This window comes from Microbispora sp. NBRC 16548 (assembly GCF_030268985.1).
In the GTDB taxonomy this organism is placed as follows: Bacteria; Actinomycetota; Actinomycetes; order Streptosporangiales; family Streptosporangiaceae; genus Microbispora; species Microbispora catharanthi.
Window position 1 is genome coordinate 168,100 of the sequence record NZ_BSSF01000014.1, and the last position, 54,890, is coordinate 222,989.

57 protein-coding genes (2 of these 57 only partly in view) are annotated in these 54,890 nt (G+C 71.6%); 32 read left to right on the forward strand and 25 right to left on the reverse strand.

The window, feature by feature from the left end:
• Positions 1-589, forward strand: partial view of a Tex family protein gene (locus tag QSK36_RS32870; RefSeq protein ID WP_285785061.1) — the final stretch only. The gene continues 1,841 nt to the left of window position 1, outside the view; the window shows 589 of its 2,430 coding nt (coding positions 1,842-2,430); its start codon lies beyond the left edge, outside the window; its stop codon occupies positions 587-589.
• 137 nt (positions 590-726) lie between these two features.
• Here the strand turns inward: QSK36_RS32870 and QSK36_RS32875 are convergent, their stop codons facing one another.
• The 4 genes from QSK36_RS32875 to QSK36_RS32890 form a co-directional block, all read right to left on the reverse strand.
• Positions 727-1,041: a hypothetical protein gene (locus tag QSK36_RS32875; RefSeq protein ID WP_183532760.1), complete on the reverse strand. Its 315-nt coding sequence runs from the start codon at positions 1,039-1,041 to the stop codon at positions 727-729.
• Between the two features lie 372 nt (positions 1,042-1,413).
• Positions 1,414-2,661, reverse strand: coding sequence for an allantoate amidohydrolase (locus QSK36_RS32880; protein ID WP_285785062.1), 1,248 nt, complete (start codon positions 2,659-2,661; stop codon positions 1,414-1,416).
• Positions 2,654-4,318: a urocanate hydratase gene (gene hutU, locus QSK36_RS32885; RefSeq protein ID WP_240809237.1), complete on the reverse strand. Its 1,665-nt coding sequence runs from the start codon at positions 4,316-4,318 to the stop codon at positions 2,654-2,656. Before hutU ends, QSK36_RS32880 begins: the two co-directional genes overlap by 8 nt.
• 180 nt (positions 4,319-4,498) lie before the next feature.
• A complete protein-coding gene (locus QSK36_RS32890; protein ID WP_285785063.1) occupies positions 4,499-5,851 on the reverse strand; it encodes a hypothetical protein in 1,353 nt (450 codons plus the stop codon).
• Between the two features lie 207 nt (positions 5,852-6,058).
• Here QSK36_RS32890 and QSK36_RS32895 point away from each other — a divergent pair, with 207 nt between their 5' ends.
• A complete protein-coding gene (locus tag QSK36_RS32895; RefSeq protein ID WP_285785064.1) occupies positions 6,059-7,138 on the forward strand; it encodes an MBL fold metallo-hydrolase in 1,080 nt (359 codons plus the stop codon).
• 23 nt (positions 7,139-7,161) lie between these two features.
• On the opposite strand, the gene QSK36_RS32900 is transcribed toward QSK36_RS32895, so the two are convergent.
• Positions 7,162-7,581, reverse strand: a complete 420-nt coding sequence (locus QSK36_RS32900) for an STAS domain-containing protein (protein WP_285785065.1) — start codon at positions 7,579-7,581, stop codon at positions 7,162-7,164.
• A gap of 142 nt (positions 7,582-7,723) precedes the next feature.
• Here QSK36_RS32900 and QSK36_RS32905 point away from each other — a divergent pair, with 142 nt between their 5' ends.
• The 3 genes from QSK36_RS32905 (at position 7,724) to QSK36_RS32915 (ending at position 10,205) form a co-directional block, all read left to right on the forward strand.
• Positions 7,724-8,125: a hypothetical protein gene (locus tag QSK36_RS32905; RefSeq protein WP_285785066.1), complete on the forward strand. Its 402-nt coding sequence runs from the start codon at positions 7,724-7,726 to the stop codon at positions 8,123-8,125.
• 94 nt (positions 8,126-8,219) lie between these two features.
• Entirely contained in the window at positions 8,220-8,894 is a 675-nt protein-coding gene (locus QSK36_RS32910) for a DUF6766 family protein (protein ID WP_183532764.1), read from the forward strand.
• Positions 8,895-9,005: 111 nt separating this feature from the next.
• A complete protein-coding gene (locus QSK36_RS32915; protein ID WP_285785067.1) occupies positions 9,006-10,205 on the forward strand; it encodes a hypothetical protein in 1,200 nt (399 codons plus the stop codon).
• Positions 10,206-10,267: 62 nt separating this feature from the next.
• Here the strand turns inward: QSK36_RS32915 and QSK36_RS32920 are convergent, their stop codons facing one another.
• Both QSK36_RS32920 and QSK36_RS32925 read right to left on the reverse strand, forming a co-directional pair.
• Entirely contained in the window at positions 10,268-10,849 is a 582-nt protein-coding gene (locus tag QSK36_RS32920) for a hemerythrin domain-containing protein (protein ID WP_183532766.1), read from the reverse strand.
• Positions 10,850-10,975: 126 nt separating this feature from the next.
• Positions 10,976-12,295 carry a cellulose-binding domain-containing protein gene (locus QSK36_RS32925; RefSeq protein WP_285785068.1) on the reverse strand — a complete coding sequence of 440 codons (1,320 nt, stop codon included), beginning with the start codon at positions 12,293-12,295 and terminating at the stop codon, positions 10,976-10,978.
• A gap of 462 nt (positions 12,296-12,757) precedes the next feature.
• Between QSK36_RS32925 and QSK36_RS32930 the strand changes: the two genes are divergently transcribed.
• Together QSK36_RS32930 and QSK36_RS32935 are read left to right on the forward strand one after the other, a co-directional pair.
• Positions 12,758-13,786, forward strand: coding sequence for an ROK family protein (locus QSK36_RS32930; RefSeq protein WP_285785069.1), 1,029 nt, complete (start codon positions 12,758-12,760; stop codon positions 13,784-13,786).
• Positions 13,787-13,913: 127 nt separating this feature from the next.
• Entirely contained in the window at positions 13,914-14,264 is a 351-nt protein-coding gene (locus QSK36_RS32935; RefSeq protein WP_285785070.1) for an avidin-fold protein, read from the forward strand.
• Between the two features lie 10 nt (positions 14,265-14,274).
• Here QSK36_RS32935 and QSK36_RS32940 read toward each other — a convergent pair whose 3' ends face one another.
• The gene (locus QSK36_RS32940) at positions 14,275-14,937 is read right to left on the reverse strand and encodes an Lrp/AsnC family transcriptional regulator (RefSeq protein WP_240809222.1); all 663 of its coding nucleotides are present in this window, start codon (positions 14,935-14,937) and stop codon (positions 14,275-14,277) included.
• 130 nt (positions 14,938-15,067) lie between these two features.
• On the opposite strand from QSK36_RS32940, the gene QSK36_RS32945 reads away from it, so the two are divergent.
• The 6 genes from QSK36_RS32945 to QSK36_RS32970 are packed head-to-tail and all read left to right on the forward strand — an operon-like array spanning position 15,068 to position 21,310.
• The gene (locus tag QSK36_RS32945; RefSeq protein ID WP_183532773.1) at positions 15,068-16,663 is read left to right on the forward strand and encodes an ABC transporter substrate-binding protein; all 1,596 of its coding nucleotides are present in this window, start codon (positions 15,068-15,070) and stop codon (positions 16,661-16,663) included.
• 22 nt (positions 16,664-16,685) lie between these two features.
• Positions 16,686-17,711 (forward strand): ABC transporter permease, encoded by a 1,026-nt coding sequence (locus tag QSK36_RS32950; protein ID WP_285785071.1) that lies wholly within the window; start codon positions 16,686-16,688, stop codon positions 17,709-17,711.
• The gene (locus QSK36_RS32955) at positions 17,708-18,583 is read left to right on the forward strand and encodes an ABC transporter permease (protein ID WP_183532777.1); all 876 of its coding nucleotides are present in this window, start codon (positions 17,708-17,710) and stop codon (positions 18,581-18,583) included. The genes QSK36_RS32950 and QSK36_RS32955 overlap by 4 nt, the downstream gene beginning before the upstream one ends.
• Complete coding sequence (locus tag QSK36_RS32960) at positions 18,580-19,368, forward strand: ABC transporter ATP-binding protein (RefSeq protein ID WP_183532779.1); 789 nt, start codon at positions 18,580-18,582, stop codon at positions 19,366-19,368. Before QSK36_RS32955 ends, QSK36_RS32960 begins: the two co-directional genes overlap by 4 nt.
• A complete protein-coding gene (locus QSK36_RS32965) occupies positions 19,365-20,312 on the forward strand; it encodes an ABC transporter ATP-binding protein (protein ID WP_285785072.1) in 948 nt (315 codons plus the stop codon). The genes QSK36_RS32960 and QSK36_RS32965 overlap by 4 nt, the downstream gene beginning before the upstream one ends.
• Positions 20,309-21,310 carry a M24 family metallopeptidase gene (locus tag QSK36_RS32970; RefSeq protein ID WP_285785073.1) on the forward strand — a complete coding sequence of 334 codons (1,002 nt, stop codon included), beginning with the start codon at positions 20,309-20,311 and terminating at the stop codon, positions 21,308-21,310. The genes QSK36_RS32965 and QSK36_RS32970 overlap by 4 nt, the downstream gene beginning before the upstream one ends.
• A gap of 77 nt (positions 21,311-21,387) precedes the next feature.
• Here QSK36_RS32970 and QSK36_RS32975 read toward each other — a convergent pair whose 3' ends face one another.
• Complete coding sequence (locus tag QSK36_RS32975; RefSeq protein ID WP_285785074.1) at positions 21,388-21,975, reverse strand: TetR/AcrR family transcriptional regulator; 588 nt, start codon at positions 21,973-21,975, stop codon at positions 21,388-21,390.
• A 327-nt stretch (positions 21,976-22,302) separates the two neighbouring features.
• On the opposite strand from QSK36_RS32975, the gene QSK36_RS32980 reads away from it, so the two are divergent.
• Complete coding sequence (locus QSK36_RS32980; protein ID WP_285785075.1) at positions 22,303-23,067, forward strand: SDR family NAD(P)-dependent oxidoreductase; 765 nt, start codon at positions 22,303-22,305, stop codon at positions 23,065-23,067.
• 62 nt (positions 23,068-23,129) lie between these two features.
• Here the strand turns inward: QSK36_RS32980 and QSK36_RS32985 are convergent, their stop codons facing one another.
• Positions 23,130-23,714, reverse strand: a complete 585-nt coding sequence (locus QSK36_RS32985; protein WP_285785076.1) for a DJ-1/PfpI family protein — start codon at positions 23,712-23,714, stop codon at positions 23,130-23,132.
• 178 nt (positions 23,715-23,892) lie between these two features.
• Between QSK36_RS32985 and QSK36_RS32990 the strand changes: the two genes are divergently transcribed.
• Together QSK36_RS32990 and QSK36_RS32995 are read left to right on the forward strand one after the other, a co-directional pair.
• A complete protein-coding gene (locus QSK36_RS32990) occupies positions 23,893-24,540 on the forward strand; it encodes a hypothetical protein (protein WP_285785077.1) in 648 nt (215 codons plus the stop codon).
• Between the two features lie 325 nt (positions 24,541-24,865).
• Positions 24,866-24,991, forward strand: coding sequence for a hypothetical protein (locus QSK36_RS32995; protein ID WP_285785078.1), 126 nt, complete (start codon positions 24,866-24,868; stop codon positions 24,989-24,991).
• Between the two features lie 286 nt (positions 24,992-25,277).
• Here the strand turns inward: QSK36_RS32995 and QSK36_RS33000 are convergent, their stop codons facing one another.
• Positions 25,278-25,472, reverse strand: coding sequence for a CsbD family protein (locus QSK36_RS33000; RefSeq protein WP_183532788.1), 195 nt, complete (start codon positions 25,470-25,472; stop codon positions 25,278-25,280).
• A 190-nt stretch (positions 25,473-25,662) separates the two neighbouring features.
• Between QSK36_RS33000 and QSK36_RS33005 the strand changes: the two genes are divergently transcribed.
• The gene (locus QSK36_RS33005) at positions 25,663-26,139 is read left to right on the forward strand and encodes an SPW repeat protein (protein WP_183532790.1); all 477 of its coding nucleotides are present in this window, start codon (positions 25,663-25,665) and stop codon (positions 26,137-26,139) included.
• A gap of 176 nt (positions 26,140-26,315) precedes the next feature.
• Here the strand turns inward: QSK36_RS33005 and QSK36_RS33010 are convergent, their stop codons facing one another.
• Both QSK36_RS33010 and QSK36_RS33015 read right to left on the reverse strand, forming a co-directional pair.
• The gene (locus QSK36_RS33010; RefSeq protein WP_285785079.1) at positions 26,316-26,984 is read right to left on the reverse strand and encodes a response regulator transcription factor; all 669 of its coding nucleotides are present in this window, start codon (positions 26,982-26,984) and stop codon (positions 26,316-26,318) included.
• The gene (locus QSK36_RS33015; protein ID WP_285785080.1) at positions 26,981-28,192 is read right to left on the reverse strand and encodes a sensor histidine kinase; all 1,212 of its coding nucleotides are present in this window, start codon (positions 28,190-28,192) and stop codon (positions 26,981-26,983) included. Before QSK36_RS33015 ends, QSK36_RS33010 begins: the two co-directional genes overlap by 4 nt.
• A 159-nt stretch (positions 28,193-28,351) precedes the next feature.
• Between QSK36_RS33015 and QSK36_RS33020 the strand changes: the two genes are divergently transcribed.
• The gene (locus QSK36_RS33020; RefSeq protein WP_285785081.1) at positions 28,352-29,614 is read left to right on the forward strand and encodes an alpha/beta hydrolase family protein; all 1,263 of its coding nucleotides are present in this window, start codon (positions 28,352-28,354) and stop codon (positions 29,612-29,614) included.
• 130 nt (positions 29,615-29,744) lie between these two features.
• Positions 29,745-30,707 (forward strand): glutathione S-transferase family protein, encoded by a 963-nt coding sequence (locus tag QSK36_RS33025; RefSeq protein ID WP_285785082.1) that lies wholly within the window; start codon positions 29,745-29,747, stop codon positions 30,705-30,707.
• Between the two features lies 1 nt (position 30,708).
• Here QSK36_RS33025 and QSK36_RS33030 read toward each other — a convergent pair whose 3' ends face one another.
• On the reverse strand, positions 30,709-31,881 hold the full coding sequence (locus QSK36_RS33030; protein WP_285785083.1) for an aminotransferase class V-fold PLP-dependent enzyme: 1,173 nt from the start codon (positions 31,879-31,881) through the stop codon (positions 30,709-30,711).
• Between the two features lie 214 nt (positions 31,882-32,095).
• On the opposite strand from QSK36_RS33030, the gene QSK36_RS33035 reads away from it, so the two are divergent.
• From QSK36_RS33035 to QSK36_RS33045, 3 genes are all read left to right on the forward strand, one after another.
• Positions 32,096-32,404 (forward strand): helix-turn-helix transcriptional regulator, encoded by a 309-nt coding sequence (locus QSK36_RS33035; protein WP_182902215.1) that lies wholly within the window; start codon positions 32,096-32,098, stop codon positions 32,402-32,404.
• A 166-nt stretch (positions 32,405-32,570) separates the two neighbouring features.
• A complete protein-coding gene (locus QSK36_RS33040) occupies positions 32,571-33,542 on the forward strand; it encodes a TerC family protein (protein ID WP_285785084.1) in 972 nt (323 codons plus the stop codon).
• A 138-nt stretch (positions 33,543-33,680) separates the two neighbouring features.
• Positions 33,681-34,328, forward strand: a complete 648-nt coding sequence (locus QSK36_RS33045; protein ID WP_285785085.1) for a 4'-phosphopantetheinyl transferase family protein — start codon at positions 33,681-33,683, stop codon at positions 34,326-34,328.
• Between the two features lie 75 nt (positions 34,329-34,403).
• On the opposite strand, the gene QSK36_RS33050 is transcribed toward QSK36_RS33045, so the two are convergent.
• Positions 34,404-35,330 carry an SDR family oxidoreductase gene (locus tag QSK36_RS33050; RefSeq protein ID WP_285785086.1) on the reverse strand — a complete coding sequence of 309 codons (927 nt, stop codon included), beginning with the start codon at positions 35,328-35,330 and terminating at the stop codon, positions 34,404-34,406.
• Between the two features lie 122 nt (positions 35,331-35,452).
• On the opposite strand from QSK36_RS33050, the gene QSK36_RS33055 reads away from it, so the two are divergent.
• Positions 35,453-36,019, forward strand: coding sequence for a TetR/AcrR family transcriptional regulator (locus QSK36_RS33055; RefSeq protein ID WP_285785087.1), 567 nt, complete (start codon positions 35,453-35,455; stop codon positions 36,017-36,019).
• An 86-nt stretch (positions 36,020-36,105) separates the two neighbouring features.
• Here the strand turns inward: QSK36_RS33055 and QSK36_RS33060 are convergent, their stop codons facing one another.
• Entirely contained in the window at positions 36,106-37,272 is a 1,167-nt protein-coding gene (locus tag QSK36_RS33060) for an erythromycin esterase family protein (RefSeq protein WP_285785088.1), read from the reverse strand.
• A gap of 90 nt (positions 37,273-37,362) precedes the next feature.
• Between QSK36_RS33060 and QSK36_RS33065 the strand changes: the two genes are divergently transcribed.
• From QSK36_RS33065 to QSK36_RS33085, 5 genes are all read left to right on the forward strand, one after another.
• Positions 37,363-38,046, forward strand: a complete 684-nt coding sequence (locus tag QSK36_RS33065; RefSeq protein ID WP_285785089.1) for a TioE family transcriptional regulator — start codon at positions 37,363-37,365, stop codon at positions 38,044-38,046.
• A gap of 213 nt (positions 38,047-38,259) precedes the next feature.
• On the forward strand, positions 38,260-39,180 hold the full coding sequence (locus QSK36_RS33070; protein WP_285785090.1) for an SMP-30/gluconolactonase/LRE family protein: 921 nt from the start codon (positions 38,260-38,262) through the stop codon (positions 39,178-39,180).
• A 79-nt stretch (positions 39,181-39,259) separates the two neighbouring features.
• On the forward strand, positions 39,260-40,273 hold the full coding sequence (locus QSK36_RS33075; RefSeq protein ID WP_285785091.1) for a zinc-dependent alcohol dehydrogenase: 1,014 nt from the start codon (positions 39,260-39,262) through the stop codon (positions 40,271-40,273).
• Between the two features lie 39 nt (positions 40,274-40,312).
• Positions 40,313-43,162 carry an FAD-binding and (Fe-S)-binding domain-containing protein gene (locus tag QSK36_RS33080; RefSeq protein WP_285785092.1) on the forward strand — a complete coding sequence of 950 codons (2,850 nt, stop codon included), beginning with the start codon at positions 40,313-40,315 and terminating at the stop codon, positions 43,160-43,162.
• A gap of 118 nt (positions 43,163-43,280) precedes the next feature.
• Positions 43,281-43,634, forward strand: a complete 354-nt coding sequence (locus QSK36_RS33085; RefSeq protein ID WP_182902205.1) for a VOC family protein — start codon at positions 43,281-43,283, stop codon at positions 43,632-43,634.
• Between the two features lie 44 nt (positions 43,635-43,678).
• Here QSK36_RS33085 and QSK36_RS33090 read toward each other — a convergent pair whose 3' ends face one another.
• The 4 genes from QSK36_RS33090 to QSK36_RS33105 form a co-directional block, all read right to left on the reverse strand.
• Positions 43,679-44,017 carry a hypothetical protein gene (locus QSK36_RS33090; protein ID WP_285785093.1) on the reverse strand — a complete coding sequence of 113 codons (339 nt, stop codon included), beginning with the start codon at positions 44,015-44,017 and terminating at the stop codon, positions 43,679-43,681.
• Complete coding sequence (locus QSK36_RS33095; RefSeq protein WP_183532816.1) at positions 44,014-44,337, reverse strand: YciI family protein; 324 nt, start codon at positions 44,335-44,337, stop codon at positions 44,014-44,016. The genes QSK36_RS33090 and QSK36_RS33095 overlap by 4 nt, the downstream gene beginning before the upstream one ends.
• Before the next feature lie 52 nt (positions 44,338-44,389).
• A complete protein-coding gene (locus QSK36_RS33100; RefSeq protein ID WP_285785094.1) occupies positions 44,390-44,995 on the reverse strand; it encodes a dihydrofolate reductase family protein in 606 nt (201 codons plus the stop codon).
• Positions 44,996-45,497: 502 nt separating this feature from the next.
• Positions 45,498-45,755, reverse strand: a complete 258-nt coding sequence (locus QSK36_RS33105) for a hypothetical protein (RefSeq protein ID WP_285785095.1) — start codon at positions 45,753-45,755, stop codon at positions 45,498-45,500.
• Positions 45,756-45,990: 235 nt separating this feature from the next.
• On the opposite strand from QSK36_RS33105, the gene QSK36_RS33110 reads away from it, so the two are divergent.
• Positions 45,991-46,725 (forward strand): hypothetical protein, encoded by a 735-nt coding sequence (locus tag QSK36_RS33110; protein ID WP_285785096.1) that lies wholly within the window; start codon positions 45,991-45,993, stop codon positions 46,723-46,725.
• 63 nt (positions 46,726-46,788) lie between these two features.
• On the opposite strand, the gene QSK36_RS33115 is transcribed toward QSK36_RS33110, so the two are convergent.
• Together QSK36_RS33115 and QSK36_RS33120 are read right to left on the reverse strand one after the other, a co-directional pair.
• A complete protein-coding gene (locus QSK36_RS33115) occupies positions 46,789-46,989 on the reverse strand; it encodes a hypothetical protein (protein WP_285785097.1) in 201 nt (66 codons plus the stop codon).
• Positions 46,990-47,084: 95 nt separating this feature from the next.
• Entirely contained in the window at positions 47,085-47,627 is a 543-nt protein-coding gene (locus tag QSK36_RS33120) for a MarR family winged helix-turn-helix transcriptional regulator (protein WP_285785098.1), read from the reverse strand.
• A 78-nt stretch (positions 47,628-47,705) separates the two neighbouring features.
• Between QSK36_RS33120 and QSK36_RS33125 the strand changes: the two genes are divergently transcribed.
• Genes QSK36_RS33125 through QSK36_RS33135 form a run of 3 tightly spaced genes read left to right on the forward strand, consistent with a single transcriptional unit; the run spans position 47,706 to position 50,935 of the window.
• Complete coding sequence (locus QSK36_RS33125) at positions 47,706-48,887, forward strand: flavin-dependent oxidoreductase (protein WP_183532832.1); 1,182 nt, start codon at positions 47,706-47,708, stop codon at positions 48,885-48,887.
• A complete protein-coding gene (locus QSK36_RS33130) occupies positions 48,884-49,333 on the forward strand; it encodes a DUF3237 domain-containing protein (RefSeq protein ID WP_285785099.1) in 450 nt (149 codons plus the stop codon). The genes QSK36_RS33125 and QSK36_RS33130 overlap by 4 nt, the downstream gene beginning before the upstream one ends.
• A 9-nt stretch (positions 49,334-49,342) precedes the next feature.
• Positions 49,343-50,935: a CocE/NonD family hydrolase gene (locus tag QSK36_RS33135; protein ID WP_285785100.1), complete on the forward strand. Its 1,593-nt coding sequence runs from the start codon at positions 49,343-49,345 to the stop codon at positions 50,933-50,935.
• A 188-nt stretch (positions 50,936-51,123) separates the two neighbouring features.
• Here QSK36_RS33135 and QSK36_RS33140 read toward each other — a convergent pair whose 3' ends face one another.
• The 3 genes from QSK36_RS33140 to QSK36_RS33150 form a co-directional block, all read right to left on the reverse strand.
• Complete coding sequence (locus tag QSK36_RS33140; RefSeq protein ID WP_183532836.1) at positions 51,124-52,041, reverse strand: hypothetical protein; 918 nt, start codon at positions 52,039-52,041, stop codon at positions 51,124-51,126.
• A gap of 377 nt (positions 52,042-52,418) precedes the next feature.
• Complete coding sequence (locus tag QSK36_RS33145) at positions 52,419-54,515, reverse strand: TerD family protein (RefSeq protein ID WP_285785101.1); 2,097 nt, start codon at positions 54,513-54,515, stop codon at positions 52,419-52,421.
• 73 nt (positions 54,516-54,588) lie between these two features.
• A protein-coding gene (locus tag QSK36_RS33150; RefSeq protein ID WP_183533691.1) for an RNA 2'-phosphotransferase crosses the window boundary here: on the reverse strand, positions 54,589-54,890 show its 3' portion. It continues 247 nt past the right edge of the window; the window shows 302 of its 549 coding nt (coding positions 248-549); the start codon falls outside the window, past its right edge — the gene reads right to left on this strand; its stop codon occupies positions 54,589-54,591.

A 54,890-nucleotide genomic window follows, 5' to 3' on the forward strand; every position in this document is an offset into this window, starting at 1 on the left:
GGAGAAGCCGGGCCGCGACCCCCGCCCGGCGTTCAAGACCGCCACCTTCAAGGAGGGCGTCGAGAAGCCGTCCGACCTGTCGCCCGGCATGATCCTGGAGGGCGTCGTCACCAACGTGGCCGCGTTCGGGGCGTTCGTCGACGTCGGCGTGCACCAGGACGGCCTGGTCCACGTGTCCGCGATGTCCAACTCCTTCGTGAAGGACCCCCGCGAGGTGGTCAAGCCCGGCGACATCGTCCGGGTCAAGGTGCTCGACGTGGACCTCCAGCGCAAGCGCATCTCGCTCACGCTACGTCTGGACGACGAGACGGCGGGCAACGGCCGCAGGGGCGGGCCGAACGGCGAGGCCCGCGACGACCGGCAGGCCGGCCGCCGCGGCCAGCCGCGCCAGAACCCGTCCCGCCAGAACCCGTCCCGCCAAGACCAGGGCGGCCAGAACCAGGGGGGCCAGAACCAGGGCGGCAGGGGCGGGTCGGGCCGCGGCAACGGCCGGGGCTCGAGCGGCGCGCCGGTGGGCGGGGCCATGGCCGAGGCCCTACGCCGGGCGGGTCTGGCCGATCCCGGCTCCGGTGACCGCCGCTCCCGCTGACGGTCCCACTCGATCCGGCCTCTCTGGCCCGGCGCCGCCTTCGGCGCGCCGGGCCCGCGTCCGCCGGCGACGGAAAATGCCCCGCGAGGCGATACGCGGGGCACAGGGTTGATCAGGCACGATGGACGGTCATTGGGTCACTGCTGCTGCTGTTGCTGCTGCTGACCCCCACGGCCGTGCTGTTGCTGTTGCTGCTGTTGTTGCTGACCGCCGCGGCCCTGTTGCTGCTGTTGCTGTTGTTGCTGCTGCGGTAACCTCTCCCGGTGGTGGCGGTGGTGACGGTGATGGTGGTGCCTGCCGCGGCAGCTGCCTCCCGGGCAGTCCCCCGTGGTGGACGGCCGGATGACCTGCTCGGTCGTGCCGGCGGCGTTGGCGGGCTGCGTCTGCATCGCGACAGGGACGACGAGGGCCGAAGCCGTCATGACGGCAGCAGCCAATGCTTCTTTGAACATGGGTATCCCTCCGTCGGCTCCGTGACGAGAAAGCGGACGACATCCGAATTCACGGAGCTCGAATCGATCCATCGAACCCTGGATCTGGACCCTGGTTCTCACGCTAGAGGCAGCAAACGCCCCAGTCACCCATCAGGGAGCAAATAAGCATTTTTGGCATCAAAAAGCACATGAGCCCGAAAGTGCGGGGATATCTGCCCCCACTCGAACAGGTCGGCGATTACGGCTTTGCCAAGACCCGAAGTGAATTCCCCTGATTTGGGATTCCGATTGTTGCTTCCATGACCTCGAAGGTCCTCACGACTGCCTCCGCGTCGCCCGTCGCGAGGCCGTCCGCCCGCTCAGCGAGCCGCGCCGGGGCCGTCGGCACGCTCAGCAAGCCGCGTCGAGGCCGTCGGCGGCCGACGTGAGCAGGTCCTCCAGGACGGCGGCGAGGGCGGCCACCCCGGCGAGGCAGTCGGCCTCCTCGGCGTGCTCGTACGGTGAGTGCGAGACGCCCGTGGGATTGCGCACGAACAGCATGGCCGCCGGGACCTCGCCAGCGAGGATGCCCGCGTCGTGTCCCGCCCCCGTGGGCAGCACGGGCGCGCCGCCCAGTACGCGCGCGACGCGGTCACGCAGGGGCACGTCGAAGTTCACGACCGCCGTGTAGGACTCCCGGATCACCTCGGCCCCCTCGGCCGCCCGGGCCGTCTCCTCGACGAGCCTGTCCAGCAGGGCGGCGTCCGGCGCCCGGCAGTCGAGCCAGGCGCTGACCAGCGACGCGATGGCGTTGGTGCCGTTGGGCTCGACCCTGATCCTGCCGAAGGTGGCCAGGGCCCCCAGGCGCTCGGCGTTCGCCCGGGCGGCCAGCACCGCCGCCGCGTACACCGGCATGGGATCACGCCGGTCCTCCAGCCGGGTGGTCCCGGCGTGGTTGGCCTCCCCGCGGAAGTCGAAACGCCAGCGGCCGTGCGGCCAGATCGCGGAGGCGACGCCGACCGGGTGCGGCGTGGCGGCGAGGTGGCGGCCCTGCTCCACGTGCAGTTCCACGAACGCGCCGATCCGCGCGAGGCGCTCGTCGTCACGCCCCGTGGACGCCGGGTCGCGTCCCGCCCGCTCCATCGCCGCCGTCAGGGTGACGCCGTCCGCGTCGCGCAGCGCCCCCGCCGTCTCGGGGCGGACGGCGCCGGTCATCAGCCGCGATCCCAGGCAGGCGAGGCCGAATCTCGCGCCCTCCTCCTCGGTGAAGTTCACCACCGCCAGCGGCCGCTCCGGCCGGAGGCCGCGCGCCCGCAGCGCGTCGAGCGCGGCGAACGCTCCCACCACGCCCAGCGGGCCGTCGTACGCCCCGCCGTCGGGCACCGAGTCCAGGTGGGAGCCGGTCACCACGGTGTCACCCGTCGTGGGATCTCCCAGCCAGGCCCACTGGTTGCCGTTGCCGTCGGTCTCGTACGTCAGGCCACGCTCCCGGGCCTGTTCGGCGAACCAGGCCCGGCACTCCGTGTCGGCCGCCGTCCAGGCGTGCCGGCGGTAGCCGCCCGTCGCGTCGCACCGGCCCACGGGGAGCAGGTCGCGCCACATCCGGCGGAAGCCGTCCGCCACCTCCTCCGGCAGGGCCCGCGCCGCCCCCTCAGACATCGGCGTCGGGGCCGGCCGGCTCCGCCTCGGCCATCGGAACGCGTACGCCGCGCTCCCGAGCGACCTCGGCGGCCCGGTCGTATCCGGCGTCCACGTGCCGGATCACGCCCATGCCGGGGTCGTTGGTCAGCACCCGGCGGATCTTCTCCCCCGCCAGCGGCGTGCCGTCGGCGACGGTGACCTGTCCGGCGTGGATGGAACGCCCGATGCCGACCCCGCCGCCGTGGTGGATCGACACCCAGGACGCGCCGGAGGCGACGTTGACCATGGCGTTGAGCAGCGGCCAGTCGGCGATCGCGTCGGAGCCGTCCAGCATGCCCTCCGTCTCGCGGTAGGGCGAGGCGACCGAGCCGCAGTCGAGGTGGTCGCGCCCGATCACGATGGGTGCGGAGATCTCCCCTGAGGCGACGAGGTCGTTGAACCGCTCGCCGGCCCGGTCGCGCTCGCCGTACCCCAGCCAGCAGATCCGCGCGGGCAGGCCCTGGAACCGCACCCGCTCCCCCGCCATCCGGATCCACCGGGCCAGCGGCTCGTTGTCGGGGAAGAGATCGAGGATCGCACGGTCGGTCGTCGCGATGTCGGCCGGGTCGCCGGACAGCGCCGCCCACCGGAACGGGCCCTTCCCCTCGCAGAACAGCGGCCGGATGTAGGCCGGCACGAATCCCGGGAAATCGAACGCCCGGGCATATCCGGCGAGGCTCGCCTCGCCTCTGATCGAGTTGCCGTAGTCGAACACCTCCGCGCCCGCGTCCTGGAAGCCGACCATCGCCTCGACGTGCCGGGCCATCGACTCGCGGGCCCGGCGGGTGAAGCCCTCGGGGTCCTTGCGCGCCAGCGCGGCCATGTCCTCGAACGCGACGCCCAGCGGCAGGTAGGCCAGCGGGTCGTGCGCGCTGGTCTGGTCGGTCACGATGTCGATCTCCGCGCCCCCCGCCAGCAGAGCGGGCACGGCCTCGGCCGCGTTGGCCACGACCCCGATCGACAGCGGGCGGCGCGCGTCCCTGGCCTCGTACGCCAGGCGCAGCGCCTCGTCCAGGCTCTCGGCCCGGACGTCGAGGTAGCGGTGGCCGATCCGGCGATCGACGCTGCGCGGGTCGCAGTCGACGCAGATCGCCACGCCGCCGTTCATCGTGACCGCGAGCGGCTGCGCGCCGCCCATGCCGCCGAGCCCGGCGGTGAGCGTGATCGTCCCCGCGAGACTGCCGCCGAACCGCTTGGCCGCGACCGCCGCGAACGTCTCGTACGTCCCCTGCAGGATGCCCTGAGTGCCGATGTAGATCCACGAACCGGCCGTCATCTGCCCGTACATCGTGAGCCCGAGCCGCTCCAGCCGCCGGAACTCCGGCCACGTCGCCCAGTCGCCGACGAGGTTGGAGTTGGCGATGAGCACCCGGGGAGCCCACTCGTGGGTGGTCATCACGCCGACCGGCCGGCCCGACTGCACCAGCAGCGTCTCGTCGGCCCGCAGGGTGGTGAGCTCGCGCACGATGGCGTCGTACGACGGCCAGTCGCGGGCCGCCTTGCCGCTGCCGCCGTAGACGACGAGCCGCTCCGGATGCTCGGCGACCTCGGGATCGAGGTTGTTCATGAGCATGCGCAGGGCGGCCTCCTGCTGCCAGCCCCGCGTGTTCAGGGTGCCGCCGCGCGGAGCTCGGATGGGAGCCCGGTCGCCGGAAGCCCGGTTGTCGAGCGCCCTGTCGTGTGGAGCCCTGTTGTTGAGAGCGCCGTCGTCGAGGGCGCTGCCGCCGTCGTCGGCCACGAGTCCTCCTTCCACCCGCGCGCGCGGCGCATGGTCCCATTCAGTGAGTCCCAATCCATCCTGGGTGAATGAATAGATTCAGTCAATGAGAAACACTCCACGGGCGGATGCCGATGCCTCGAACGCCTCCAGGCGGGCCTGCGCCCCGGGCAGTTCGTCGCACATCGCCTCGAGCAGCACCCGGCCGAGCATCATCGGCGCGCACGCCGTGTCGAACACCAGGTGCATGCCCACCGCGGCGGTGAGCAGAACGTGCGACAGAGCGGCGAGGGACGGCACCCGCCGGTCCGCGACCGTGACGACGGCCAGCCCGGCCGTGCGGGCGGCCCGGAGGGCGTCCACCAGTTCGGCCGGGTAGCGCGGCAGGGCGAAGCACAGCAAAGCCGTCGCCCCGGCCGCCGCCGCCTGCTCGACACGGTCAACCAGGAGCGACCCCGCCTCATGCAGAGGCCGTACGTCGGGGTGGACCTTCGCCGCGAAGTAGGCGAACCCGGCGGCCTGGGCCGCGGCGGCCCGCAGGCCCAGCACCGGCAGCGGCCGCGAGGCGGCGAGCAGGCGGGCGGCCGCGGCGACGGGTCCGGGGTCGTCGAGCGACCGGGCGAGGGCGCGCAGGTTCTCGATCTCCGCCAGCACGGCCCGCCGGTATTCGCCACCCGGGCCCGTTGCCCGATCCAGGCCGGGCGCGGGATCCGCGGGCGCGGGACCCAGAGGGGCGGGATCCGCGGTAACTGGATTCTGGGCCGCGGGATCCTGAGGCGCGAGATCCTGAGGCGCCGGGCGCGCGGGCGCGGGACCCCGGGGGACGGGATCCGCGGGCGCGAGATCCTCAGGCACAGGGCGCGCGGGCGCGTCGGGTCGCGACGACGGGCGCTGAGAGTCCCCCGCCGTCGCAGGAAGCGTCTCCCCGGCCCCCTCCCGGCCTCCGCTCCGCACGGCCGCACCGCCGTCGGAGAGCCGGAGGGCAGCCGCGTGCGCGGAGGGGCCGGCATCCGGACCGGCGTCCTCCCCATTCCGGCCGACGCCGTCCCGTCCCCGGCCGGCGTCCGCCCCGTTCCGTCCCCGGCCGGGCCGTACGCCCAGCTCGCGGAACCTGCGCCGGAGGCCGGGGTATCCGCTGTAGCCCAGCGCCATCGCGAAGCGGGTCACCGACGGCTGGCTGACCCCGGCCAGCTCGGCCACTTCGATGCTCGACAGGAAGGGCGCCTCGGCGGCGTGCTGCGCGAGGCAGTGGGCGATCCTTCGCTGCACGGGCGTCAGCCGCTGCCCCTCGAACAGCCGCAGCAGGCGGGACGCGGCGTCGCCGTCAAGGCCGTCAAAGCCGCCGAGGTCACCCGCGACGTCGCGGCCATCGCGGTCATCGCGGCCATCGCGGCCATCGCGGTTATCGCGGTGGCCGGCCGGGCCGTCGTCTGCGTTGTGGCCGGTGTTCATCGTCCCCTCGCCTCGCCTCGCCTGCCCGTGCCGGGCCGTTCGGTCTGCATACTTTCATTCAACACGCAGTCTCCAGGGAGGGTTGTCCACAGGCAAGGCGCCGTCGGCGCGACCGGCGCGGAGATTGCCTAGTCTGATCGGCAGAACCCAGCAAGGAGATTGCCGTTGAAGACCGGTGGTTTGAGAAGTAGTAACCTGGGCCGTCGCGTGGGGCTCGTCGCGGGAGCGGCCGCCCTGGCGGCGGCGGTGTGGGCGGTGCGGAACGTCCCCGCCGCCTTAGGGGCGCGGCCGTCGGGCGAGCGGGCGAGTCGGGTGCGGCGCTCGAAACAGTTCCGTGACGGCGCGTTCCGCAACACGACGCCCAGTCCCATCCTCCCGCCGGGGACCAGGCAGCAGGTCGCCCGCGAGTTCCTCCGCCGGACGCAGCGCAAGCCCCGCCTGCCCGTTCCCCTGATGACTCCCGGTCCGTCCCAGGGCGGCGACCTCGACGCCGTCTGGTATGGCCACTCCTCGGCGCTGATCGAGATCGAGGGGCGGCGGGTGCTGCTCGACCCGGTGTGGAGCGAGCGTTGCTCCCCGGCGTCGTTCACCGGGCCGCGCCGCCTGCACCCTCCCCCAGTGCCCCTGTACCAGTTGCCCGAGCTCGACGCGATCGTCATCTCGCACGACCACTACGACCACCTCGACATGGACACGGTGCGCCTGCTGGCCCGCACGCAGTCCGCGCCGTTCCTGGTGCCGCTCGGGGTCGGCGCCCATCTCGAACGGTGGCGGGTGCCCGCGTCCCGGATCATCGAGCTCGACTGGAACGAGGAGGCCACGGTGTCCGGCCTCCGGTTCGTGGCGACCCCCGGCCGTCACTTCTCCGGCCGCGGGTTCCGCCGGGACCAGACCCTCTGGGCCTCGTGGGTGGTCGCGGGCGAGCGCCGGCGGGTCTTCTACACGGGCGACTCCGGCTACTTCGACGGGTACGCCGCGATCGGCGAGACGTACGGGCCGTTCGACCTGTCGGTGATCCAGATCGGCGCCTACAGCAAGGGCTGGCCGGACATCCACATGACGCCCGAGGAGGCGATCCTCACCCACCTCGACGTCCGCGCCGGGGTGCTGCTGCCGGTGCACTGGGGCACGTTCTCACTCGCCCCGCACGCCTGGAACGACCCGATCGACCAGCTGTGGCGGGAGGCCAAGGCACGCGACGTGCGCCTCGTGGTGCCGCGGCCGGGCGAGCGCGTCACGCTCGACGACCCGCCGCCAGTGGACGGCTGGTGGCAGACGATCATGTGAGGAGCCGGTTCCGCGCCGACCGGTCAGTTCATCCGGGCCGTGTCGGTGTGGGTCGTGTCCGGGTGGGTCGTGTCGGTGTGGGCCGTGTCAGAGGGCATGGCCGCCGGATGGCTCAACGCGTCGGCGCGGGTCGGATACACGGTGAGCCGCGAGATCAGGCCGAGCAGCGAGAACAGGTGGCGCATCTGCGGGCTCATCCCGCAGACGGCGCCGTCGCCGTCCTTCGGCGGCGTGCGGACGCAGGCGTCGATGAGCACTCTCATGCCGGCGCTGTCGATGAACCGCAGTTTCTCCACGTCGAACAGGATGCGCGTCGCGGGACAGGCAAGGAGGGGGGCCACCTTCTCACGCAGCCGGGGGACCGTGATCACATCGAGTTCGCCGCTGAGGGTGACGAGAGTGAAGGGAGGCGACTGCGCCACCGACACCTGGAAGTCGTGCAAGGGTCCCACCTCCGCTGGTGAGACGAGCCTATCCGGACCGCTTCCGGCCCCGTCCATTTTACGCGCGACGGGTGATTAATCCCATATCGCCGACGAAAACTCTGCTCAGGTTTCACTTCCGCCACCCGGGTAGTCGCGGTCCATGGGCATGCGAGCAACGGCGGTCGTCTGCCTCGCGCTGGTCGCCACCGCACTGATCACCACAGGGTGCGCCTCGGCGGAGGGCACCTCGGTCACCTCGACAGCGGAGCGGTTCCTGTCCGCGGCAGGGGAAGGCCGGGGAGGACAGGCGTGCCTTCTCCTGGCCCCCGAGGCCGCGCGATCGCTGGACGACTGCGAGAAACAGATCGTGTCGGTCGGGCTGCGGGCGGGCGCGGTACGCGGTGTCGACGTCTGGGGCGACGAGGCGCGCGTACGGGTGGACGGCGACACGCTCTTCCTGCACCGGTTCCCCGACGGCTGGCGGGTGCGGGCCGCGGGCTGCGAGCCCCGCCCGGATCAGTCGTACACAGGGCAGCCGTACGAATGCGAGGTGAACACGTGAACGGTGCGCGCACGCTCTACGCGGTGCTGCTGGTCACGATCGCGCTGGTCCTCGCGTACGTGATCGTCGTCGGCCTGGCGGGGAGGTAGCGGCGATGAAGCGTCTGGTCAGGGACAACGCGCTCGCCCTGTGCTTCCTGCTGCTGTTCCTGGCCGCCCTGGCCGGGCAGTCGGTCGCGGGCGCGGCGGCCTTCAACGAGGAGCAGGCGGCCAACGGCGGCTCCTCCGTCACGTGGGCCGAATACGTGACCTCGTCGAGCTTCGCGGTCGACGTCGCCGAGAACTGGCAGTCGGAGTACCTGCAGTTCTTCCTCTACATCCTCATCACCGTCTGGCTGATCCAGCGCGGCTCGCCGGAGTCGAAGAAGAGGGGCGAGGAGGGCCTGGAGTCCGATGCCGAGCAGAAGGTCGGCCCGCACGCCGCCCCCGGCTCCCCCGCCTGGGCGGCGGCGGACGGCTGGCGGCGGACGGTCTTCAGCCACTCCCTGGGCATCGCGATGGGCCTGCTCTTCCTGCTGTCCTGGCTGGCCCAGTCGGTCGCCGGCCTCGCGGCGTACAACAACGAGCAACTCGCCCAGTTGGAGGACCCGGTCAGCTGGGGCGGCTACGTGACCTCCCCCGACTTCTGGAACCGCACCCTGCAGAACTGGCAGTCGGAGTTCCTGGCGGTCGCCTCCATGGTCCTGCTGGCGATCTTCCTGCGCGAGCGGGGCTCACCGCAGTCGAAGAAGGTCGGCGACCCGCACTCCGAGACGGCGTCCAGCGGCTGAGGGACCCCACGCCACCGGATGACAATCCCGGTCAAAGCCTCCGAATGTCCACGTTTGTCGTATTCCACGCTTTGGGTACGCCCAGCGCCAATCGTGGGGAGGAGCACCGAGATGACGTTCAATCCGCTGCAGGAGCGGGGGATACCGCTGGATCGGCAGCTGCGCAACTGGCGCGAGCTGAATGTCACGCCGATCGATCCTGACCGCGCCGATCCCTACACCCGGTGCCGGATCATCACGATGAACGGCATCGAGATCGAAGCGATCATGTTCAGCCATCATTTCGCCAGGCGCTGCCCCGACCTGGAGGTGCGGCAGCGCCTGGCGGAGGTGCGCTACATCGAGGCCCAGCAGCAGAAGGCGGTCAACTGGCTGCTGCCGGGGGTGGCCTCGGTGCTGGAGACGACCCTCGCCTACGAGCAGGTGGCGGTGGACCTGACCGCCTGGGTGGCCCGGATGGAGCCCGACCCCTATCTCAAGCAGGCCTACCAGTTCGGCGTGCTGGAGGACTTCGACCATCTGTACCGGTACGCCAACCTGTACGAGATGATCGAGCACCGCAAGGCCGAGAAGATCGTCGACCAGCTGACCGAGGTGATGCCGGGCCGGCCGACGAAGATGCACCATCGCAACCCGGCCGACAACGTCCGCGAGCACTACAACCGGGAGACGGCGCAGGCGATCTCCAAACTGCACGCGTTGACCGTCATGTCCGCCGAGCAGCAGACGATGAACTTCTACATGAACGTCGGCCCGATGTACATGGAGCCGATCGCGCGGCAGCTCTACCAGGAGATCGGGCTCATCGAGGAAGAGCACGTCACGCACTACGAGTCGCTGCTCGATCCGGGCGAGTCGTGGTGGGAGCAGTGGCTCAACCACGAGTACAACGAGTGCTACCTGTACCACTCGTTCATGGAGACCGAGTCCGACCCGAGGATCAGGGCGATCTGGGAGCTGCATCTGAACATGGAGCTGGAGCACCTGCGGATCGCCGCGGATATGTTCCGCCAGCACGACGGGCGCGACCCGGAGCAGCTGGTGGCCCGGGAGTTGCCGAAGCCGATGACGTTCGAGCCGAACAAGGAGTACCTGCGCGAGCTGATCGCCACGCAGATCGACTACACGACCCTGGGCACCGGGTATGTCCAGGAGGCCCACGAGCGGTTCCAGCGCTGGCAGGAGCAGCTCATGGGCGGGGAGGAACCGCCCAGCGAGCGCGTCATCGACGAGAACCGCGCCAGGTCGGGCGACGAGTACCGCCTGGAGACCGAGGGCACCCACCCTCTTTACAGCCTGCGCACCCACTGAGGACGGGCCCCGGCCCGGGCCCGCGCGCGTATGCGTACGGACCCGGGCCGGGGATCATGTCCCTACCTGCGCAGCGCCTGCCGGATCAGGTCGCGCGCCCGATCCATGATCGCCGCGGGCGGGCCCAGCAGCAGGTTCCTCGTCATCGACTCCACCCCCGGGTGCGGACGGGTCGGGGCCATCGCCAGGGCGGCCCGGACGCCGAGCGTCATCGCCCGCCGCTCGGCCGCCGTCGTCTCGGCTCGGAGCCTGGTGAACTCGTAGCGTTCCTCGGCCCGCGCGTGCGTGAGCACGGCCATCCGCAGCTTGTTCAGCTCGGGCATGAAGCCGGGGTGCTCCGGGCCCATCTCGTCCAGCCTGCGGAGCATCTCCTTGGCCTCGCGCTCCTCCTTGAGCCGGTCGGCCACCACGCCCGCTCCCCCGTCCACCCGCAGCCGGGTATAGGGGTGGACGATCTCCTCCTCCGCCGTCTCGTGGACGGCCAGCATGCGCACCAGCCGCCGGAACGGCTCGTGGCGCGTGCCCGGCGCGGCGTGCTCCACCTCGTCGAACATGTCCCTGATCAGCCCGTGCTGGTGGACGAGCAGGTCGACGACGTCGCCTTCCTTCATCAGTTCGGGCACCGGGTGCTGCACGTCGGTCATGTCCCTCTCCCCTCGGATACAGCGCCCGGCCTCCCATGGGAGGCCGGGCGCCGGACGAAACGGGACCACGGTCGAACCTGACCGCACTTGGCGGACACCCGGCTACTTACCCCTGGGGCGCGGTGATCAGCAGCCGATCGGGCTCGACCCCAGCGCCACGTCGTCGTACCAGAGGGTGTCCGAGTCGCCGCCGTAGCTCTCCCATCCGAGGCGGAACGTCGTGGGCCGCGGCGCGGTGGAGCGGCGCAGCCACTGGGCGTCCACGTCGGTGGTCGGCGTGCCGTCCACCCGCAGGCCGGCGATCTCCTGGTCGTCCAGGTACGTACGCATCGCCTGCTGCGTGGTGTCGATCTGGAAGCGCAGGCAGACCCAGCGGTTGACGGGCAGCGGGGCGCTCAGCGCGACGCCGGAGGGGCTCTGCTCGGGCAGCGTGGCGTCGTCGGACTCCCGGTTCCACTGCAGCGCGCCGTTCTGGCCGCCGATGCGCAGGTCCTTGCCGCCGTCCCTGGAGTCCGACATCGTGATCATCGCGACGTGGCCCGTCGGGAGCGCGGTCGTGTGGCGCACCCACATGCGCCCGTACACGACGGGCGAGACGGCGGAGACGTTCTTGGTGGTCGCGGCGAAGATGTGGTTGCAGTAGTTGCCGCCGCCGTTGATCCGCAGCGACCTGCCGCCGCTGTGCGCGGTGGCGGTGTCGATCGTGGCGGTGCCGGTGCCCGAGCAGTTCGGGGTGGTCACCTGCCACTCACCCGACGGCGTGCCCGACTGGTCCTCGAAGCCGGAGCAGACGACCAGGCCGTTCCCCGAGCAGCCGGACGGCGACGGCGTCACCGAAGGACTGGGCGAGGGGGACGGCGAAGGCGAAGGCGAGGACGAGGGCGAAGGGGACGGTGAAGGGGACGGTGACGCCGAGGGCGAAGGGGACGGCGACGGCGAGTGGTCCACGGTCGGCGACGGCGACGGCGAGGGAGAGGGAGAGGGAGAGGAGGTGTCGCCGCACGACACGCCGTTCAGCGACCAGTCGGACGGCGTCGTGAGGCTACCCGACCAGGTGCCCTGGAACCCGAAGTCGGTGGTGCCGCCCGTGGCCAGCGAGCCGTTCCAGCCGACGTTGGTCGCTGTCACGGTCGTGCCCGACTGGCTGACCTGGGCGCTCCAGGCGTTGGTGATCTGCTGGCCGGTGCCCGCCGTCCAGCGCAGCGTCCATCCGCTGATCGCCGAACCGAGGTTGGTGAGCCGCACCGACGCGGTGAAGCCGCCCGGCCACTGGTTGGTCGTGTAGTCCACCTTGCAGACGGGAGCCGCGGTCGCGGGGCCGGGCACCAGCACGACCACGAGGCCGGCGACCAGCGCGGCCAGGGCCGCGACCAGGCGCGCCGCCGGAGAGCCCGGCAGGCCGCGGGCGGCGGGGCGATGCCCTCGGACGGGACGGAACTGCTTCATGCGTACCTCGATTTCTGCGCATCTGCTCGTACGGCACGCCACCCGGCTCGCGCGTCCCGCCCTCCTGCCGGAACGAGCATGGACAGGCGAGGTCAGGCGCTCCCGCTCGGGGCCGCGGCCACTGGGACAGATGGGTCGCGACGCTGCGGCCCCCGGACGCAGATGTTTTCTCCGGGTCGCGGAACGGGTCAACGGACGCCGCCGCTCCCGGGCCGGTCCCGCCCGAGCGGCGACGACGCCCGCGCAGCTCACGGGCACGACATGGGCCGGAGACGGCGGGGCGCGGGCGACGGCGCGAACTGAATCTTTCACCGTGGGCACCCGGGCGCGCCCTCGCCCCCGGGCCGCTGCGCACCCGCGCACGGCACGCGCCCCTGCCTGTCCGGCCCCGGCCGGTGCCCCCGAGCGCCCGACTCTCGTAGTCTTCGCACTGACACGCGCGAACGCAAAGGACAACCCCCAATGGCAGATGCAGGGTCCTGGGTCGTCGTCGGGCTCGACAACGGCGGCACAAGCAACAACGCGACCGTTCTCGACGCCTCAGGGCGGTTCCTCGTGGACCGGATGGTCGAGACCCCCAGCCTCGTACGGGAGGGTCCTGAGGTCGCGGTCGAGCAGCTTCTGCTCGCCCTCGACAACGTGCTGGAACTGACCGGCACGCCGCGCTCCACCGTGCGCGCGGTGGGCCTGGACACCCCGGGCCCGGCCAGCGCCGACGGCGTGATCTCCTCGAAGGGCGCGACCAACTTCGTCGATCCGGGCTGGTTCGGCTTCGACTTCCGCGGGGCCCTGGAGTCCCGGCTGGGGCTGCCGGTCGTCTACAACAACGACGGCAACGCCGCGGCGCTCTACTCCCACCACGTACGCTTCGGGCCGGACGCCTGGCAGCACTCGTCGGTCTCGGCGATCGTCGGCACCGGCCTCGGCGGCGGCGTCATCCAGTCGGGACACGTGGTGAAGGGCGCCGCCGGGATGGCCGGCGAGCTCGGGCACGTCCACATCCCCCTGCAGGGCCTGCTGGAGGACGGCCAACCGCTGCCCGAGTGCAACTGCGGCTTCGTCGGGGACGCCGAGAGCGTCGCCTCGCTGACGGGCATCGAGAAGAACCTGCTGCCCTACTGGCTGACCCGCTTCCCCGGTCACGAGCTCCACGGTGTCGAGCCCGCTGGGAAGGCCGCCAAGCTGCTGCGCGGTTACGCCGAGAACGGCGACCCGCTCGCGCTCAAGGTCTTCGAGCAGCAGGCCATGGCCATCGGCAGGCTGTTCACCATCGCGGCCAACTTCACCGACCCGGACGCGTACTTCCTGGGCGGCGGGGTGGTCGAGGCGGCCCCGCACTTCCGCGAGTGGTTCCTGGAGAAGGTCCGCGAGCACACCCTGCTGCGCGAGGAGCAGCGGCGGGTGGCCACGGTGACGCTGGTCGAGGACCTCGACATGGCCGGCGCCCGGGGCGCGGCGCTCGCCGCCCTCGCCGAGATCGTCGGCCGCTGACACCTGTTCACGATCGGGCCCGGCCACGGCGAGTGATCTGGACGGATCACCCGCCCGGCCGGGGTCCGGTGAGCGGAACGTCCAGAGCGGGTTGCGAATCTCGTTCGGTTCGGCACGATGCGGACTCGTGAACGACACAGACCTGCTGAACGGCCGCCGCTTCGTCATGATCAGCTCCACGGCCAGCGCGGTGGACGCCGACGCGCCCACCGAGTTCGCGTACGAGGAGTCGGGCGGCGTCATCTGGGGGCACTACACGGGCGACACCGTCATCCACGGGCGGTTCGTCGGCACCCGGGACGCCGACCGCATCGAGCTGTCCTACGTCCATCTGCTGAAGACCGGCGAACGCGCGAGCGGCCGCAGCACCAGCCGCGTCGAGACGGCCGAGGACGGCCGGCTGCGCCTGGTGGAGGAGTTCCAGTCCGAGGGCGACGACGCCACCCACGTCAGCGTCTGCGCCGAAGTGGTCTCCTGATTCGTCCCTGCTACGTCGCATCGCGCAGCGCGGCGCGGCCCTCGGCCGCGCCGACGAAGCGCATCTTGCCAAGCGGCAGCCCCTGTCCCTGTTCGGGCTCCGACGAGGCCGAGGGGGCGGGCCGCCGCGGGACGCCGCGGCCCCGGTCCCGCTCCCTGTCGCTCGGCAGCACGTACGGCCGCCTGAGCACCTCGTCGAGGATGAAGACGGTCTCGGTGGCCTTGACGGCCGGGATGTTGGCCAGGCGTTCTGTGACCATCGCGTGCACCTCGGCCACGTCGGCCATCCTCACCTGGATCATGGCGTCGTGCTGCCCGGTGGTGATGGCGCAGTACTCCACCTCCGGCATCTGCGCGAGCTGGGCGCGGAACTGCGGCCACATCTGCTGGCGCACGGTCACGAAGATCAGCGCGACGATGCCGAGGCCGGCCCGCTGGTGGTCGATCTCGGCCGTGAAGCGCCTGATCACGCCGTCGGCGCGCAGCGCCTCGAAGCGCGTGTAGGCGTTGGCCCGGGAGATCCCCACCCGCTCGGCGAGGGCGGACACCGAGACGCGCCCGTTGTCCCTGAGCACCTCGAGGATCTTCAGATGGGTGGCGTCCAGCTCCAGGCCGATGCCGATCCGTCCAGTGGCGCCGCCCCCGGACCCCGAGTTGCTTGACGTTTCGGTCACTGCTTGTTCCTCCACGGGAGATTCGTCTCGGCTTGGCCGCACGAGCTGGACTTTCTGCCGGACAATCCTGGACGATCGGCGACCAAACGTCCATACGGCCAAGAGTTGGCCTGTTTTCGGAGGACACATAATGACGACCCGTTCGTGGCAGGTGAGGGCCGGCCTGCTCCCGGTTGTGCTCACCGGCGCCCTCGCCCTCGCGGCCTGCTCCGGCGGCGGCTCGTCCAGCAGCACCCCAAGCGGCGCCGCGGGCAAGACGCTCGTGATCGACACCTCGTTCGACCTCAAGACGGCGGACCCGGGGCGGACCTACGAGCCGACCGGCCTGATCGTCGACAAGGCGACCTACGACACCCTTCTCACGTTCGACGGCTCCGACGTCACCAAGCCGGTGCCGTCGCTCGCCGAGTCGTACGAACTGTCGTCCGACGGCAAGGAGCTCACGCTCAAGCTGCGGCAGGGCGCCAAGTTCGCCGACGGCTCCCCGGTGACGGCCGACGACGTGGTGTTCTCCCTCACCCGCGTGCGCGACATGAAGGGCACGCCGTCGTTCCTGCTCGACGGCGTGGAGATCGCCAAGACCGACGACACGACCATCACGCTGACGTCGAAGACCCCGAACCCGGCGCTTCCGTACATCCTGCCGAACCCGGCCCTCGGCATCCTCAACTCGAAGGCGGCCAAGGAGCACGGCGCGACGAACGACCCGAACGACAAGGCCGAGCAGTACCTGAACTCCGCCTCGGCGGGCTCCGGGCCGTACACGATCGAGTCCTTCAACGTGAGCAGCCAGGTCGTGCTGAAGGCGAACGCGCAGTACTGGGGCGCGAAGAAGCCGTACTACGACAAGGTGGTCATCCGCAACGTCGAGTCGGCCACGCAGAAGCTCAACGTGCAGCGCGGCGACAGCCAGGTGGCGCTGAACCTGTCCGGCGACCAGGTGGCCGGCATCTCCGGCGGCCTGCAGGTCAAGCGGACCGCCTCGGCGTACGTGTTCTTCCTGCTCGCCAACCAGGACTCGGGCGTCAGCAAGGTCACCTCCAACCCCAAGTTCGTCGAAGCCGTGCGCAAGGGCATCGACTACCAGGGCCTGCTGGAGCTTGCCGGCGAGGGCTCGACGCAGGCGTCGGGCATCATCCCGTCGATGTTCCTCGGCGCGCTCCCGGCCGACCAGGCGGCCAAGCGCGACGTCGAGGGCGCCAAGGCGGCGCTGGCGGAGAGCGGCGTGACCGCTCCCACGGTCAAGCTGGAGTACCCCAGCGAGCTGACCGTGAACGGCCTGTCGTTCCAGCCGCTGGCCGAGCGCATCCAGGCCAACCTCAAGGAGGTCGGCATCACGGTCGAGCTGACCCCCGCTCCGGTCACCACCGCGCTGGACAACTACCGCAACGGCAAGGAGGAGCTGGGCCTGTGGTACTGGGGCCCCGACTTCCCCGACCCCAGCAACTACCTGTCGTTCGCCCCGGGCAAGCTGGTCGGCCTGCGGGCCGGATGGAAGGCGGGCGCGGACAAGGACGTCGAGGCCGCGGCCGACAAGGCCGGCGCCGCGGTGACCGACGACGACCGCAAGCAGGCGTACACCGACTTCCAGCAGAAGCTCAACGCGACCGGTCCGTTCATGCCGCTGATCCAGCCGGGCCAGAACATCGTGACGGCGGCGTCCGTCACCGGCGTGGAGTACCACCCCGTGTGGACGATCAATGTCGCCGACCTCGGCGCCAAGTAGACGCCGTACGGGGAACCGGGCGGTGCGCAGCCCGCTCGCCCGGTTCCTGGTGCGGCGGATCGTCACGGCGCTGCTGCTGGCGGTGGGGATCACGCTGGTCACCTTCGTGCTGACCAACCTGGTGCCGGGCGACCCGGTGTCGGCCAACCTCGGCCAGCGGGCGCTCGGCGACCCGGCGATCGTGGCCCAGTGGCGCGCCGACCACGGCCTCGACCGGCCGCTGCCGCAGCAATACCTGATGCACCTCGAAGGGCTGCTGCACGGCGACCTCGGGACGAGCCAGCAGAGCCACCGCCCGGTGCTGGACGACCTCGCCGAGTCCGTGCCGGCCACACTGGAGCTGGCCGGGGCCGCCATCCTCGTCTCGCTGGTCCTCGGCGTCGGATTCGGGGTGGTCGCGGCGCTGCGCCGGGACCGGCTCTCCGACCACGTGCTGCGGGTGCTGAGCCTGGTCGGCATCTCGGTGCCGACGTTCTGGCTCGCGCTGGTGGCGTTCTACGTGTTCTTCTTCCGGCTGCAGATCACCCCGGGCAGCGGCCGGATCGATCCCGGGATGACCCCGCCGCCGCAGGTCACCGGCCTCTACACGGTCGACGCCCTGCTGTCGGGACGCTGGGACGTGCTCTCCTCGGCCGTCGGTCACCTGGCCGCGCCGGCGCTCGTGCTGGCCCTCTACACGATCGGCCTGCTGACGCGGTTCACCCGCTCGGCGGTGCTGGAGGTGCTCGGGCAGGACTACGTACGCGCCGCTCGCGCCAAGGGCCTGCCCGGCCGCGTGGTGCTGTTCCGGTATGTCCTGCGCCCGGCGCTTGTGCCCATCATCACCGTCGCCGGCCTGGCGTTCGGCAGCCTGCTGTCCGGCACCGTGCTGGTGGAGGCCGTCTTCGCGTGGCCGGGGGTCGGCCAGTACGCCTACAGGAGCGCCACCACCCTCGACCTGCCCGCCGTCATGGGCGTCGGTCTCGTGGTGGGCGTGGTCTACCTCGTCATCAACCTGGTCGTCGACGTGCTGTACGGCGTCATCGACCCGAGGGTGAGGGTCTCATGAAGCGCGCCGGCCTGTTCGCGCGCAGCCGCGTGAGCCGGCTCCCGCAGGCGTGGCGGCGGCCGCTGGCGGTCGTCGGCACCGTCGTCGCGCTGGCCTGGATCGTGGTCGCGCTGGCCGCGCCGGTGCTCGCGCCGCACGACCCGCTGGCGCAGGAGCTGCCCCGGCTCGCGCCGCCCGGCCCGGGCCACTGGCTCGGCACCGACCAGCTCGGCCGCGACATCCTCAGCCGGATCATGTACGGCGCGCGGGTGTCCATCCCGCTCACGCTGCTGCTCGTGGCGCTGTCGGTGGCGGTCGGCGGCCTGCTCGGCGCCTGCGCCGGGTATTTCGGCCGGTGGGTTGACGAGACGATCATGCGCCTGGCCGACCTCGTGTTCGCCTTCCCCACCGTCATCCTCGCGATGGTCGTCGCCGCCGCCCTCGGCGCGAGCCTCGGCAACGCGGTGCTCGCCGTGCTCGTCGTCGCCTGGCCGGCGTACGCCCGGGTGACCCGCGGCCTCGTGCTCGGCGTACGTGAGCGGGAGTTCGTGCTGAGCGGCCGGCTGCTGGGCTTTTCCGCCTGGCGGTCGCTGCGGGTGGACGTGCTGCCGAACGTCACCGGGCCCATCATGGTGCTCGCCACCCTCGACATCGGGACCGCGCTGCTGCTGCTGTCGGGCCTGTCGTTCCTCGGGCTCGGAGCGAAGCCGCCGTCGCCCGAGTGGGGCGCGATGGTCGCCGCCGGGGTGGACGTCTTCGACAGCTGGTGGGTCGCGACGTTCCCCGGGCTCGCGATCCTGACGGTCGTCCTCGCGTTCAACTTCCTCGGCGACACGCTGCGCGACGCGCTCGACCCGCGTACCGCCGGGGCGATCAAGGAGCGTGCGCTGTGACGGCCGCGTTGTCGATTGAAGGGCTGCGGCTGTCGATCGGCGGCCACGACGTCCTGCACGGCGTCGACCTGACCCTTGAGGCGGGCCGTGTGCACGGCCTCGCCGGCGAGAGCGGCTCGGGCAAGACCATGACGGGTCTCGCGGTGCTCGGCCTGCTCCCCCACGGCTCCCGCGCGTCGGGACGGATCGCCTTCGGCGGCCGTGACCTGCTGGAGATGCCGGTCCGTGAGCTCAACGAGGTGCGCGGCGCGAAGATCGCCATGGTGTTCCAGGACCCGGCGACCAGCCTGCACCCGATGCTGACGGTCGAGCGGCAGCTCACCGAGCACATGCGCCACCACCTCGGCATCGGCAGGAAGGAAGCGCGCGAGCGGGCCGCAGGACTGCTCGCCAAGGTGCGCATCCCGGGTCCTGAGGAGGCGCTGAAGCGCTACCCGCACCAGTTCTCCGGCGGCATGCGGCAGCGGATCGCCATCGCCGTCGCGCTGGCCTGCGAGCCCGAGGTGCTCATCGCCGACGAGCCGACGACCGCGCTCGACGTGACCGTGCAGGCCGGGATCCTCCGCCTGCTGCGCGGCCTGTGCGACGACCTCGGCCTCGCCGTCCTCCTCGTCACCCACGACCTCGGCGTGATGTCGGCGGTCGCCGACGAGGTGAGCGTGATGAAGGACGGGCTGGTCGTGGAGACCGGCCCGCGCGGCCAGGTGCTGCGCGAGCCGCGCCACGCCTACACCCGCTCGCTGCTCGACGCCCTGCCCGTGCCTCCTGGGGAGAACTCGCCATGACCATGCCTCTGATAGGGCCCCTGTTGTCCGTGGAGGACCTGGTCGTGGAGCACCGCACGCCGGGCCGCCCGGTCGTGAGGGCCGTGGCCGGGGCCGGCCTGCACGTCGCCGCCGGCGAGGTCGTCGGTTTGGTCGGCGAGTCGGGATGCGGCAAGTCCACCCTGGCCCGGGCGGTGTGCGGGCTGCACGGCGCGGCCTCCGGACGGATCCTCGTCGGAGGGCACCCGGTGACGCCCCTCGGGCTGCGCCGCAGGGATCCCGCGCTGACCGGCGTGCAGATGGTGTTCCAGGATCCGTACTCCTCGCTGAACCCCCGCCGCCGCGTGGGCGCGCAGATCGCCGACGGACTGCGGACGGCGGGCGACACCGCGACCAGCCCCGCCGACCTGCTCGAACGGGTCGGGCTGCCGCGCGCGTTCGCCGGCCGATACCCGCACGAGTTCTCCGGGGGGCAGCGGCAGCGCGTCGCCATCGCGCGGGCGCTCGCCGCCCGGCCGTCGCTGCTGATCGGCGACGAGCCCATCTCCGCCCTGGACGCCTCCGCCCAGGCGCAGGTGGCCCGGCTGATGCGCGACCTCGCCGTGGAGTCGGGCGCGGGCCTGCTGTTCATCAGCCACGACCTGTCCGTCGTGCGGCTGATCGCCGACCGGATCGCGGTCATGTACCTCGGCAAGGTCGTGGAGACCGGGCCGACCGCGGAGGTGTGGGCCGACCCGAAGCACCCGTACACGCGGGCACTGCTCGCCGCGATCCCCTCTCCCGACGGCGCCGGAGTGCTGCCCGCCGAGCTGCCCGGGGACGTGCCCGACCCCGCCGATCCCCCGGCGGGCTGCCGGTTCCACCCCCGCTGCCCTTTCGCCATGGACGTGTGCCGGGAGCGCGAGCCGGACTTCGAGCCGGTGGCCTGCTGGCTGCACGAGCCGGAGCCGTCCTCCCCGTCATGATCGACCCCCTCATGCTGGAGGACGTACGCGCCGGGATGGCCGGGGCGGGCATCGACGCCCTCGTGCTGCGGCCCTCCCCGGACTTCCGGTACCTGCGAGCGGCCCCGCTGTCGGGCGCGGGCGACGAGAGCTATCTCGTGGTGGCGCTCGACGGGCCGCCCACCCCGGCCGGCGACCCGGCGCAGGCGGCGGCCCTCGTGCCCCCGGCGGCACGCCGCGTGGCGGTGGACCCGCAGATGCACGCCGCCGAGCTTTTCGCGCTGCGCCTGGACGCGGAGCTCGTGCTGGCCTCGGCCGTGCTCGCGCCGCTCCGCCTGCGCAAGCGGGCCGACGAGGTGACCGCGATGCGGCACGCCGCTGCGGCGGCCGACGCCGTGCTGCTGGCGGCCCGCGAGCTGGCGTGGTTCGGCGCCACCGAGCTGGCGATGGCCCGCAGGCTGCGGGCGATGCTCGCCGAGACGGGCTGCGAGGGGGCGCCCTCCGTGCTCGTCGCGGCGGGCGAGCACTCCGCCGACGCGCGTCACCAGCCGTGCGAGCGGGTGATCAACCCCGGTGACGCGCTGCTCGTCTCGGTCGGCGGGCGCTGGAACGGCTACTGCGCCGAGGTCGCCCGGGTCTTCGCGGTCGCCGAGCCACCGGAGGACTTCGACGCCATGTACTCGGTCGTCCTCGCCGCGCAGCGGGCCGCCGTCGACCTCGTACGCCCCGGAGTGGCGTGCGCCGAGGCCGCGACGATCGCCGGCGAGGTCATCGACGGCAGCGGCTACGGCGACTACGCCGCCGCCCGGGCCGGCCGGGGCATCGGGCTGAGCCCGGTGGAGGGGCCCTGGCTGGCGGCCGGGGAGAGGTTCGAGGCCGGGATGGCCGTCTGCCTGGAGCCCGCCATCTACCTGCCCGACCTCTTCGGCGCCCGGGTGGCCGACGTGGTCGTGTGCGGCGATGAGGGGCCGGAGCTGCTCAGCACCGGCTCCCGCGCGCTGCACGTCCTCGACCGTTAGCACTTCGTTCTTTCGAATCAACACCGACCAGGGCCTCGACCATGGTGGCGACGCCGGCGTCGCGAGCCAGGTGCCGTTCAGCTCGTCACGATGCCGCGCAGGAGCAGGTCGATGAGCCTTGTGGCAAGGCCGGGCTCTTGCTCGGTGCCGGCCATGTAGCTGATGCCGCCGAGCGCCATCAGGACGTCCTGGGGCTTCGCCTGTTCCCGCGTGGCCCCTTGGCTCCTCCCGGCAGCGAGAAGGCGATCCACTGCTTCGACGAGGCCGGCGCGGGTCTGCAGCCGCTCGCTGTCGTCGGTCAGCACCACGCGGAGAGCGCCGGCCATGCCGTGCTTGGTGGCCATGAAGTCGATGAAGCGCTCCATCCACGTGCGTAGCGCGTCCACCGGGGGCAGCAGGGCCGCGAGCTCGGGCGCCGCCTCGCACAGGAGCCGCACTTCGTGCCGGTACACCGCCTCGATAAGCAGTTCCTTGGACGGGAACCGGCGGTAGAGCGTGCCGACACCCACGCCGGCCTCGCGGGCGACGTCCTTGACCGAGGCGTCGGCTCCATCGCGGGCGAAGACGGCTGCCGCGGCCTTGAGCAGACGGTCTTCGTTGCGCTGTGCGTCGGCTCGCAGCGGCCTATGCCGCCGTGCGACGCCGTCCTCGCCGTTGTCGGCCAATCCCAGCCCTTTCTCTCGCGCTTGAAACCGGAACCGGTTCCGGTTATGGTTCAAGCGGAACCGGAACCGGTTCCGGATACGAGGCTATCGCGGCTTCGGGCTTCTCCGCGAGCGGCCGTACTCGGCCGTCCACCGGCGGACGTCCCACGCCGCTCCTCACCCCCGCCGGCACGGGGTGAGCTCCGGCGGGCCCGAGCAGGAAGCACTTTCCACAGCAGGCGGCACGGCGGCGACACACTCGCCGGGCCCTCTCGAGGTCCGCAGCCGCGGACGGCCACAGCTCGGGGCCCGCGAAGGCCACGACCACGACATCTGGAGGAAGACGACATGACCGGACGACTGCGGAAGACGGTGGCGCTGGTGACCGGCGCCGGCAGCGGAATCGGCGAGGCGACCGCCCGCGGCCTCGCCGCGGAGGGCGCGGCCGTCGCCGTCCTCGGGCGGCGACGCGGCAGGCTGGAGGAGCTCGCGGACAAGGTCCGGGCCGACGGCGGCACCGCCCTCGTCGTGGAGGCCGACATCACCGACCGGCGGCAGGCCGCAGCGGCAGTGGAAAGTGTGGTGACCACGCTCGGCCGCCTGGACACCCTCGTCAACAACGCCGGTTTCATGGGCGTGGGGCAGGCCGCGGAATCCCCGCTCGAGGAGTGGGATCACATGCTCGCGGTCAATGTCCAGGGCCTGCTGTACACCACCCATGCCGCCCTGCCGCATCTCCTCCGCGCCGCGCAGGACTCCCCGCGGAAGGTGGCGGACCTGGTCAACATCAGTTCCACGGCGGGCCGGGTCGCCCGGCCCGGGACGGCCGTCTACAACCTGACGAAGTTCGGCGTCAACGGGTTCACCGAAGCCCTGCGGCAGGAGGTCGTGCGGAAGGGCCTCCGGGTGAGCGTGGTCGAGCCCGGCACGGTGGACACCGAGCTGAGCTCCCACCTCCGCGACGGCGTGCGACAGGCCATAGAGCGCCAGATCGAGAACATGGAGTTGCTGCGTCCGGAGGACATCGCCGACGCCGTCTCCTACATCGTCACCCGGGACCGTCGAGTCGCCGTCAACGAGATCCTCGTGCGCGCCGGCGAGCAGACCTGGTGACAGGCCGCGCACCGCACGCCGTATGCCCTGGCACTGCCGGGGGCGCTCGTCCGGCCGGGTGATCACACGGGGGGCTCGGGGTCGTACTGCATGTGCCGGCGCACCTCGCGGGCCCGCTCGACCCCCGCGAGCCGTGCCACCAGGTGGAGCGCCATGTCGATGCCCGCCGACACCCCGGACGAGGTGACGACGTCGCCGTCGTCGACGAAACGCTCCTCGCGCCGGACGTCGATGGTCGGGTCCAGCTCGGCGAGCAGGTCGAGGGCGCCCCAATGCGTGGTCGCCGGGCGGCCCGCCAGCAGCCCGGCCGCGGCGAGGACGAGCGACCCGGTGCAGACGCTGGTCATCAGGGGCACGCGTCCGCGCAGGTCCCGCACCCAGGCGAGGTGGTCCGGGTCCTTGAGCTGGGGACGGGTCCCGGCGCCGCCCGGGTGCAGGAAGACGTCCAGGTGGCCGACGTCGGCCGCCGACCTCTCGGCATGGAGCGTCAGCCCCTTGGACGCCCGTACGGCTCCCGCCCGCGGCGCGAACGCGACGACCTCCGCCTCGTCCGGGAACAGCTTCGCCCACACGCCGAAGACCTCCCACGGGCCCACGGCGTCCAGTTCCTCCACCCGGTCGAAAAGCAAGATCCCTATCCGTGTCATGCCCGCCATCCTCGCGCAGGGGCGTACGGAGACGAAAGCATCGGCAAAAGTGGGCAAATAGTCGCTATCAGCACCAGCAACCACAGGGGGCTCGATAGAGGATAGAAAGGTCATTTTCCCGAAGCTCTCGCGGGTCGGGCAGAGATCCGCGTCGGGGACACGTCATCGGGGAGGATCCATGACCACGACCGAGGCGACGCCGGGCACGACCACGGCAGGCACGACTGCCGGCACGGCCACGACCGGCACGACGACCGCCCGGGGCCGGACGACCCGTGCCCGGACGACCACACGGCCCACACCCACGCCGGCTCCGCCCCCCGGCCCGGGTATGGAGATGAAGGAGGAGCACCGGCCCCAGCTGGACCTGAACCTGCCGTTCCTGCGGCTCCAGCTACGGGCGCCCGAAATGCACCTGCCGCACGTGGGCATGCCGCACATCAGCGGACGTGACGTCGGGCACGCCATGGACGTCGCCCGCACGTTCCTTCCGCCGCCCGAGCGGATCATGTACTACGGCGGTCTCGGCGCGCTGGCCGCGCTCGGCATCCTGGAGTGGCCGGTGGCGGCGGCGATCGGCGCGGGAACGATGATCGCCCAGCGTGCCAGGGGCCGCGAGCAGCGCTGGTCGCCCCTCAGCGGCGCCCAGAGGGAGACCCGCGGGGCGCCCACACCGGGGACGGCCGCCATCGGAGCCGGAGCCATGCAGGAGGCGGCGACGCCGACGACAGGGCGGGCGGCCGGGAGGAGAACCAGCACGGCCAAGGGCGAGGCGAAGACCCCCGCCACCACCACCGCCCGGCGCACCAGGGCCGGCGCCAAGTAACGCGGGGCGCCTCGCGCGGGTCCGCGAACGGCGGCACCGCGCGATCGGCGCGCGCCCGGCGGCGGCCGGCGCCGCGAGGGCGATGTGCGGCGACCACGGGGCACGGGAGCGGTGCGGGGCCGGCGCGTGAGTCGCGTGGCCCGGAGCACGCCCACGGCCACATGGGGGCGACTCATGATCTGGGACATGGCAGGGGACGCATGATCAGGACGCGTATCCGCAACGGTCACCGACCGTTCACCGAACGGTAACCTTAACTACGCCGTTTTGGGAGGTTGATGCGTCACTCTTCCCTAGAAGCCGATTTGTCCTAATGAGGTGTGAAGTGTCTGAGTTCCTCGCCGCCGTACTCTCCCGGGCGGCCATCATGGTCCTGGAGGCGCTGCTCGTGCGTCTCGTCCAGACTCTTGTGACGTCGACCTTCCGCGTCCGAGTGCCGCACGCGGCCTGACCGGCGGGCGTCTTTCGTCATCGCGGGCCGGTGCCGCCGGCCCGGAACCAACGGCCCTCCCCGAGACGACCGTTGCGCCGGGTGAACAGTCGGCGAACAGCCCGGTGAACGCGGAAGCCGGCTCCTTGCGGAGCCGGCCGCTCTCCACACCGTCAAGGGGGACGGGAGCGCCGGGCGATCGTGCCCGGCTCGGCGGCCCCTCGCCCCCCGGCGACGGCCACCGGCCCGTCCATCCGGGCCCCTTTGCGGCCTGTCGCCTCCCGCGGGATCGTCGTCCCCGCGCGGGTCAGTCCTTGAAGGCGTCCTTCACCTTGCCTGCGGCGTCCTTGACCTTCTCGCCGGCCTGCTTCATGTGGCTCTTGGACTGGTCGGCCCGACCCTCGGCCTCCAGGCTCTCGTCGTCGGTGATCCTGCCGAGCCCCTCCTTGGCCTTGCCGGCGACCTCTTCCGACTTGTTGCGGAACTTGTCCTCCGTGCTCATCCGGACGCTCCTCTCGGTTCCAGAAGGTGACGAACTCCCTCTTTCCGCTGGTGAAGGGGCTAAACGCCGCTCGATGTGTCGCCGCTCACACCCCGCAAACACAATCCCACCAAAACGGGAAAAAGTGACGAACCGGGCGTACGCTAGGAATAAGGACTACAGCACACACCTCTGAAGGGTGGTGTGACGTATGACACACGGCGCCGACATCGGGACGCATCCCGACATCATGCAGATGCGCGCTCGCTACGAGGCCGCCGCGGCGAATCCCGCCGCGCAGCTCGCCGACGGTCTCACGCTCCTGAGCGGCCTGTATCTAGCGCTCTCGCCGTGGATCGTCGGATTCAGCGGCACGCGAACTCCGCTTGCCGTGAACAACCTGATCACGGGCCTCGCCGTGGCGCTCCTGGCGATGGGGTACAGCTCGGCGTTCGGGCGCACCTACGGAATCTCCTGGGTCGCCCCGCTGCTCGGTATCTGGACCATCATCGCCCCCTGGGTGATCCGCGGGGGCATGGCGACCACCTCGACGATCATCAGCAACGTGGTCGTCGGCGCGCTCATCCTGCTCTTCGGCCTGGCGACCATGCGGTTCGGCATGATGGAGCGCGGGCAGCCCGGCGGCTTCCGCACAACGGGACCGGCGCACATGGGCCCGGCCCACTGACCGGACCCCGGCCGACGGCGGGCGGCGCCTTGCACCGGTCACGCGGCGCGCAGGCGCGGCACCGCCGTCCGACGCTGCTCTCGCGATGCCGGCCCGGCTGATGGCGGGTCGACCCGGCCAGGCCGTCCGGCGCAGCGAGCACGACGCCCTTCAGGGGCGTTGGCGGCGCGGCACGGTCAGATGTCGGGGGTGGCGGGGCGGACGAGGCCGCTCTCGTAGGCGAAGACCACCACCTGGGCGCGATCACGCAGCCCGAGCTTGACGAGTACGCGGCTCAGATGCGTCTTGACCGTCGCCTCGGCCAGATGCAACGCCGCGGCGACCTCGGCATTGGACAGCCCGCGCGCCACCTGCACCAGCACCTCGTGCTCGCGCGCGGTCAGCTGCGCCAGCCGTTCGTCCCGCTCGTCGGGTCCCGGCGTCATCTGCGGCGCGAACCTCTCCAGCACGCGGCGGGTCACGCGCGGCGACAGCGCCGCCTCCCCCGCCGCGACGTTGCGGATCGCGCTCAGCAGTTCCTGTGGCGGCGTGTTCTTCGGCAGGAACCCGGCCGCTCCGGCCTTCAGCCCGGCGAAGGCGTACTCGTCCAGATCGAAGGTGGTCAGGATGAGCACGCGCGAGCGCGGGCTGTCGCGTACGATCCTGCGGGTTGCCTCGATGCCGTCCAGGCCGGGCATGCGCACGTCCATCAGCACCACGTCCGGACGCAGGTGCCGCGCCAGCCGGGCCGCCTGCTCGCCGTCATCCGCTTCCCCGGCCACCTCCATGTCCTGCTCGGCCTCGAAGACCATGCGGAAGGCCATCCGCAGCAGCGACTCGTCGTCGGCGATCAGCAGCCGGATCATTGTGGCGCTCCGAGGTCCAGCACGGCCAGCACCCGCCATCCACCGCCCGTCACCGGCCCGGCGTCCAGGGTCCCGCCGTAGGCGGCCACCCGTTCCCGCATGCCCGCGATCCCGCGCCCATCGCCCCGGCCCCCAGCGCGGGGCCCGGACACCGGGGTTTCGGCGTCGAGGGGCCCAGGGGCGCCAAGCACAACCGGGTCGCGAACATCGGTGACCTCCACCTCGGCACGGCGCGACGACACTTCGACCCGCACATCGGCGCGGGCCCCGGGCGCGTGCCGCAGCGTGTTCGTCAGCGCCTCCTGAACCAGCCGGTAGATCGTCAGCTGGGCGGCGACGGGAACCGCCTCGGTGTCACCGGCCACCCGGACGGACGTCGCCAACCCGGTCGCGCGCATCCGCTCGGCCAGCGGACCGAGCTCGGCGATCCCGGGCGCAGGCTGAAGCGTCTCATCGAGGCGGTCCCCGCCCGAAGCGGCGTGGCCGCGGCCGACGATCAGGGAGCGGCGCATGTCCTGCAGGGCTTGGCGTCCCGTCGCGGCGATGTGCTCCATCGCCGCCGCGGCCCGGTCCGGCGCGCTGTAGCGCACGTAACCCGCGCTGTCGGCCAGCGCCACCATGACCGACAGGTTGTGGGTGACGATGTCGTGCATGTCGCGGGTCATCCGCTCGCGTTCTTCGGCCACGGCCAGCCGCGCCCGCTGCTCGCGGTCGCGTTCCAGCGAGGTCACGTACGCCCGCCGTACCCGCATCCACAGGCCGCTCATGAGGGCGGCGGCCGCCATCGCGCTCAGCGCGGCCACCGTGAAGGGGAACTGGCCGGGCGGCGCCCAGCGGGCGGCGGCCAGCAGCACTCCGGCCTGCAGCGCGAGCGCCGCCAGCAGGCTGTGGCGCCACGGGTGGCGCGCGGCGACCGAGTACAGGGCCACCAGAAGGGCGGCGTCGGCGGGAAGCTGCACGTCCAGCGCCCACTGGACGACGGCGGCGAGGCCGATCGCGCCGAGGACCGTCATCGGAGCGCGCCGCCTCCAGGCCAGCGGCACCACCAGCGCCGTCTGAAGCCCGAGCAGCCATGCGGGACCCGACAGCACCTGGCCGGGTCCGAGCGTGGCCAGGAACAGCGCGGCGGCCGGCAGCGCGTCGGCGGGCACGGTCGACCATCGGCTCAGCGCGGTGAGGCGTGCCGCCGGATGGCCGGCTGGTTTCATGCGCTTCACCCTAGTTGTCCTGCCGGTTCGCTCCCGCTCCTCCCCAGGCACGACCGTCATCCGAAAGTCGCATGCGCGCGTGCGACCTCCGCCGCTGGCCCGCGAGCGTGCCGGGCTGCCAGCCTCGTCGGACATCCTTTTCGTTCGAGGAGCTTTCGCATGTCCTTTGTCGCGAAAAATACGGATCTGGCCATGGGTGCCAAGGCCACCGGTTCGTCCACCGTCTCGAAGGCCGCAGGCAAGATCGCGGGGCTGGCCGTGCTGATGCTGGCGGTCTCCCTGCCCACGGCCGGCGCCGACGCCGGGCGCCCGATCGGAGTGAGCCTGCCCGCGCCCGGCGGCGCGTATCCGGTCGGGACCGTGGCCCTGCGACTGGTCGACCGCTCGCGGCCCGATCCGCTGGTGGCGGCCAAGCCGTACCGGGAACTGATGATCAGCCTGTGGTACCCGGCGGTGGCGGGCGGCGGGCCGCTCGCGCCGCACATGGCCCCGCTGGCCGCCACCGACTGGGATCGGCGCTCGGCACCGCCCCTGGGCATCGCCGAGGGCGCCGTCGCCTGGGCCGCCACGCGCGCCCATGCCCGCGTGGGCGCGCGTGTCGAGCCCCGTGCGGGCAAGCTGCCGGTGGTGCTGTTCGGTTCGGGGGACGGCGGCCCGCGCACGCTGGGCACCGCCCTGGTCGAGGACCTGGCCTCGCGTGGCTACCTGGTCGTCACCGTCGACCACACCTATGAAGCCGACCAGGTGGAGTTTCCCGGCCGACGCCTGGTGCGCGCCCTGCCGCTGCCCGCGAAGCTGACACCGAAGGTCATCGCCAAGCTGCTGGCCGAGCACGCACGGGCGCGCCTGGCGGACATGCGCTACGTCCTGGACCAGGTCACCGCCCTGGCCCACGGCCGCCCGATCGGCGGCAAGCTGCCCTTGGGGATGCTCGGCGCGCCCGACGCCTCGCGGGTGGGGGCGCTGGGACAGTCGCTGGGCGGGTCGGTCGCCGCGCAGCTGACCCGCGACGACACCCGCGTGGACGCGGGGGTCAACCTCGACGGCGCGTATGTCGGCCGGGTGGCCACACGGGGTGTGACCAGGCCGTTCCTGCAACTGGCGGCCGAGACCCACACGCGTGACAGCGAGCCGAGCTGGAAGTCGTTCTGGCGGGCCTCGACCGGATGGAAGCGGGAGCTGCGCTTCAAGGGCGCGGCCCACGGGTCGTTCACCGACCTGCAGCCGCTGCTGCCGCAGATCGCGGCCAAGCTCCCCACGGTGCCGCTCGCGGACTACGTGGGCACAATCGATCCCGGCCGTTCTGTGGCGGCCCAGCGCGCCTACGTCGGGGCCTTCTTCGACCTGCACCTGCGGGGCAAGCCGACCCACCTGTTCGAGGGGCCCGGCACTCGCTTCCCCGAGGTCTCCCTCATCCCCTGACCTCGTCCCCAAAGGCGGGCGCACCGTCAGCAAGCACGCCCTGGTCGCCACCGCGGTGAACGCCGACGGCAGCGGGAGATCGGGGCTCCCGTTACCCTCGTCTCGTCGGAGACGAGAGGACGGTGGCAGCGTGACGACAACGGCCCCCGTCGCGAGTCCGGTGGACTTCGCGGCCTACGGCGACTACGCGATCAAGGCGGCCACCCGGCCGGACGGGTCGTTCGAGCGGCCCCTGTACCGCTTCCGCGACCGCGTGACGGCCGACGGGAGCGGCGCACATCCCGCCGAGCCCGGCCGGTATCACCTGTACGTGTCGCTGGCCTGCCCGTGGGCCCACCGCTCGGTCATCGTCCGGGCGCTCCTCGGCCTGGAGGACGTGGTGTCGATGTCCGTCGTCGATCCCGTGCGCGACGGGCGCGGGTGGGCGTTCCGCGAGGGCCCCGGCCACGGCCCCGACGAGCTCAACGGCTTCACGCTGCTGCGGGAGGCGTACGAGGCGACCGAGCCCGGCTACGACGGCCACGTGTCGGTGCCCGTCCTGTGGGACCGGCGCACCCGCCGGATCGTCAGCAACAACTTCCCCGACATCAGCCTCGACCTCGGCCAGGCGTTCGCGCGGTGGGCCAGGCCGGGGGTCGACCTCTACCCGGAGGACCTGCGGGGCGACATCGACGCGCTCAACGAGCGTGTGTACGCCGACGTCAACAACGGCGTGTACAAGTGCGGCTTCGCCGAGAGCCAGGAGGCGTACGACGCGGCCGTGACGACGTTGTTCGCGGCGCTCGACGAGCTCGAGGAGCGCCTGGGCGGCGGCCGCTACCTGTTCGGCGACCGGCTTACCGAGGCGGACGTCCGCCTGTGGGTCACGCTGGTCCGCTTCGACACGGTCTACGTGACCCACTTCAAGGCGAACATCCGCCGCCTGGCCGACTACCCCAACCTCTGGCGCTACGCCCGCGACCTCTACGCGAACCCGGCCTTCGGCGGCACGACGAACTTCGCCCACATCAAGCGGCACTATTACGGCACCCACCCGAAGATCAACCCGCTGCGTATCGTGCCCGCGGGGCCGGTCATCGACTGGGGTCTGTAGCTCACGCGGAGGGCAGGGCCTCGCACAGCCGGTCCAGTTCGTCCTCGGTGTTGTAGTAGTGCACCGAGGACCGCACGAGCGAGGGCAGCGCCCGGGCCTCGAAGTCCCACCGGGCGGAGTACGCCGCGGACACCGAGACGTTGACCTTCGCGGCCGACAGCCGGGCGGCCACGTCCCGGCTGTCGTGCCCGTCCACGGTGAACGTCACGATGCCGCACCGCCGCGCGCCCCGGTCGTGCACGGCCACCCCGGGGATCGCGGCCAGGCGCCCGCGCAGCGCCTCGGCGAGGCCGGTCACCCGCTCCTCGATGGCGTCGAGCCCGAGGCTCAGCGCGTAGCCGGCCGCCACGCCGAGACCGATCTTGCCGGCCACGTAGCCCTCCCAGTTCTCGAACCGCCGGGCGTCGCCGCGCACCTCATAGGAGTCCGCGGAGGTCCAGGTGGCGGCGTGCAGGTCGAGGAACGGCGGCTCCAGGCGGTCGAGCATCCGCCGTGAGCAGTACAGGAACCCGGTGCCACGGGGCCCGCGCAGGAACTTGCGGCCGGTCGCCGACAACAGGTCGCAGCCGATCTCCCGGACGTCGACCGGCAACTGCCCGATCGACTGGCAGGCGTCCAGCAGGAACGTCACCCCCGCCTCCCGTGCCACGGCGCCGATCTCCGCCGCCGGGTTGACCAGGCCGCCCTGGGTCGGCACGTGGGTGACGGCGATCAGCTTGACCCGCTCGTCGATCATGTCCCGCAGCGCCTCGACGGACAGGGCGCCGGTCTCGTCGTCGGGCACCACCTCGACCCGCACATCGTGCCGCCTGGCGGTCTGCAGGAAGGCGATCGCGTTGCTGGCGTACTCGGCGCGCGAGGTGAGGATGCGGTCGCCCGGCTTCCACGGCAGGGAGTAGAAGGCCATGTCCCAGGCGCGGGTGGCGTTCTCGACGAGGGCGATCTCGTCGCGGTCCGCGCCGACGAGCTCGGCCAGCGCGTCGTAGGTCCGCTCCGACCGGTCGAGGGCGGCGCCGGCCGCCTCGTAGCCGCCGACGCGCTCCTCCAGGCGCAGGTGGTCCACCACGGCGTCGGTCACCTGCCGCGGCGGCAGGGACGAACCGGCGTTGTTGAGGTGGACGACGTGCTCGCATCCCGGCGTGTCCGCCCGCACCCGTCCGACGTCGATGGTCACGTGAAGCCTCCCAGAAGATCCCGAAAGCCCCATTCTGCCCAATCAGTGATTCACTCCTTCGTGTGCACGTGCTCCTCGCCGGGCCGGGCAGCACCCGTACGGCCGCGCTCGGCGCCGGTTCGCGGGCCGCGCTCCCGTCCCTCGCGACCTGGGTGGGTACGGCGGCGGGGTGGGCCGACCTGGGTTTCGCGAATCCGTCATCGCATAATGAGGTATGAGCACCTCCTCCCCCGCGGGCGGCTGGACGTTCCTCACCAACCACGCGCACGTGCTGCTCGCGCTGTGCCGCGATCCCGACGCGCGGCTGCGGGACGTCGCCGAGTCGGTCGGGATCACCGAGCGGGCGGCCCAGACGATCGTCTCCGACCTGGAGGCGGCGGGCTACCTGCGCCGTGAGCGCGTGGGGCGGCGCAACCACTACACGATCAACCCGCTGGCCCCGTTCCGCCACCCGGTCGAGCGGCACCGGCACATCGGCGAGCTCCTCGAACTGTTCGGGGCCGCGGTTGACGCACGAAGCTGATTTCGTGAATACTTGAACACAGTTCGAGGGGGAGTACCCGGCTTCCTCAGCGTCGTCATCACGGCCGCCGTCGTAAGGCGTCCCGGCGCGAGGGTCACCGCTGGCGGTGGCACGGGGAGACCGTCGGCCTGCCGAGCCCGCCCATGCGGCGGTGAGGAGGTTGACGATGTCTGTGCCCCTGTGGGTCTGGGCCGCGGTTCTGGCGGTCATCCTCGCCATGCTCGCCGTGGACCTGTTCGCCCATCGCCGGGCCCACGTGGTGGGCGTTCGCGAGGCGCTGGCCTGGTCGGGGGTGTGGATCGCGCTGGGCCTCGGCTTCGGGGCCGTGGTCTGGCTCGCCTGGGGGCCGGAGGCCGGCGGAGAGTACCTGGCCGGTTATCTCATCGAGAAGTCCCTGGCCGTCGACAACGTCTTCGTGATCGCGCTGCTGTTCTCGTTCTTCGCGGTCCCCCGCGAGCTGCAGCACCGCGTGCTGTTCTTCGGCGTGCTCGGCGCGCTGGTCTTCCGTGCGGCCTTCATCGGCGCGGGCGCCGTCCTGCTCGACCGCTTCCACTGGATCCTGTACGTCTTCGGGGCGTTCCTGCTCTACACCGGCGTGAAGATGGCCAGGCATTCGGCGATCGAGGTGCACCCCGACCGCAACCCGGTGCTGCGCGCGATGCGCCGGCTCATCCCCGTCACCGACTCCTACCAGGGCCAGCGGTTCCTCGTACGGCAGGACGCGGACGGGCGGGACGGGCGGCCGGGCCGCCGGTGGGCCGCGACGCCGTTGCTGGCCGTCCTGGTCGCGGTGGAGACCAGCGACATCGTCTTCGCGGTCGACTCGATTCCGGCGATCTTCGCCGTCACCTCCGAGCCGTTCCTCGTCTTCACCTCCAACGCGTTCGCGATCCTGGGGCTGCGCGCGATGTACTTCCTGCTGGCCGGGGCCATGCACCGGTTCGGCTATCTGCGGTACGGCCTGGCGGCGATCCTCGTGTTCGTCGGCGCGAAGATGCTCCTGGCGGACGTGTACAAGATCCCCGTATGGCTGTCGCTCGCGGTCATCTGCGCCTGCCTCGTGGTCTCCGTGGGCGCGAGCGAATACAGGAACCGCCGCGAGGAGCCCTCAGGGAAGAACCTGACCGCTCGCCGATAGCGGGGACCCGCCCTCTCGATCGGTCCCGCACGCTCGTACGGCCGCCGGAATCGATCTTCCGCTGCCGCGCGGAGATCTGTACTCTCCACACATGGCCGCGTCGGTGGAGGGGATGTTCGCGGCGCCGGGGACGGCCGCATGATCGACGAGATCCTTCCCCCGTGGGTGGCGTCGGCCGAGAAGTTCGGCGACGTGCCGGAGGAGACGCTGTTCCCGGAGGAGAGGCCGCTCATCGCACGGGCCGTCGACCGGCGGCGGCGCGAGTTCGTCACCGGACGCCACTGCGCCCGGCTCGCGCTGGCCCGGATCGGCGTCACGCCGGTGCCGATCCCGCGCGGCGAGCGGGGCGCGCCCGTCTGGCCCGCCGGCACGGTCGGCAGCATCACGCATTGCTCGGGCTATCGCGCGGCGGCCGTCGCCTCCGCGGACGTCGCGCGCGCGGTCGGGATCGACGCGGAACCGCACGAACCCCTTCCGGAGGAGGTCCTTTCCACGATCGCCTCACGCGAGGAGATCGCCGCCCTCCGGGCGATGGGCGACGCGGACGGCGAGGTCTGCTGGGACAGGATCCTGTTCAGCGCCAAAGAGTCGGTCTACAAGGTGTGGTTCCCGCTGACCGGCCGCTGGCTCGACTTCACCGGGGCGGTCGTGGACATCGAGCCCTCGGGCACGTTCCGCGCACGGCTCCTGGTCGCTGACCCGGCCATCGCGACGAACACCCTGCCGGGGCGGTGGGTGGTGAGCGACGGGCACATCGCGACCTCCATCGCCCTGCCCCGGCCCTGACGATCCCGCACCGGCGCGCCCGCCGGTCACCGGTCACCGGTCACCGGTCACCGCTCGCCGCTCGCCGCTCGCCGGTCACCCTGCGCGGAAGTAGTGGCCCTTGTCGAGGTCGTCGATCAGCCCCGGCTGGACCGGTTGCCATCCCAGCAGTTCACGGGTCAGCGCGCTCGACGCCGGGGCGTCGATCCCGATCATGCCGCCCAGCCAGGAGAAGTGCTCGCTCGCCTCCTCGCGGGGGATCGAGACCACCGGCAGGCCGAGGTGGCGGCCGATCACCTCGGCGACGGCGCGGATCGGCACGCCCTCGTCGGTGACCGCGTGCAGCACCGATCCCGCCGGGGCCTTCTCCAGCGCGAGGCGGAACAGGTGCGCGGCGTCGAGCCGGTGCACCCCGGGCCAGCGGTTGGACCCGTCGCCGACATGACCGGAGACGCCCCTGTCGCGGGCGATGCCGACCAGTGCCGCCATGAAGCCGTAGTCTCCCTCGCCGTACACGGTCGGGGGCAGGCGCAGCACCGACGAGCGGACGCCGTGGGAGGCGAGGTCGAGCGTCCTCAGGGCGGTGGCCTGCCGGGCTTGCGGGCCGTCGTCATGCGCGCCGGCGGAGCCGGAATCACGCCCGTCCCGTTCGGTCACCACCCGCCCCTGGGTCAGCCCGAGGAGGCCCGAGGCGAGGACGAACGGCCGGTCAGAGCCCGCCAGCACCTCACCGAACGTCTCGACGGCGCGGCGATCCGCGTCGGCGGCGCCCTGGAAGTCACCGGCGAAGGCGATGTCGTGCTTGAACGCGAGGTGGATCACGCCGTCCGACTCCGCGGCCGCGCTCCGCAGGGTGTCGAGATCGTCGATGGTGCCGCGGCACACCTGCACCCCGGCCCTGGTGAGTGCCGCGGCCGACGCGTCGGACCGCGCCAGGCCGACGACCTCGTGCCCCGCGCCGATGAGCTCGGGGACGACGGCGGAGCCGATCCAGCCGGACGCGCCGGTGACGAACACGCGCATGACGTACTCCAAATGGTCGGTTGCCCTCCGCGCCGGGTCACCCCCGAGCGGACGGCGATGTCAGTGACTGTCATCAACGTAGCACTGATGTCAGCCGCTGTCATCGGGGTAGGATCCGAGGCATGGGTCGCTGGGAGCCGAACGCGCGCGGCCGTCTCGAGCAGGCGGCGATCGAGCTCTACATCGAACGCGGATACGAGCAGACCACGGTGGCGGAGATCGCCAAGCGGGCGGGGCTGACGGAGCGCACGTTCTTCCGGCACTTCGCCGACAAGCGCGAGGTGCTGTTCTGGGGCTCGGGCACACTGCGGGATCACCTCGTGAACGCCGTCGCCGCCGCGCCGGACTCCGCCGCGCCGATCGACGTGATAGCCGGTGCCGTCGAGAGCGTCGGCGCCATGTTCCAGGAGCGCCGCGAGAGCGCCCGGCAGCGGCAGACCGTCATCGCCGCCAACGCCGAACTCCGGGAACGGGAGCTGATCAAGCTCGCGTCGTTGTCCGCGGCGCTCGCCGACACGCTGCGGCGGCGCGGCGTCGCGGACCCGGCGGCGAGCCTGGCCGCCGAGGCCGGGATCACCGTCTTCAAGATCGCGTTCGAACAGTGGATCAGTGACCCCGGCGAGCCGGATATGTCGCAGATCGTCCGGGAGTCGTTCGACGAGCTGAAGGCCGTGACGGCGGGCAGGTGACGTGCCCGCCCCGGCGAGGGCGCGGGCCCGGATGGGGTGGTTGATGCGCGTACGCGCCGGCCAGGCCTGACGCGCACGCACTTCCGTCAACCCGGCGTGACAACCTGCCTGAGGAAGACGACGCCGTCGATCATGCCGAGCTGAGCCGGGTCCAGCGGGAAATAGGCGAAATCGCGGGAGACGCGCGGGGCGGGCTCCGTGACGGCCTCGGCCAGGCGGCGGGCGTCGACGAGAGAGTGCTCCCACGGGAGCGTGGACAGGATGCCCTCCACGGTGTCCGGGGGCGGGGTGTCGTCACCGGCCGTGCCGAAGGCCGAGGCCAGGAAGGCGTACCGGTCGCCCAGGTGCGTCGCGGTGATCGCCCCCGCGCTCCACCACTCCAGCCGCTGGTCGCCGAACGGCATCACGCTCTTGTGCCGCTGCAGGTGGAGGTTGCTCGCGAAGACCAGGGCCGGGCCGTGCCCGGCGACGGCGCGCAGGTTGGCGGCCATCATCGCGTCCCGCAGGGCCGACAGCCGGGTCCACCGTGCCGGGGACGCGTCGGCCATCCAGTAGTGGTAGCGGAGCAGACCGATGGCGGTGCGTGCGTACAGTGCCGCCCGCTCCCCGTCCTCCGTGCTCAGCTGCGGCGCCTGCGTCTCGAGCAGCGCCACCAGGTCGTCGGCGATCAGCCGCAGCCGCTGGGCGTCGGCGGACCGGCCGATCGACTGGGACGGAGCCATGGCCGCGGCCTCGTTCGACCACCGGTCGTCCTGCCCCAGCAGAGCGTCGAGGGCTTCCCCGGTCACCACGGTGCCGGGGAGCGGGCCGTCGAGGAGGGCGTAGAGGGCGGTGAGCGCCTGGCGCGGGCTCGCCGCCCAGTACTCCAGCGGGCCGTCGAACCCGAAGAACCGGAGCTTCTCGTCATGCTCCTCGTTGTACGCCCGCATCCAGCGCACGAGCTCGCGGTTGGCCGGTGACGCGCCGAAGCCGTGGCTGAAGCCGCGTTCCATGACGTCGTCGAGCGTGCCCGCGCCCGTCGTGACGTAGTCGTCCACCACGAGGCCCTTGAGACAGTCGCTCTCGATGGCGAACGACCGGTAACCCTCGTGCTCGACCAGATGCCGGAAGATCTCGTTGCGCACCTCGCCCAGCTCCCCCACGAAGTGCCTGGCCTCGCCCAGGCCGAGCAGCAGGGGCCGGGCGGGAAGCGACCCGAGGAACGCCGAGACTCCCGCGCCGTCGAGCGGCCGGGCCGTGTCCTTGATATCCATACATTTGACGGTATCGTTGAACATTCGATGTAAACTTTTCCCCGAAAACCCCCCTTTCACCGCGATGGACCTTCAATCGGTGATGCATCCATGAGGCCGGTTGACCTGGCGCGCGAGCACGGCCTGTCCACCCAGGCGATCAGGAACTACGAGGACGCCGGCATCCTGCCCGCCGCCGGACGCACCGACCACGGCTACCGCACCTACACGCCGCTGCACGCGCAGGCCCTGCGCGCGTTCGTCGCCCTCGTGCCCGGGCACGGTCATCAGACGGCCACGTCGATCATGCAGGCGGTCAACCGGGGCGCCATCGAGGACGCGCTGCGGCTCGTCGACGAGAGCCACGCCCGGCTCCTCGACGACCGTCGCACCCTCCAGGCCGTCGAGGCCGCGCTGCGCGATCTGGCGCCCGTGCCGCAGGAACGCGGCGACACGTTCATCGGCCCCCTGGCCGGACGGCTCGGCCTGCGCCCCGCCACCCTGCGCAAATGGGAGAACGCCGGGCTGGTCCGGCCGCGCCGCGATCCGCAGACGGGCTATCGGATCTACAGCGCGGCCGACGTACGCGACGTCCGGCTGGCCCACCAGCTCAGGCGGGGCGGCTACCTGCTGGAGCAGATCGCCCCGCTGATCGCTCAGGTCCGCTCCGCCGGAGGCGTCGCCCCGCTGGAGTCGACCCTGCGCGACTGGCAGGCCCGCCTGTCCGCCCGGGGCCGCGCCATGCTCAAGGGCGCCGCCGACCTGGACACCTACCTCCGCGCCCGCGATCTCTGAAGATGACGCGGTGGCACACCGCTGGTGCGACTCGCGGGACACACGGTGACCGCTGGAGCCGGTGAGGATGCCGAACTCCCGGTGAAGACCTTTTCTCCCGCCCGAAATCGGCTCTAGTATCCGGAACATGACCACGCTTCCGCTCGCCCCGCCGCGGGCGGTCCCCGGCGGCCTGCCGTCCATCCGTGCGATCCCCGCCGGACAGGAGATGCCATGACCAGGCAGTTCACCGCCACCCAGGCATCCGGCGAGGTGTACGCCCTCGGCGAGGGCCCTGTGTGGGATCCCGCCAGGCAGCGCCTGCTGTGGGTGGACATCGACGCGGGGGCGGTGCACGAAGGACGGCTCGACCCCGCGACCGGCGCCGTCGCCGCCACAACGGCGCACACCTTCGGCGGCACGGCGGGGGGCGCGGCGGGCAACACGGTGGGCAACACCGTGGGCGCGGTCGCCGTCTCCGCCGGCGGAGAGCTCGTCGTCGCCGAGCGCGAGGTCCTCACCCGGGTCGACACCGCAGGCCGCCGCACCGAGCTCGCCCGGGTGCTGCCTCCCGGCGTGCCGAGCAGGCTCAACGACGGCGCCGTGGACCCGGCCGGGCGCTTCCTGATCGGCAGCATGGCGCTGGACGACCGGGAGGGCCAGGAGCTGCTGGTCCGCCTCGACGGCACGACCTGCGTCCGCCTCGACGACGACCTGACCCTGTCGAACGGCCTGGCCTGGAGCCCCGCGGGCGACCGCATGTACAGCATCGACAGCACGCCGCACGTGGTGTGGGAGCGCGACTACGACCCCGCCACAGGACGGACCGGGCCGCGGCGGGAGCTGTTCAGGCTCACCGACGGCATGCCCGACGGGATGTGCGCCGACGCCGAGGGCAACCTGTGGATCGCGGTGTTCGGCGGCGGCCGGGTGGAGTGCCGCGATCCCGGCGGGCGCCTGCTCGCCACGGTCGAGGTCGGCGCGCCCAACGTCACCTGCCCCGCCTTCGCCGGACCGGATCTCGACGTCCTCGTCATCACCACGTCCGCCAGTGGCGTCGATCCGGCCGAACACCCGGGGTCCGGGCACCTGTTCACCGCCCAAGTGGGCGTACGCGGCCTGGCGACGCCCTACTGGGTGCCGCCTCGATCATGAGCCCCGATCCCCGTCAAGGAGACAGCACCTTGCCCCTCACCCGCATCGGCGCCGTCGCGCCCCTCCCCTTCTCCCGGTAGTGCGGGCACTGGTCGTCACCGGCCCCGGCAGGGCCGAGGTCGCGGACCTCGAGCCGCCGATCGCGGCGCCCGGGCAGGTGGTCGTCGACGTCGAGCGGGTCGGCGTCTGCGGCACCGACGTGGAGCTGTTCACCGGCAAGATGAGCTATCTGCACTCCGGCCACGCGTGGTATCCGCTGCGCCCCGGCCACGAGTGGTGCGGCGTCGTCACGGCGCTCGGGGAGGGCGTCGACCCCCGCTGGCTCGGCCGCCGCGTCACCGGCGACACCCAGCTCGGCTGCGGGCGCTGCCGCCTCTGCGGCGACGGACTGCACCACGTCTGTCCCGACCGTGCCGAGATCGGCATTCGCAAGGGCTTCCCCGGGGCGCTCGCCGAGCGGCTCGCCGTACCGGCGGGGGCGCTGCACGCGCTGCCCGAGACGATCGACGCGACGATGGGCGCGCTGGTCGAACCCGGTGGCAACGCCCTGCGTGCGGTGCGCGGCGCCGCCCTGCAATCCGGTGATCGGCTGCTGGTGCTGGGCACGGGCACGATCGGCCTGCTCGTCGCGCTGCTCGCGCGGGCGCGGGGCGCGCAGGTGCATCTGATGGGCCGCGACGAGCCCACGCTCCTCCTGGCCCGCGACCTCGGCTTCGCGGGCGCGTGGACCCGGGCGTCACTGCCGCCCCTGCCGTGGGACGCCGTGGTCGACGCGTCCAACGCGGCGGACCTGCCGGCGCTCGCGCTCGACCTGGTCAGGCCCGCGGGCCGGGTAGTCTATATCGGTCTCGCCGGGTCCCCCAGCCGCATCGACACCCGCGAGCTCGTGTTCAGGGACGTCACCGCCGTCGGCGTGCTCAGCGGATCGGCCGGTCTGGCCGGGACCATCGAGGCGTACGCGGACGGGTCGGTCGACGCCCGCCCGCTCGTGGCCGCGACCGTCGGCCTGGACGACGCCGCCGGCGTGCTGGCGGGGCGCCGCCCGGCCGGCGCGGGTCCGGGCCCGAAGATCCACATCGACCCTCGGCGATAGAGGGGGCGCATCGCGCCTCCGGACGGAAGCGTTGAGATCATGAGCCTTACCGATGCCGGAACCCATGCAGAACCGCGACGGCCGGCGCCGTCCGACCCCGCCGTACTGGCGGCGGTGGAGGCCGCCGTCCCGGGGATCACCCGTGCGCGGGCGAGTGACCGGCTCGGCATGGCGCACGACGCCTCGCACTACCTGCTGACCCCGCAGGCCGTCGTGGTGCCGGAAAGCGCCGCGCAGGTGGCGGCGCTGATGCGGACCGGGCTGCCGCTGACCTTCCGCTCCGGCGGCACCAGCCTGTCCGGGCAGGGCGTCACCGGCCACCTGCTGGTCGACACCCGCAGGCACTTCAGGGGCATCGAGGTCCTCGACAACGGCGAGCGGGTGCGGGTGCAGCCCGGGGCCGTGCTGCGGCAGGTCAACGCCCGCCTCGCGGCCTACGGCCGCAGGCTGGGCCCCGACCCGGCCAGTGAGTCGGCGTGCACGATCGGCGGGGTGGTGGCCAACAACTCCAGCGGGATGACCTGCGGCACCCACGCCAACACCTACCGGACGCTGGAGTCGATGGTCCTGGTGCTGCCCAGCGGCACCGTGATCGACACCGGCGCGCCCGACGCCGACGCCCGGCTGCGCGCCCTCGAACCCGCCCTGGCCGAGGGCCTGGAACGGCTGCGCGACCGCATCCGCGGCAACCCCGAATCGGTACGCCGGATCACGGCGCAGTTCGCCATCAAGAACACCATGGGCTACGGCCTCAACAGCTTCCTCGACCACGACAGCCCGGCGCAGATCCTCGCCCACCTGGTGGTCGGCAGCGAGGGCACCCTCGGTTTCGTCGCCGAGGCGGTGCTGCGCACCGTGCCGGCGCACCGCCTCGCCGCGACCGGCCTGCTGGTCTTCTCCTCGCTACGGGAGGCGATGGCCGCCACGCCCGAGCTGGTCGCGGCCGGCCCCGCCGCCGTCGAGCTGCTCGACGCCGAGTCACTGCGGGTGGCCCGGCTCGACCCGCACGCCGACGACGTCCTGCGGACGCTGGAGGTGCGCGATCACGCGGCGCTGCTGGTGGAGTGGCAGGAGCCCGACCCCGAACCGCTCGCCGAACGCGAGCGGGAGGCCGGGCGGGTGTTCGCCCGGCTGAACCTCGCCGCCCCCGCGCGGCTCAGCGGGGACAGCGCCGGCCGGGCGGCCCTGTGGCGCATCCGCAAGAACCTGTACGCCGCGGTCGCCGGGGCTCGGCCCAGCGGCACGACGGCGTTGCTGGAGGACGTGGCCGTCCCCGTGCCCGTCCTGGCGGATCTCTGCGACGACCTGGCCGAGCTGTTCGCGAAGCACAGGTACGAGCGCAGCGTGATCTTCGGGCACGCCAAGGACGGCAACCTGCACTTCATGCTGAACGAGCGCTTCGGCACCGACCTCGACCGCTACGCCGACTTCACCGAGGAGATGGTCGCCGCCGTGCTCGACCGCGGCGGCACGCTCAAGGCCGAGCACGGCACCGGACGGGTCATGGCCCCCTTCGTGCGCCGCCAGTACGGCGACGAGCTGTACGAGGTGATGCGGGAGATCAAACGGCTGTGCGACCCGGCCGGCACTCTCAATCCCGGCGTCGTGCTCACCGACGACCCGAAGGCGCACCTGCGCGACCTCAAGACCGTCGTCAGCGTCGAGCCCGAGGTCGATCGGTGCGTGGAATGCGGCTACTGCGAGCCGGTCTGCCCCAGCCGCGACCTCACCACCACCCCACGCCAGCGCATCGTGCTTCGCCGCGAGATCGCCGCGGCCGAGGCGGCCGGCGACCACGCGCTCGCCCGGCAGCTCACCGAGGAGTACGACTACGACGCCCTCGACACCTGCGCCGTGGACGGCATGTGCGCCACCGCCTGCCCCGTACTGATCAACACCGGTGACCTCACCAAGCGCCTGCGCGCCGGTCGTCACGGGCGCCCAGCGCGGGCGGGCTGGAAAACCGCCGCGAAGCACTGGGGCGCGGTGACCCGGGCCATGGACCTCGCGATGGACGCGGCCGCCGCGGCCCCGGCCGGGCTCGCCGAGGGAGCGAGCCGGGCCGCCCGCGCCGTCGGCGACCCCGACACCGTCCCCCAGTGGAGCCGTGACCTGCCGCGCGGCGGCACGCCCCGCCGCCCCGCGCCGCGTCACGAGGCCGACGCGGTGTACGTGCCTTCGTGCCTCAACACCATGTTCGCCCCCGCCGACGATGGGCCCGGCGTCATGGCCGCGGTACGGCGACTCGCCGAGCGGGCCGGCCTGCGGCTGCACGTGCCGGAGGGCGTCGGGGGCCTGTGCTGCGGCACGCCGTGGTCCTCCAAGGGCTTCGGCGAGGGCTACGAGGTGATGCGCCGCCGGGTGCGGGAGACGCTGCTGACGGCGACCGACGGCGGCCGGCTTCCGGTCGTCAGCGACGCCGCCTCCTGCACGGAAGGGTTCGAGCGGCTGACCGCCGCGGGATCCGAGCGGCCCACGGCGGCCTCCCCCGCCGTCCGGGTGCTCGACGCCGTGACCTTCGTGGCCGAACACGTCCTGCCGCGGCTGCCGCAGCCGCCGGAGGACCGCAGGCTGACCTCGCTCGCCCTGCACCCGACCTGCTCGTCCGTCCGGCTCGGCCTCGATGCCGCCATCGCCAAGGTGGCCGGGGCGGTGGCGAAGGAGGTCGTCGTTCCGGACGGCTGGCAGTGCTGCGCCTTCGCCGGCGACCGGGGGCTGCTGCACCCGGAACTGACCGCCTCCGCCACCCGTGCCGAGGCCGCCTCGGTGGCCGAGGGCGGCTTCGCCGCCCACGCGTCGGTCAACCGCACCTGCGAGATCGGCATGACCCGCGCCACCGGGAAGACCTACCACCACCTGCTCGAACTTCTCGACCAGGTCACCGCCTGAAGGACGCCGAGCAGGCCGGTGACTGCGCGGGAGGCTCGGTGAGCCGCGAAGATAACGACTTCCCCGCTATCGAGACGAGGCGTGCAGCGGGCGATCATGGTCCTGGCAGGATGGCGGCATGGAGCGTGTGCTTGGAATCGGCGGATACTTCATGCGGGCCGCCGACCCGGTGGCCCTGGGTGCCTGGTATCGCGATTGCCTGGGCCTGGACGCCGATGAGAACGGCATGTGGCGTCAGGAAGCCGGGGTGACGGTGTTCGCGACTTTCGAGTCGGAGACCGAGTATTTCGGCGCCCGCGCCCAGCAGACGATGCTCAATTTCCGTGTCCGCGACCTGGATGCGATGCTCGCGCAATTGCGCGCCAAGGGAGCGGACGTGGCCGGGGAGACTCAGGACATGGAGGGTGTGGGCCGGTTCGGCTGGGTCACCGATCCTGAGGGCAATCGAATCGAGCTGTGGCAGCCCAGCTGACGACGGCTTCACGCAGGCGGTGACGCGCCGGTCGCCGTGGACGGTCAGGGCGGGCGCGCGACGGCTCGCATCTGTCGGCCGCGCCGGTCCGCGAGACCTGCGACGTGGTGATCAGCAACGTCGTCGTCATCGACGCGGTGCTGGGCGTGCGCGATGTCCATCGGTAGTACGACGTCCAGGTCGCCCTGCGCACCGACGGCCTCAACGAGTGCCTGTCGGTGGAGGACGCGCTCGCTGTGCTGGAGGGCCGCACCATCCATGCTCGGCCTCATCAGCATCACCCTCGTCCGACGCCCGGGGCATGGGCCGGGCCGGGGAGATCGTGCGGCGGACTCCTCATGGTGGGCCCGGGTGATCGCCTCGCGGGCGTCGATCCTGTTCACAGGAACGGCCGCACCTCGATCTTCCGATCGCAGACCTTCGACGCCTCGGCTGCCAGCTTGAGCGCCACATCCAGATCGGGGGCCTCCCACACCCAGACGCCGGCGAGGTACTCCTTCGACTCCACGAAAGGCCCGTCGCTGAACACCGCCTGCTCGCCCCGGTTGTCGATGACCGTGGCCGCGTCGGTGTCCGCGAGTCCGCCCGCGAAAACCCAGTAGCCCTCGGCGATCAGTCGTTCGTTGAACGCGCTGATGGCAGGCCGCCTGTCCGTGCTGCCGGGATCACTCTTGTCGTCGATCACGGAAACGAGGTACCGCATCTGAAGACCATCTCCTGTGGTGTCAGACAGTGTGGTTCGGTGGTCAGGGACTTCAGGCCCTTGCATACCGCGGGCGCCCGACCGGCCGGTAGACCTGGATCGTCACGCCCTTCGAGTCGACGCGCGACTCGACCAGGTCGAGCGCAAGATCGGGACCGGTCTCCGGGAACAGTCTCGCGCCCTGGCCGAGGATCACCGGGATCACGATCAGAGTCATCTCGTCGACCAGGTCGTTCTCCAGCAGCCACCGGGTCAGGGCGCCACTGCCGTGCACCTGCAGCTCACCCCCGGGCTTGGCCTTCAGCTCACTGATGGCCGTCGCGAGGTCACCGCGGAGAAGGGTCGTGTTCTCCCAACGCGGCGCGGTGAGCGTGGTCGAGGCAACGTACTTGGGGGCCTCGTTCAAGGCCACGCCAATGGGATGTGTCTGGTCGATTGATCCCCAGGAGCCGGCGAACAGCTCGTAGGTGCGCCGGCCGAACAGGAACGCCTCGGCGCGCTGGTAGGTCTGCGTGATGAACGTCCTGGTCTCGTCGTCACCCTTCCCCCGGGCCCATCCGCCGCGCTCGAATCCGTTCCTGCGGTCCTCGTCCGACGCACCGCCGTTTCCCTGCATCACTCCATCGATGGTGACCTGAGTCATGGTGGTCAGCTTCATGATCGCGCTTCCTTTGCCTTGGCGCCGCCCCCTTGCGGGCGGTCTCACCAGTGCTACGAACACCACGGCCCCGATCCGACACCGCCTCCCGGACTTCTTTGAAGAATTCTCCGGGACACCGGTCGTCAGCGATCCGACAGCACGACAGTGTCGCGGCGGCTGCGCTCCACCTCCTCAAACGCGCCCAGTGCGGACAAGCTCGCCGACCAGGTCGATCGCGAAGATCCTGACCAGTGGTGGCGGGCGTCGAACGGCTCGGGCGCGTAGGCAACATCGTCGGTGACGTAGCCCCCGAAGCGCTGGCGGCGGGCACGGGGGCAAGGCGCCCGCTCTCCTGAATCAATGCTCTGTCGGCATGACTGGGGTCGTACGGCTGTCGCAGTGCGACGGCATCAGAAGGTGGTGCGGGGGTCGCACCACCTGAAGGAGCCTCCCTCGGGATTGACGTCGGGACCGTGGCAGAGCATCACCGATCGGATGCGGCCGAAGAAGACCGAGTCGCTTACGCACTGCCGCCCCAGGCCCGCCTGCGCGTTGATCGTTCGCCCATCGTCGTCTCGTACTCGGCTCCCACGAGATCCTTGTCGACCTCCAGATCGCAGACCGTGATGTCCCTTCGGTCCGCGCTGACGCCGCCCGTGCCGTTTCCGTTCATGAGCCGCGTTGTCCACGGCTCCGTGTCTGCTGAGACTCCCGAGGCCGCCGCGAGCAGCGAACCCGCGACCAGCGCTGCCAGGACCACCATCCGCCGACCGGGCATCTCCCCTATTTCCTTCATGTCACCCCTGAGGCGGGCAACCTGAGAGGAGCTTGATCCGGACGACGACAGCTGACAACCGATCTTTCCCGTGCCACGTCTCCTGTAGGCCCCTACGTCACATCAGGAGTCGGCGTTGCGTATCCATGCGGTGGTCTCGGTCGTCTTTGCGGGTTGCCTGGCGCTTGCGAGCCAGCCGGCTCACGCCGCCCCGCTCAGCACGGAGCGGAGCCCGCGCGTGGTTGCCGAGATCGTGGAGTACGAGTGCACCACCGATGGCGTGGCCGAGAAGCAGGACGTGAAGATCAACGTTGAGCTGACCGTGCCGGACGACGCCACCGCGGGGCAGCAGATGTCGATCAGCTGGCTCGGAAGGTACGTCGACGGCAGCGAACTTCGGGCACCGGCCGCCGGACTGACCGGCGTCAAGCTGTACGCATACGCGGCCCTCACCGGGATCGAGGGCCTGACATCGGCCACCGGCGTGAGCGAGCCCATGAGCGTCGCCGCCGGACAGACCATTCCGATTCCGGAGGCCGTCAGCCTGAAGACGACCTCGTCCAAGCCGGGCACGGCGAAAGTGCGGCCGGCGGCCATCAACATCGGACCCTCACCCACGACACCGGTGATCGAGTGCGAGGTGCAGAACGCGGCTGCCCTGACCACCTCTACCCTGATCGTCGCCCAGGACGGTCAGACGAGCACCACTCCCACTCCGGACGACGCCACCATGAGCCCGAAGCCGACCCGGACCGTCACGGCCACCGTGACGGCCGCCGCATCGGACGAAGACGACGTTGACGAGGAGATCACGGCGGCGCAGGAGGTGGACACGACCCCGGTAGGCGGGGCCGCGACCGGAGGCGGCGGCGAGGCCGGGCCGGACGGGCGGATGTACGTGCTCACCGGTTTTGTGATCACCCTCGCCGCCTTCGCCGGGCTCCTGCTACGCCGTCGTTATCGGGCAGGGTGAGCAGCCCCGCTCCCGTGTGCCGGACAGCCCAGACCGCGGGCTGCTACCCGCCCCCGAGGCGCTTCAGCGCCGCCCCAGCGCGCGCCACAGGCGCCTTCCCCAAGAGAGGGGCTCGCCCTCCTCCGGCGCGGCGTCGTCGTCCGGCAGGTCGTACCAGTGCGTGTCGCCGGGGAACGGGTCCGGATCGGCGCCGCCGGGCTCGTCCTCGGCTGCGGCGTCGGCGTCCGGCGCCGCCAACGGCGGGAACTGCTCGGAAACGGCCACTGGTGCGGTCCTCACGGTGAAGCGGGCGCGTCCCGCCCCCGGGGACGCCTGCGAGAACTGTACGCGTAGCTTCTGGGCGACTGCCCCGGTTCGTCCTATGGAAGATCCGCCGGCCGACTGTGGAGGATCCGGGCCAGCAGGGCGGTCATCTGCTCGCGCTCGGCGGGGCCGAGGCAGGCGAACCACTCCCGTTCCCTGCGGGTCTGCTCGGCGAAGGCCTCACGCACGGCCGCCTCGCCCGCCGCGGTCAGCGCGACGACCACCGCGCGGCCGTCCTCCGGCACCGGCCGGCGTTCGACCAGGCCGCCGCGTTCGAGGGTGTTGACGGCGTTTGTCACCGCGGACCGCGACATGGCGGAGATCTCGGCGAGCCGTACGGGCTGGGTGGGGCCGAGCAGCCAGAGCTTGAACATCAGCCGGAAACCGGGCAGCGTCAGGCCGCGCGGGCGGTGGATGCGGGTCTCCAGGTCGGTGACCAGCAGGTAGGCGAGCTGGAGCAGGTGGTAGGCCAGCGCGAACGCCTCGACGTCGGCCGGAGGCGTCATGGCCGCCAGGCGCTCGCGCGCGTAGGCCGCGTAGCGCAGGTCCGGCGGCACGTCCACGCCGAGGTCCGGCCGGGTGTCGGGCTCGCTGTTCACCGCTCAAGTCTTGCGTAGCCGCAGGGGTGTCCTGAATATTGTTACGGCCATAACAACTTCGTTCTTCCGGAGGCGCCTGTGCGCATCGTCATCGCCGGAGCGGGCATCGGCGGGCTGACCGCCGCGCTCAGCCTGCACGCGGCCGGGTTCGAGGACGTGACCGTGCACGAGGCCGCCCCCGAGATCGGGCCGCTGGGCGTCGGGATCAACCTCCTCCCGCATGCCGTACGGGAGCTGACCGAGCTGGGACTGGCCAACCGGCTGGCGGAGATCGGCGTGGCCACGGCCGAACTGGCCTACTTCAACCGCTACGGCACGCCGATCTGGTCCGAGCCCCGGGGACTGGCCGCGGGCTACGCCTGGCCGCAGTACTCCGTCCACCGCGGAAGGCTGCAGATGCTCCTGCTCAAGGCGGTGGTGGAGCGGCTGGGCCCGGACGCCGTGCGGACCGGCAGCCGGATCACCGGCCCCGGCACGGAGGACCTGCTGGTCGGCGCGGACGGGATCCACTCGGCCGTGCGCGCCCACCTGTACCCCGGCGAGGGCCCGCCGCCGTGGAACGGCCTGGTCCTGTGGCGCGGCGTCACCTACGGCGAGCCGTTCCTGACCGGTCGATCCATGATCATGGCGGGCGACGGCACACAGAAGTTCGTGGCCTATCCGATCGAGACCGGCGAGCGCACGCTGATCAACTGGATCGCGGAGCGGCCCCTGGACGGCGAGGCCCCCGACCGGGGGAACTGGAACCGCCCCGCCGACCTGGCCGAGATCGGCAGGCACTTCGCCGGCTGGCGCTTCGACTGGCTCGACGTACCGGGGATCATCGCCGGAGCCGAGACCGCGTACGAGTACCCGATGGTGGACCGCGACCCGCTCCCCCGCTGGACCTTCGGCGACGTCACGCTACTCGGCGACGCGGCGCACGCCATGTATCCGATCGGCTCCAACGGCGCCTCCCAGGCGATCATCGACGCCCGGGTGCTGGCGTACGCCCTCGCCCGGGGCGACCTGGCGGCGTACGAGGAGATGCGCCGCCCGGCCACGACGGCGCTGCAACTGTCCAACCGCGAGATGGGCCCGGAGATCGTCATGAAGCTCGCCCACGAACGCGCGCCCGGCGGGTTCGACGACATCGAGCAGGTCATCCCCCACGCGGAGCGGGCGGAGATCGCCGCCTCCTACAAGCGCACGGCCGGGTTCGACCCCGCCTCGATCAACGAACGTCCCTCCTGGAGCGTCGATCGGAGTGCTGCGTCGTGAACCTGGAACCGCTCGCGACGTTCCGCGTGGATCTCGACCCCGTGCTCGACCTCGGCGACTCGCAGTGGGGCCACCGCCGTGTGGTCAACATCGTGGGCGGCGCGTTCGACGGTCCCCGCCTGTCGGGCACCGTGCTGCCCGGCGGTGCCGACTGGCAGGTCGTGCACGCCGACGGCATGATCAGTATCGACACGCGCTACACGCTGCGCACCCACGACGGCGCGCACGTCTACATCACCACCAGCGGAGTCCGGCACGGCTCCCCCGAGGTGCTCGGCCGCCTCGCACGAGGCGAGGACGTGGACCCGTCGGAGTACTACTTCCGGCTGTTCTGCCGCTTCGAGACCGGCGACGATCGATATCTGTGGCTCAACCGCACCCTCGCCGTGGCCTCGGCCGCCCGCGTGGCCACCGCCGTCCGCTACGACGCCTACGCCCTGACCTGAGGAGTCCTCATGCCGAAGCTCGACCGCCCCCCGCTTCCGGTCGCCGTCGAGCACGACGTCCCGATGCCGATGCGGGACGGCACCATCCTGCGGGGCACCGTCTACCGGCCGGCCGACGGCGGTCCGTTCCCGGCGCTGCTCACGCGCACGCCGTACGGCGAGGACTCGTTCCGGATGGCGCCGGTGACGCCCGCGCTGCGGGCCGGCTTCGCCGTGGTGCTGCAGCACTGCCGGGGGCGCGGGAGCAGCGACGGCGAGTTCCGGCCGTGGGCGGACGAGGGCGCAGACGGCCACGACACGATCACCTGGATCACCTCCCAGCCCTGGTCGAACGGCGAGGTCGTGATGAGCGGCATGTCCTACCTCGCCGGGTGCGCGCTTCAGGCGGCGGCGACGCGCCCGCCCGGACTTAAGGCCGTGGTCGCCTCGATGACGCCGCACGACTTCCACGACGGCCTGAAGTATCACGGCGGCGCGTTCGCGCTGGGGTCGGCCCTCAACTGGGGTGCCTTCCAGACGATGCTCGGCCTGCTGCACGCCGCAGAGGCGGGCGAGGACGTCGGCGCGGGGTTCGCCGCGGTTCTTCCCGTTCTGGGCGACCAGGACGCCGCGGCACGCACCCTGCCGGTCGGCGACATCCCCGGCATCCCCTGGTGGCGCGACTGGACCTCGCACGTGGAACGCGATGCCTACTGGGAGGAACTGGCCGAGACCCTGCGCCACGACCGCGTCGAGGTGCCAGTCATGCACGTGGCGGGCTGGTTCGACCTGTTCCTCGGCGGGACGCTGGAAAACCACCGCCGGCTGGGTGGCCCTTTGGTCATCGGGCCCTGGTCCCACCTCGCGCCGGGCGCCGCGGGCACCGGACGGCTGTTCTTCGGCACCGCCGCCTCGGGGCAGGCGATCGGCCTGGAGCAACGGGAGCTCGCGTTCCTGAAGGGCGAGGACACCGGCCCCGCCGTGAAGATCTTCGTGATGGGCGACGACGTCTGGCGGGACGAGGAGGCCTGGCCGCTGGAGCGCGCCGCCGAGACCCCCTACTACCTGCACACCGGCGGCCTGCTTTCTCCCAAGCCTTCCTCGGCGTCCGAGCCGGCGACCTTCACCTTCGACCCGCGCGACCCGGTCCCGACCGTCGGCGGCCCGACCCTGCTGCCCGACCCCACCAACGTCGGGCCGCAGGACCAGCGCGACGTGGAGCGGCGGCCCGACGTGCTCTGCTACTCGACCGACGTGCTCACCAGCGATGTCGAGGTGACCGGCCCGGTGTCGGTGACCCTGCACGCGGAGACCTCGGCCGCCTCGACGGACTGGACGGCCAAGCTCGTGGATGTGTATCCGGACGGCCGGGCGATGAGCGTGATCGACGGCATCGTCCGCGTCTACGAGCCCTCCGGGACCTTCACCGTCGATCTGGTCGCCACCAGTCAGGTCTTCAAGGCCGGCCACCGCATCCGGGTGGAGATCTCCAGCTCCAACTTCCCCCGATTCGACCGCAACCCCGGCACCGGGCGGGTCGGGGCGACCGAGGCGGACCTGGTCGTCCAGCACCAGAAGGTCTTCCCCGACTCGTCCATCACGCTGCCGATCGTCCCCCGCTGACGCGCGTAGGCCGAGTCACCGGTCGCCTGATCGCTACCGTTCGCGCTGGGCGACGGCTCGTGTCGGCCTGGTCGCGCTGCCGGAGTCCCTCGGACAGAGGGCTTCGGGGTGGAGGTCGTCCCGGGCGGCGATTCGCATCGACGGCGACCTTCCCGGCACAGCGGGGGCTACGTCACCGCCGGACGGCGTCAGGAGATGCCGTCGAGCAGCGCGTCAGAAGAGTCGACCGTGGCGGCTGCTCGCAGCCAGGCAGCCAGCCGGTCGAGGTCATGACATTTCCGGATCTTCTCGGAAATGTCCTCAGGCACCTCGATGCCTCGGGCCGACAGAACCGTCAGGATTGCCTCGGCCTGCCCCTCCGCCTTGCCTTCGGCCTTGCCTTCCGCCTTGCCTTCCGCCTTGCCTTTGGCGATGTTGTCGCGGGCCCAGTCACTCAGGTACTCGTAGGTCTCGGTCTTCAAGTGCTTCTCCAAGTGATCCCAGATCTCCCCAGGCAGCGCCGCACGCACCATGTCAGCGTACATACCCGCCTGATCGCGGTCGAGATTGTGCAACGCGGTGAGCAGGGCTTCGAGGATCTCCGGCCCCTGCGGCGTGTCGGCATGATGGATCACCGACAGTACGGCGAGTTCGAGATCCTCCGCCACCTGGCCGGGGTCGGTGATCACCGGAACCTCGGCCGGTCCGACGACGAGCGGGGTCAGCACCATACCGGGGTGACCCAGCCCGATGGGGCGGGCGCACCAACGGGCGATCGCCGCATCGGGCGCGACGACCAGGAGCATGACAGGACATCTCAACCGGCTGCGCAGACTGCTGAGGTACAGCGGCCAAGACCAGAGCTTGTCCGAATCACGGTCGCGCTGGACTTCCACGATCACAGCCAGGACGGGTTCAGGCTCGTCGTCGGGGCTCTTACGACGGAAGGCTATGACCGAGTCGGCGCGACGTTCGGTGGGTGTGACCTCGGTGAGATCAGCCGATTCGAGGCCTGCGTAGTCGTAGTCGGGCAGCTGGACTCTGAGGGAGCGCGTGAGCAGGTCGGCGGCGAGGTCGGGTCGTTCGCAGAACAGGCGGACGAGGGCTTCGTGTTCGGCTAGTGCCACTGCGTGACCGTATCTGCGCCGATACGGATAGTAGCCAGGATGTTACTTATCGTAATTGATTCGTTACTCTAGTTCTGCAGCGGGTCGCTCGGTTGTCTGCTGAAGCACGATCAGGAAACGGGGGGCGAAGACCCTGCTGTGGCGCGGCTCGCCGGCCGGGCGGGTGAGGAGGGCTCGGAAGCTGGATATACCAGCAGGCCCATTACGGACCCACCTGGAATCGAACCAGGATTTTAGAAGGAAGCCTCCGAATGGCCTCACCCGCCGGAGCGCAAGGAAAGCGGGAGAACTAGATCCAGACCGGCGCCCGTACGGGCAGACCGGTTCCAAAAGAGGTGAGAAGGAAGCTCTCCCATGGCCTTGCGGTCAGCAAGATATCAGGCCGGGATCAGCTCGTGCAGCGTGGCCGGTGTGTAGATACGCGCCCCTTCCGAGAGGTCCGCGGGTGCCTCAAGCCCGATGTACGTGACCTGGCCGCCCGTGGAGGACTTGGCCCGCAGCAGGTCGGCCAGATAACCGACCCGGAGGTAGTCCCGCTCCACGATCGAGCGCACGAGCAGCGACGCGGTGACCCGGTTGCCCTCCACCTGGTTGAACGCCGGATAGCCCGACAGGTAGAGGTGCAACCACTTCACCCGCCAGGCATCGTCGTCCCCGCGCAAAAAGACGAGTGGGAGCGCGATGCGGCCGGATCCGCGCAGGTCGGACTTCATCCGCACGGTGCGCGGTTCGAACGGCCTGCCCTCCTGGGCGGCGTCCCTCGTCATGTAGCCGAAGAAGGCCTCGGCGGCCTCGTCGAACCGCTCCCCGGCGTAGATGTTGACCTGAGGGATGATGATCGGCTTGGTGGCGCGGGACAGACTCACGTCGATGAACTCCGAGGCGCCGTCGGGGGCCTCGGTGAGGTCGCCCGAGTAGGTCGCGAACTCGTTGGCGTAGGACGTCCACGAGATGTTGGTCGGGTTGTCGTAGGTGGGGTCGAGCATGAGCGCGGACAGGTCGTAGTCGGTGCGCCGCTCGGCCTGGCGCCAGTGCACGAAGAACCGGAGCAGCTCACCCTCCACGGGCGACAGCGAGCCGCGGGGCAGCGTCCCGAGCCCGGGCGCGACCGCCTTGCCCGACAGGGGCAGCGCCACGTCGAGTACGGCGGGGTCGACGATCAACTCGCCGGGGTCGGGCAGGCGGCGGCTGATCTCCTCGTCCAGGATGGTGAGCACCCGGTTGAGCGCGTCCTCGTCGAGTGGGGCACGGGTGTCGGGTGTCGCCCATGCCCTGCCGAACCGATTGGTGAAGACCCGGTTTGCGGGAGTGAGCCGGTTCTGCAGGTGCTCGCGCAGGGACAGCAGCACGCGGCCGGAGGCGCGGGCGGCGGCCCTCTCCGCCGCCTCCAGCACGGCGGAGCCGCCACCCGCACGCAGCAGATGGTCGAGGCGGCGCAGCAGTGCGCCGGGCGTGTGCTCCAGCAGCGGGACGGCCTCTTCGGTACGGCCCGCGGCCAGCGCGGCCTCGACCCGGCTGCCGAAGCTCGCCGCCTTGCGCACGCCCCTGGCCACGTCGAAGACCTGGGCCGCCCGGGGAAACTGCGGGTACTCGTGGGGGTGCAGCCGCTCACCGAGCCGCTTCCACTGCTCCCGGTGGCGTAGCACGTCCCCGTGCTTGGCGGCGGGGACGGTGTCCAGGGCGGCCAGCAGGATGCGGCGTTCGGCGCGGCGGAAAGAGCGCAGGCGGTTGGGGGTGGCCAGAGTGACGTCGCCATCGGAGCAGAGCGCGGCCAGCCGGAGCACGTCTGTCACGGTGTCGACGAGCAGCGGCTGCCCGGCGGCCAGCCGTACTTCGTTGATGACGGCCCGGTTCTCGCGCACCGGGACGTGCTCGGGCTGGTCGTCGGCGCAGAACGCGGCCAGCGCGCGCAGAGCGGCCAGGTCCTCGGCGGCGAGCGGGACCTCGGATCCGGCCAGCGAGAGGTAGAGCTCTCGTGCTTCGTCCCGTAGGCTTCCGCCCAGCTCCAGCACGGTCACCCGGTCTTTGGCCAGGGGGATCAGCTCGGCGTGCGCGGCCAGCAGGTCGGCGTAGGTGTGCGGGTAGCTGCCGTACTCCGGCAGGTCCAGCAGGTTGAGGATGCCCGGCTGGAGCCGGGCGGCGGCGACCGGGTCGAGCATGGCCTCGCGCAGCAGCCCCGCCCAGAACTCAACGGTGTCCGGGACGTTCTTCGGGAAGTCGATGAAGTAGGCGTTGTGTTCGACGTGGTCGCCGACCAGGCGGCGGACCACGGCCAGGACGCGCACGCCAAGGTCGATCACCTGCTCGCCGGGCAGCCGGGTCAGGCGGTCGAGCAGCGCACGCGAGCACGTGAAGCCGACGCTGAGCAGCGCCGCGTCGAGCTGCCGCGCAGCCACCCCACCCCAACCGGGCGTGTCGTCCCCCGCATCGTCGACGGGAACACGCAGGCGCCGGGAAATGATCAGATCTTCCACGCACGCACGATATAGGGCGGATATGCGCATCTCGCCACTGAAATAGGCCGTCTTTGCGGTCTGGGGCAGCCGTCTATCGGTCGCTTCTCCAGCGGATGAAGTGCGGCGGGACGTGGTCCACCAGCCAGACGCCGTTGGCGCTCACCCGGAAGTGACGCCCGGCGGCGTGCATCGCCGCCGCGTCCACCACGAGCACGACCGGCTTCCCTCTGCGCGCGCCGACGCGGGTCGCGGTCTCCCGGTCGGGCGACAGGTGGACGTGATGGCGTGCCATCGACCGCAGCCCCTCTGCGCGAATCGCCTCAACGTTCCGGGCGACCGTGCCGTGATAGAGGATCGGGGGCGGCTCGACCACCGGCAGGTCGAGGTCGACGG

Bases quoted from the DNA above. Each gene is read 5' to 3' on its own strand.
- QSK36_RS33095 (WP_183532816.1), bottom strand. From the start codon at position 44,337: ATGCGGTACCTCGTTTCCGTGATCGACGACAAGAGTGATCCCGGCAGC.
- QSK36_RS32890 (WP_285785063.1), bottom strand. From the start codon at position 5,851: ATGAACACCGGCCACAACGCAGACGACGGCCCGGCCGGCCACCGCGAT.
- QSK36_RS32970 (WP_285785073.1), top strand. From the start codon at position 20,309: ATGATCGACCCCCTCATGCTGGAGGACGTACGCGCCGGGATGGCCGGG.
- QSK36_RS33040 (WP_285785084.1), top strand. From the start codon at position 32,571: ATGTCTGTGCCCCTGTGGGTCTGGGCCGCGGTTCTGGCGGTCATCCTC.
- QSK36_RS32945 (WP_183532773.1), top strand. From the start codon at position 15,068: ATGACGACCCGTTCGTGGCAGGTGAGGGCCGGCCTGCTCCCGGTTGTG.
- QSK36_RS33070 (WP_285785090.1), top strand. From the start codon at position 38,260: ATGACCAGGCAGTTCACCGCCACCCAGGCATCCGGCGAGGTGTACGCC.
- QSK36_RS32920 (WP_183532766.1), bottom strand. From the start codon at position 10,849: ATGACCGACGTGCAGCACCCGGTGCCCGAACTGATGAAGGAAGGCGAC.
- QSK36_RS32905 (WP_285785066.1), top strand. From the start codon at position 7,724: ATGGGCATGCGAGCAACGGCGGTCGTCTGCCTCGCGCTGGTCGCCACC.
- QSK36_RS32910 (WP_183532764.1), top strand. From the start codon at position 8,220: ATGAAGCGTCTGGTCAGGGACAACGCGCTCGCCCTGTGCTTCCTGCTG.
- QSK36_RS33085 (WP_182902205.1), top strand. From the start codon at position 43,281: ATGGAGCGTGTGCTTGGAATCGGCGGATACTTCATGCGGGCCGCCGAC.
- QSK36_RS32985 (WP_285785076.1), bottom strand. From the start codon at position 23,714: ATGACACGGATAGGGATCTTGCTTTTCGACCGGGTGGAGGAACTGGAC.
- QSK36_RS33010 (WP_285785079.1), bottom strand. From the start codon at position 26,984: ATGATCCGGCTGCTGATCGCCGACGACGAGTCGCTGCTGCGGATGGCC.
- QSK36_RS33045 (WP_285785085.1), top strand. From the start codon at position 33,681: ATGATCGACGAGATCCTTCCCCCGTGGGTGGCGTCGGCCGAGAAGTTC.
- QSK36_RS33080 (WP_285785092.1), top strand. From the start codon at position 40,313: ATGAGCCTTACCGATGCCGGAACCCATGCAGAACCGCGACGGCCGGCG.
- QSK36_RS33035 (WP_182902215.1), top strand. From the start codon at position 32,096: ATGAGCACCTCCTCCCCCGCGGGCGGCTGGACGTTCCTCACCAACCAC.
- QSK36_RS32965 (WP_285785072.1), top strand. From the start codon at position 19,365: ATGACCATGCCTCTGATAGGGCCCCTGTTGTCCGTGGAGGACCTGGTC.
- QSK36_RS33135 (WP_285785100.1), top strand. From the start codon at position 49,343: ATGCCGAAGCTCGACCGCCCCCCGCTTCCGGTCGCCGTCGAGCACGAC.
- QSK36_RS33100 (WP_285785094.1), bottom strand. From the start codon at position 44,995: ATGAAGCTGACCACCATGACTCAGGTCACCATCGATGGAGTGATGCAG.
- QSK36_RS33000 (WP_183532788.1), bottom strand. From the start codon at position 25,472: ATGAGCACGGAGGACAAGTTCCGCAACAAGTCGGAAGAGGTCGCCGGC.
- QSK36_RS33060 (WP_285785088.1), bottom strand. From the start codon at position 37,272: ATGGATATCAAGGACACGGCCCGGCCGCTCGACGGCGCGGGAGTCTCG.
- QSK36_RS33005 (WP_183532790.1), top strand. From the start codon at position 25,663: ATGACACACGGCGCCGACATCGGGACGCATCCCGACATCATGCAGATG.
- QSK36_RS33055 (WP_285785087.1), top strand. From the start codon at position 35,453: ATGGGTCGCTGGGAGCCGAACGCGCGCGGCCGTCTCGAGCAGGCGGCG.
- QSK36_RS32925 (WP_285785068.1), bottom strand. From the start codon at position 12,295: ATGAAGCAGTTCCGTCCCGTCCGAGGGCATCGCCCCGCCGCCCGCGGC.
- QSK36_RS32990 (WP_285785077.1), top strand. From the start codon at position 23,893: ATGACCACGACCGAGGCGACGCCGGGCACGACCACGGCAGGCACGACT.
- QSK36_RS32915 (WP_285785067.1), top strand. From the start codon at position 9,006: ATGACGTTCAATCCGCTGCAGGAGCGGGGGATACCGCTGGATCGGCAG.
- QSK36_RS33020 (WP_285785081.1), top strand. From the start codon at position 28,352: ATGTCCTTTGTCGCGAAAAATACGGATCTGGCCATGGGTGCCAAGGCC.
- QSK36_RS32955 (WP_183532777.1), top strand. From the start codon at position 17,708: ATGAAGCGCGCCGGCCTGTTCGCGCGCAGCCGCGTGAGCCGGCTCCCG.
- QSK36_RS33050 (WP_285785086.1), bottom strand. From the start codon at position 35,330: ATGCGCGTGTTCGTCACCGGCGCGTCCGGCTGGATCGGCTCCGCCGTC.
- QSK36_RS32880 (WP_285785062.1), bottom strand. From the start codon at position 2,661: ATGTCTGAGGGGGCGGCGCGGGCCCTGCCGGAGGAGGTGGCGGACGGC.
- QSK36_RS33065 (WP_285785089.1), top strand. From the start codon at position 37,363: ATGAGGCCGGTTGACCTGGCGCGCGAGCACGGCCTGTCCACCCAGGCG.
- QSK36_RS33015 (WP_285785080.1), bottom strand. From the start codon at position 28,192: ATGAAACCAGCCGGCCATCCGGCGGCACGCCTCACCGCGCTGAGCCGA.
- QSK36_RS32930 (WP_285785069.1), top strand. From the start codon at position 12,758: ATGGCAGATGCAGGGTCCTGGGTCGTCGTCGGGCTCGACAACGGCGGC.
- QSK36_RS32875 (WP_183532760.1), bottom strand. From the start codon at position 1,041: ATGTTCAAAGAAGCATTGGCTGCTGCCGTCATGACGGCTTCGGCCCTC.
- QSK36_RS33105 (WP_285785095.1), bottom strand. From the start codon at position 45,755: ATGCCCGGTCGGCGGATGGTGGTCCTGGCAGCGCTGGTCGCGGGTTCG.
- QSK36_RS32980 (WP_285785075.1), top strand. From the start codon at position 22,303: ATGACCGGACGACTGCGGAAGACGGTGGCGCTGGTGACCGGCGCCGGC.